General features: G+C 45.3%; 63 protein-coding genes, 2 pseudogenes and 1 riboswitch (2 of these 66 only partly in view). Of the genes and pseudogenes, 45 read left to right on the forward strand and 20 right to left on the reverse strand.

The genetic code is table 11. The annotated features are described in order from the left end of the window. Positions 1-267: the beginning of a glutamyl-tRNA reductase gene (gene hemA / locus M988_RS11220; RefSeq protein ID WP_008813272.1), read on the reverse strand. Its footprint begins 1,011 nt before the window's first position; 267 of the gene's 1,278 nt are visible here — the first part of the coding sequence; the start codon lies at positions 265-267; the stop codon falls past the left edge of the window. Positions 268-512: 245 nt separating this feature from the next. On the opposite strand from hemA, the gene lolB reads away from it, so the two are divergent. The 4 genes from lolB (at position 513) to M988_RS23265 (ending at position 3,406) form a co-directional block, all read left to right on the forward strand. Beyond that, positions 513-1,133 (forward strand): lipoprotein insertase outer membrane protein LolB, encoded by a 621-nt coding sequence (lolB, locus tag M988_RS11225; RefSeq protein ID WP_004090357.1) that lies wholly within the window; start codon positions 513-515, stop codon positions 1,131-1,133. Beyond that, positions 1,130-2,002 carry a 4-(cytidine 5'-diphospho)-2-C-methyl-D-erythritol kinase gene (gene ispE, locus M988_RS11230; protein ID WP_061060115.1) on the forward strand — a complete coding sequence of 291 codons (873 nt, stop codon included), beginning with the start codon at positions 1,130-1,132 and terminating at the stop codon, positions 2,000-2,002. The genes lolB and ispE overlap by 4 nt, the downstream gene beginning before the upstream one ends. 307 nt (positions 2,003-2,309) lie before the next feature. After that, on the forward strand, positions 2,310-3,257 hold the full coding sequence (gene prs, locus M988_RS11235; RefSeq protein WP_008813270.1) for a ribose-phosphate diphosphokinase: 948 nt from the start codon (positions 2,310-2,312) through the stop codon (positions 3,255-3,257). Positions 3,258-3,271: 14 nt separating this feature from the next. Further along, the gene (locus M988_RS23265; protein WP_262984610.1) at positions 3,272-3,406 is read left to right on the forward strand and encodes a hypothetical protein; all 135 of its coding nucleotides are present in this window, start codon (positions 3,272-3,274) and stop codon (positions 3,404-3,406) included. A 63-nt stretch (positions 3,407-3,469) separates the two neighbouring features. On the opposite strand, the gene ychH is transcribed toward M988_RS23265, so the two are convergent. After that, positions 3,470-3,742 carry a stress-induced protein YchH gene (gene ychH, locus M988_RS11240; RefSeq protein ID WP_008813269.1) on the reverse strand — a complete coding sequence of 91 codons (273 nt, stop codon included), beginning with the start codon at positions 3,740-3,742 and terminating at the stop codon, positions 3,470-3,472. A gap of 314 nt (positions 3,743-4,056) precedes the next feature. Between ychH and pth the strand changes: the two genes are divergently transcribed. The 9 genes and pseudogenes from pth to M988_RS11280 all read left to right on the forward strand — a co-directional run bounded on the left by pth (position 4,057) and on the right by M988_RS11280 (position 12,203). After that, positions 4,057-4,647 carry an aminoacyl-tRNA hydrolase gene (gene pth / locus M988_RS11245; protein WP_008813268.1) on the forward strand — a complete coding sequence of 197 codons (591 nt, stop codon included), beginning with the start codon at positions 4,057-4,059 and terminating at the stop codon, positions 4,645-4,647. A 134-nt stretch (positions 4,648-4,781) separates the two neighbouring features. Next, positions 4,782-5,873, forward strand: coding sequence for a redox-regulated ATPase YchF (ychF, locus tag M988_RS11250; RefSeq protein WP_004090378.1), 1,092 nt, complete (start codon positions 4,782-4,784; stop codon positions 5,871-5,873). Between the two features lie 214 nt (positions 5,874-6,087). Continuing rightward, positions 6,088-7,260 (forward strand): tyrosine-type recombinase/integrase, encoded by a 1,173-nt coding sequence (locus M988_RS11255; RefSeq protein ID WP_064574152.1) that lies wholly within the window; start codon positions 6,088-6,090, stop codon positions 7,258-7,260. Between the two features lie 477 nt (positions 7,261-7,737). Further along, on the forward strand, positions 7,738-7,890 hold the full coding sequence (locus M988_RS22845) for a hypothetical protein (protein WP_156518172.1): 153 nt from the start codon (positions 7,738-7,740) through the stop codon (positions 7,888-7,890). Positions 7,891-7,921: 31 nt separating this feature from the next. After that, positions 7,922-8,245: a helix-turn-helix domain-containing protein gene (locus M988_RS11260; protein ID WP_064574153.1), complete on the forward strand. Its 324-nt coding sequence runs from the start codon at positions 7,922-7,924 to the stop codon at positions 8,243-8,245. Next, complete coding sequence (locus M988_RS11265) at positions 8,214-9,137, forward strand: reverse transcriptase family protein (protein ID WP_064574154.1); 924 nt, start codon at positions 8,214-8,216, stop codon at positions 9,135-9,137. Before M988_RS11260 ends, M988_RS11265 begins: the two co-directional genes overlap by 32 nt. A gap of 37 nt (positions 9,138-9,174) precedes the next feature. Further along, positions 9,175-10,115, forward strand: a pseudogene (locus M988_RS11270) (5'-nucleotidase). A 99-nt stretch (positions 10,116-10,214) separates the two neighbouring features. Further along, a complete protein-coding gene (locus M988_RS11275; RefSeq protein WP_064574155.1) occupies positions 10,215-10,868 on the forward strand; it encodes a hypothetical protein in 654 nt (217 codons plus the stop codon). 312 nt (positions 10,869-11,180) lie between these two features. Further along, a complete protein-coding gene (locus M988_RS11280) occupies positions 11,181-12,203 on the forward strand; it encodes a HEPN domain-containing protein (RefSeq protein ID WP_064574156.1) in 1,023 nt (340 codons plus the stop codon). 89 nt (positions 12,204-12,292) lie between these two features. Here M988_RS11280 and M988_RS11285 read toward each other — a convergent pair whose 3' ends face one another. From M988_RS11285 to M988_RS11295, 3 genes are all read right to left on the reverse strand, one after another. Beyond that, positions 12,293-13,786 (reverse strand): hypothetical protein, encoded by a 1,494-nt coding sequence (locus M988_RS11285; protein ID WP_064574160.1) that lies wholly within the window; start codon positions 13,784-13,786, stop codon positions 12,293-12,295. 373 nt (positions 13,787-14,159) lie between these two features. Then, positions 14,160-15,299, reverse strand: a complete 1,140-nt coding sequence (locus M988_RS11290; RefSeq protein WP_064574164.1) for a hypothetical protein — start codon at positions 15,297-15,299, stop codon at positions 14,160-14,162. Positions 15,300-15,464: 165 nt separating this feature from the next. Then, complete coding sequence (locus M988_RS11295; protein WP_064574166.1) at positions 15,465-15,659, reverse strand: helix-turn-helix transcriptional regulator; 195 nt, start codon at positions 15,657-15,659, stop codon at positions 15,465-15,467. 252 nt (positions 15,660-15,911) lie between these two features. On the opposite strand from M988_RS11295, the gene M988_RS11300 reads away from it, so the two are divergent. Beyond that, on the forward strand, positions 15,912-16,436 hold the full coding sequence (locus M988_RS11300; RefSeq protein WP_064574168.1) for a hypothetical protein: 525 nt from the start codon (positions 15,912-15,914) through the stop codon (positions 16,434-16,436). Here M988_RS11300 and M988_RS11305 read toward each other — a convergent pair. The 5 genes from M988_RS11305 to M988_RS11325 form a co-directional block, all read right to left on the reverse strand. Next, positions 16,411-17,358, reverse strand: coding sequence for a tyrosine-type recombinase/integrase (locus M988_RS11305; protein WP_082919454.1), 948 nt, complete (start codon positions 17,356-17,358; stop codon positions 16,411-16,413). The genes M988_RS11300 and M988_RS11305 overlap by 26 nt on opposite strands. Before the next feature lie 38 nt (positions 17,359-17,396). After that, entirely contained in the window at positions 17,397-17,840 is a 444-nt protein-coding gene (gene radC, locus M988_RS11310) for a RadC family protein (protein ID WP_064574172.1), read from the reverse strand. After that, positions 17,837-18,376 (reverse strand): hypothetical protein, encoded by a 540-nt coding sequence (locus M988_RS11315; RefSeq protein ID WP_064574173.1) that lies wholly within the window; start codon positions 18,374-18,376, stop codon positions 17,837-17,839. The genes radC and M988_RS11315 overlap by 4 nt, the downstream gene beginning before the upstream one ends. 88 nt (positions 18,377-18,464) lie before the next feature. Then, the gene (locus M988_RS11320; protein ID WP_211271686.1) at positions 18,465-18,896 is read right to left on the reverse strand and encodes a DUF2787 family protein; all 432 of its coding nucleotides are present in this window, start codon (positions 18,894-18,896) and stop codon (positions 18,465-18,467) included. 274 nt (positions 18,897-19,170) lie between these two features. Then, complete coding sequence (locus M988_RS11325) at positions 19,171-19,548, reverse strand: hypothetical protein (RefSeq protein WP_156518173.1); 378 nt, start codon at positions 19,546-19,548, stop codon at positions 19,171-19,173. Between the two features lie 120 nt (positions 19,549-19,668). Between M988_RS11325 and M988_RS11330 the strand changes: the two genes are divergently transcribed. The 4 genes from M988_RS11330 to M988_RS11345 all read left to right on the forward strand — a co-directional run bounded on the left by M988_RS11330 (position 19,669) and on the right by M988_RS11345 (position 21,677). After that, on the forward strand, positions 19,669-19,941 hold the full coding sequence (locus M988_RS11330; RefSeq protein ID WP_064574174.1) for a helix-turn-helix domain-containing protein: 273 nt from the start codon (positions 19,669-19,671) through the stop codon (positions 19,939-19,941). Further along, on the forward strand, positions 19,938-20,462 hold the full coding sequence (locus M988_RS11335; RefSeq protein ID WP_064574176.1) for a hypothetical protein: 525 nt from the start codon (positions 19,938-19,940) through the stop codon (positions 20,460-20,462). Before M988_RS11330 ends, M988_RS11335 begins: the two co-directional genes overlap by 4 nt. 52 nt (positions 20,463-20,514) lie before the next feature. Beyond that, entirely contained in the window at positions 20,515-20,850 is a 336-nt protein-coding gene (locus tag M988_RS11340) for a hypothetical protein (protein WP_064574178.1), read from the forward strand. Positions 20,851-21,143: 293 nt separating this feature from the next. After that, entirely contained in the window at positions 21,144-21,677 is a 534-nt protein-coding gene (locus M988_RS11345; RefSeq protein ID WP_064574180.1) for a DNA translocase FtsK, read from the forward strand. Between the two features lie 253 nt (positions 21,678-21,930). Here M988_RS11345 and M988_RS11350 read toward each other — a convergent pair whose 3' ends face one another. From M988_RS11350 to M988_RS11360, 3 genes are read right to left on the reverse strand one after another with little or no spacing between them, the layout of a single operon-like run. After that, positions 21,931-22,953, reverse strand: a complete 1,023-nt coding sequence (locus M988_RS11350; protein ID WP_064574182.1) for a hypothetical protein — start codon at positions 22,951-22,953, stop codon at positions 21,931-21,933. A gap of 29 nt (positions 22,954-22,982) precedes the next feature. Continuing rightward, entirely contained in the window at positions 22,983-24,044 is a 1,062-nt protein-coding gene (locus M988_RS11355) for a hypothetical protein (protein ID WP_064574184.1), read from the reverse strand. 12 nt (positions 24,045-24,056) lie between these two features. After that, positions 24,057-25,493 (reverse strand): hypothetical protein, encoded by a 1,437-nt coding sequence (locus M988_RS11360; RefSeq protein WP_064574186.1) that lies wholly within the window; start codon positions 25,491-25,493, stop codon positions 24,057-24,059. Positions 25,494-25,945: 452 nt separating this feature from the next. Here M988_RS11360 and M988_RS11365 point away from each other — a divergent pair, with 452 nt between their 5' ends. Together M988_RS11365 and M988_RS11370 are read left to right on the forward strand one after the other, a co-directional pair. Then, positions 25,946-27,928: an ATP-dependent nuclease gene (locus M988_RS11365; protein WP_064574255.1), complete on the forward strand. Its 1,983-nt coding sequence runs from the start codon at positions 25,946-25,948 to the stop codon at positions 27,926-27,928. After that, positions 27,912-29,969, forward strand: coding sequence for a UvrD-helicase domain-containing protein (locus M988_RS11370; protein ID WP_064574187.1), 2,058 nt, complete (start codon positions 27,912-27,914; stop codon positions 29,967-29,969). Before M988_RS11365 ends, M988_RS11370 begins: the two co-directional genes overlap by 17 nt. Before the next feature lie 416 nt (positions 29,970-30,385). Here M988_RS11370 and cbiG read toward each other — a convergent pair whose 3' ends face one another. The 4 genes and pseudogenes from cbiG to pduF form a co-directional block, all read right to left on the reverse strand. Beyond that, positions 30,386-31,462 (reverse strand): cobalt-precorrin 5A hydrolase, encoded by a 1,077-nt coding sequence (cbiG, locus tag M988_RS11375; RefSeq protein ID WP_064574189.1) that lies wholly within the window; start codon positions 31,460-31,462, stop codon positions 30,386-30,388. Beyond that, positions 31,443-31,700: pseudogene (gene cbiF, locus M988_RS11380) on the reverse strand (cobalt-precorrin-4 C(11)-methyltransferase); the annotation flags it as partial. The pseudogene cbiF and the gene cbiG, both read right to left, overlap by 20 nt. Before the next feature lie 209 nt (positions 31,701-31,909). Then, a riboswitch (cobalamin riboswitch) is annotated at positions 31,910-32,103 on the reverse strand. Between the two features lie 362 nt (positions 32,104-32,465). Next, a complete protein-coding gene (gene pocR, locus M988_RS11385) occupies positions 32,466-33,368 on the reverse strand; it encodes a transcriptional regulator PocR (protein WP_039187670.1) in 903 nt (300 codons plus the stop codon). A gap of 285 nt (positions 33,369-33,653) precedes the next feature. Beyond that, on the reverse strand, positions 33,654-34,469 hold the full coding sequence (gene pduF / locus M988_RS11390; protein ID WP_008813248.1) for a propanediol diffusion facilitator PduF: 816 nt from the start codon (positions 34,467-34,469) through the stop codon (positions 33,654-33,656). Between the two features lie 620 nt (positions 34,470-35,089). Here pduF and pduA point away from each other — a divergent pair. From pduA to M988_RS11515, 25 genes are all read left to right on the forward strand, one after another. Then, complete coding sequence (pduA, locus tag M988_RS11395; RefSeq protein WP_004090398.1) at positions 35,090-35,374, forward strand: propanediol utilization microcompartment protein PduA; 285 nt, start codon at positions 35,090-35,092, stop codon at positions 35,372-35,374. Next, positions 35,371-36,183, forward strand: a complete 813-nt coding sequence (gene pduB, locus M988_RS11400) for a propanediol utilization microcompartment protein PduB (RefSeq protein ID WP_039187669.1) — start codon at positions 35,371-35,373, stop codon at positions 36,181-36,183. The genes pduA and pduB overlap by 4 nt, the downstream gene beginning before the upstream one ends. 20 nt (positions 36,184-36,203) lie before the next feature. Continuing rightward, positions 36,204-37,868, forward strand: coding sequence for a propanediol dehydratase large subunit PduC (gene pduC, locus M988_RS11405; RefSeq protein WP_039187668.1), 1,665 nt, complete (start codon positions 36,204-36,206; stop codon positions 37,866-37,868). A gap of 15 nt (positions 37,869-37,883) precedes the next feature. Next, entirely contained in the window at positions 37,884-38,555 is a 672-nt protein-coding gene (locus M988_RS11410; protein WP_166713640.1) for a propanediol/glycerol family dehydratase medium subunit, read from the forward strand. Between the two features lie 14 nt (positions 38,556-38,569). Then, entirely contained in the window at positions 38,570-39,094 is a 525-nt protein-coding gene (gene pduE / locus M988_RS11415) for a propanediol dehydratase small subunit PduE (RefSeq protein WP_064574191.1), read from the forward strand. 135 nt (positions 39,095-39,229) lie between these two features. Beyond that, positions 39,230-41,065, forward strand: coding sequence for a diol dehydratase reactivase subunit alpha (locus tag M988_RS11420; protein WP_064574192.1), 1,836 nt, complete (start codon positions 39,230-39,232; stop codon positions 41,063-41,065). After that, positions 41,062-41,436 (forward strand): glycerol dehydratase reactivase beta/small subunit family protein, encoded by a 375-nt coding sequence (locus tag M988_RS11425; protein ID WP_061060130.1) that lies wholly within the window; start codon positions 41,062-41,064, stop codon positions 41,434-41,436. The genes M988_RS11420 and M988_RS11425 overlap by 4 nt, the downstream gene beginning before the upstream one ends. Positions 41,437-41,448: 12 nt before the next feature. Then, positions 41,449-41,724: a propanediol utilization microcompartment protein PduJ gene (gene pduJ / locus M988_RS11430; protein ID WP_004090424.1), complete on the forward strand. Its 276-nt coding sequence runs from the start codon at positions 41,449-41,451 to the stop codon at positions 41,722-41,724. Positions 41,725-41,745: 21 nt separating this feature from the next. Then, the gene (locus M988_RS11435; RefSeq protein ID WP_061060131.1) at positions 41,746-42,345 is read left to right on the forward strand and encodes a BMC domain-containing protein; all 600 of its coding nucleotides are present in this window, start codon (positions 41,746-41,748) and stop codon (positions 42,343-42,345) included. Continuing rightward, positions 42,345-42,995: a phosphate propanoyltransferase gene (locus M988_RS11440; protein ID WP_008813240.1), complete on the forward strand. Its 651-nt coding sequence runs from the start codon at positions 42,345-42,347 to the stop codon at positions 42,993-42,995. Before M988_RS11435 ends, M988_RS11440 begins: the two co-directional genes overlap by 1 nt. Next, the gene (gene pduM, locus M988_RS11445) at positions 42,992-43,489 is read left to right on the forward strand and encodes a microcompartment protein PduM (protein WP_039187662.1); all 498 of its coding nucleotides are present in this window, start codon (positions 42,992-42,994) and stop codon (positions 43,487-43,489) included. The genes M988_RS11440 and pduM overlap by 4 nt, the downstream gene beginning before the upstream one ends. 3 nt (positions 43,490-43,492) lie before the next feature. Continuing rightward, positions 43,493-43,768, forward strand: a complete 276-nt coding sequence (locus M988_RS11450; protein WP_008813238.1) for a EutN/CcmL family microcompartment protein — start codon at positions 43,493-43,495, stop codon at positions 43,766-43,768. Positions 43,769-43,783: 15 nt separating this feature from the next. Continuing rightward, positions 43,784-44,803: a cob(I)yrinic acid a,c-diamide adenosyltransferase gene (locus tag M988_RS11455; RefSeq protein WP_008813237.1), complete on the forward strand. Its 1,020-nt coding sequence runs from the start codon at positions 43,784-43,786 to the stop codon at positions 44,801-44,803. Next, on the forward strand, positions 44,803-46,191 hold the full coding sequence (locus M988_RS11460) for an aldehyde dehydrogenase family protein (protein ID WP_064574193.1): 1,389 nt from the start codon (positions 44,803-44,805) through the stop codon (positions 46,189-46,191). Before M988_RS11455 ends, M988_RS11460 begins: the two co-directional genes overlap by 1 nt. Positions 46,192-46,201: 10 nt before the next feature. After that, entirely contained in the window at positions 46,202-47,317 is a 1,116-nt protein-coding gene (locus M988_RS11465) for a 1-propanol dehydrogenase PduQ (protein ID WP_064574199.1), read from the forward strand. Beyond that, on the forward strand, positions 47,310-48,701 hold the full coding sequence (locus M988_RS11470; protein WP_064574200.1) for a 4Fe-4S dicluster domain-containing protein: 1,392 nt from the start codon (positions 47,310-47,312) through the stop codon (positions 48,699-48,701). Before M988_RS11465 ends, M988_RS11470 begins: the two co-directional genes overlap by 8 nt. A gap of 25 nt (positions 48,702-48,726) precedes the next feature. Beyond that, the gene (locus M988_RS11475) at positions 48,727-49,284 is read left to right on the forward strand and encodes a BMC domain-containing protein (RefSeq protein WP_008813233.1); all 558 of its coding nucleotides are present in this window, start codon (positions 48,727-48,729) and stop codon (positions 49,282-49,284) included. A gap of 14 nt (positions 49,285-49,298) precedes the next feature. Continuing rightward, on the forward strand, positions 49,299-49,649 hold the full coding sequence (gene eutS, locus M988_RS11480; protein ID WP_008813232.1) for an ethanolamine utilization microcompartment protein EutS: 351 nt from the start codon (positions 49,299-49,301) through the stop codon (positions 49,647-49,649). Positions 49,650-49,653: 4 nt separating this feature from the next. Then, complete coding sequence (locus M988_RS11485; RefSeq protein ID WP_008813231.1) at positions 49,654-50,094, forward strand: EutP/PduV family microcompartment system protein; 441 nt, start codon at positions 49,654-49,656, stop codon at positions 50,092-50,094. Between the two features lies 1 nt (position 50,095). After that, entirely contained in the window at positions 50,096-51,325 is a 1,230-nt protein-coding gene (locus tag M988_RS11490) for an acetate/propionate family kinase (protein ID WP_064574202.1), read from the forward strand. Between the two features lie 8 nt (positions 51,326-51,333). Beyond that, a complete protein-coding gene (gene cobA, locus M988_RS11495; protein ID WP_008813229.1) occupies positions 51,334-52,152 on the forward strand; it encodes a uroporphyrinogen-III C-methyltransferase in 819 nt (272 codons plus the stop codon). Positions 52,153-52,167: 15 nt separating this feature from the next. Next, on the forward strand, positions 52,168-52,353 hold the full coding sequence (locus tag M988_RS11500; protein WP_008813228.1) for a hypothetical protein: 186 nt from the start codon (positions 52,168-52,170) through the stop codon (positions 52,351-52,353). Continuing rightward, positions 52,346-53,206, forward strand: a complete 861-nt coding sequence (locus M988_RS11505; protein ID WP_020303797.1) for a GHMP family kinase ATP-binding protein — start codon at positions 52,346-52,348, stop codon at positions 53,204-53,206. The genes M988_RS11500 and M988_RS11505 overlap by 8 nt, the downstream gene beginning before the upstream one ends. A 161-nt stretch (positions 53,207-53,367) precedes the next feature. Further along, complete coding sequence (locus M988_RS11510; protein WP_039187653.1) at positions 53,368-53,781, forward strand: helix-turn-helix transcriptional regulator; 414 nt, start codon at positions 53,368-53,370, stop codon at positions 53,779-53,781. A gap of 152 nt (positions 53,782-53,933) precedes the next feature. Then, positions 53,934-55,274: an AppA family phytase/histidine-type acid phosphatase gene (locus M988_RS11515; RefSeq protein ID WP_064574204.1), complete on the forward strand. Its 1,341-nt coding sequence runs from the start codon at positions 53,934-53,936 to the stop codon at positions 55,272-55,274. A gap of 167 nt (positions 55,275-55,441) precedes the next feature. Here M988_RS11515 and M988_RS11520 read toward each other — a convergent pair whose 3' ends face one another. The 3 genes from M988_RS11520 to M988_RS11530 form a co-directional block, all read right to left on the reverse strand. Then, positions 55,442-56,077, reverse strand: a complete 636-nt coding sequence (locus M988_RS11520) for a helix-turn-helix transcriptional regulator (RefSeq protein WP_064574209.1) — start codon at positions 56,075-56,077, stop codon at positions 55,442-55,444. A 127-nt stretch (positions 56,078-56,204) separates the two neighbouring features. Beyond that, positions 56,205-56,717, reverse strand: coding sequence for a hypothetical protein (locus M988_RS11525; RefSeq protein ID WP_008813223.1), 513 nt, complete (start codon positions 56,715-56,717; stop codon positions 56,205-56,207). A gap of 10 nt (positions 56,718-56,727) precedes the next feature. Continuing rightward, positions 56,728-56,829: the end of a hypothetical protein gene (locus tag M988_RS11530; protein ID WP_064574215.1), read on the reverse strand. 792 nt of this gene lie beyond the right edge of the window; only the last 102 of its 894 coding nucleotides appear in the window; the start codon falls outside the window, past its right edge; the stop codon is at positions 56,728-56,730.

The raw sequence follows: 56,829 nt of genomic DNA on the forward strand, positions 1-56,829 counted from the left end.
AACTTCATCTGGGGGAAGTTTGTGATACGCACACAGCCAGTCGACGATCTGCTTATGCAAATCTTGCTGCTGCAAATCCTCGGGCTGTTCCATGCTGAGATACAGCTCGGTGCGGTTACACGTAGACAGCACAACGCCAGCCTGCACCAGTGGCTGCTGGCGTAAGCTTTCAATAGCATGATTCAGCGTTTCGGGTGAAAACGTCACCCGCTCACGAAGTGCTACCGGCGCGGTTTTGTGATTGATTCCAAGTGCAAGCAGGCTCATGACAAATCGTCGAATAGAAAGTCTTTCATTTTGGTTTATTTATACGGACATTCTACTTGATGCGCGAGATCAATAAAAGCCACACGAAATGGGGATGTATCTTATTGAATCAATTTCTGGGTCTTTTACCCTTAATATTTGCGATCGAACACGCAGAAAGCATTGACGCTGTCAGATAAGACCGCTAGCGTTACCCGCAATTATCATTCTCTGCACCACGCCCGAGAATCAGAACGGACAAACCAATGCAAAAATCAAAATTGCTTAAATTACTGCCGCTTAGCTGCGTTCTATTGGCCGCTTGTAACACCACTCAACATAAAGGCCCAGCGGGTAGTCCAACGGCACCACAGTGGCGCGAGCATGAATCTCAGGTACAAAAAATTGCCGAGTACCAAACTCGCGGTGCTTTTGCCTATCTTTCCGATAAGCAAAAAGTATATGCCCGCTTCTTTTGGCAACAGAGTGCACCTGAGCGCTATCGCCTGCTGTTAACCAACCCACTGGGCAGCACTGAGATGGAACTCAACGTCATCCCCGGCGTTGTTCAGCTTACCGATAACAAAGGCAAGCGTTACGTCAGCGACAACGCAGATGACATGATTCGTAAACTGACCGGTATGCAGATCCCGCTGCAAAGTCTGCGTCTATGGATGCTAGGGCTACCGGGCGATGCGACTGACTTCACCCTTGATAGCCAATATCGCTTACAAGACCTGACCTACAGCAAAGATGGCCTGACGTGGAAAGTGAACTATCTGAAGTATGATGCCGACACCCAGCCATCACTGCCAGCCCAATTGGAAATAACTCAGGGCGATCAACGCATTAAACTGAAAATGGATAATTGGACGCTGCAAAAATGATTTCGACCACCAGCATCTGGCCTGCGCCCGCCAAGCTGAATCTGTTTCTCTATATCACTGGCCGTCGTCCCGACGGCTATCATAATCTGCAGACGCTGTTCCAATTTCTGGATTACAGCGATCAACTCGCCATTACGCCACGTCAGGATGGTCAGCTAAATTTGCTCACGCCGATCGACGGTGTACCTAACGACCAAAACCTGATTATTCGTGCCGCCAAACTGTTGCGAGATAACCTGCCTGAACGATTTGCCCACTGCGGCGCGGATATCGCGCTGGAAAAAGTAATCCCAATGGGCGGCGGGCTTGGTGGAGGCTCATCCGATGCGGCTACCGTACTCATCGCCTTAAACACGCTGTGGCAAGCCAATCTTAGCGATAATGAATTGGCCAAGCTCGGTTTAACGCTTGGTGCAGATGTACCTGTTTTTGTTAATGGCTTTGCATCTTTTGCAGAAGGTGTTGGGGAATTGTTACATCCCGCACATCCTGAAGAAAAATGGTATCTTGTTGCACACCCCGGCGTAAATATTCCTACCCCCGCGATCTTCGGCGATCCGGAGCTGAAAAGAGACTCTCCGGTACGGTCTTTGCAGGAACTTCTCCGCATTCCGTACGCAAATGATTGCGAACTTACCGCAAGAAAACGTTTCCGTGAGGTTGAACAGGTCATTTCATGGCTGTTACAATACGCGCCGTCGCGTCTGACTGGCACAGGTGCTTGCGTGTTTGCTGAATTTGACACCAAGTCTTCTGCCCTTCAGGTGCTTAGCAAAGCCCCCGAGTGGATCAAGGGTTTTGTTGCGCGTGGCGTTAACACTTCACCGTTACACCTTGTCCGCTCAGAGTTTATTGAGTCCGTAAAATGATTTTTACGTTTGATGTGCATCGTTCGAAACGCCTTCGGGATTTCTGATACACGTTGATAGCGCGAACTATGAGCACAATTTAGCGCAAGTAGCCACGTTTTGACTCGGCCATTTGTCTTGTTTGGCAAATGAAGAGAGCTTAGACATATTCACCGCCATTGAGGCTGTCGGTAATACGAACAGCCTCAATATCGAGGAATATTTGAGTTCTGAAACACCCGTAGGGTAATGCAGCACGCTATCACCGCCCCCTGTTTAACGTGTCTGTACTACCAACTTCTCTGGACGCAAGCCTGAGGTTCTTCTCGTGCCTGATATGAAGCTTTTTGCTGGTAACGCTACCCCGGAACTAGCACAACGTATTGCCAACCGTTTGTACACCAGCCTTGGTGACGCCGCTGTAGGTCGTTTTAGCGACGGCGAAGTGAGCGTACAAATCAACGAAAATGTACGCGGTGGTGATATTTTCATCATCCAGTCCACCTGTGCACCCACCAACGATAACCTGATGGAACTGGTTGTTATGGTTGATGCACTGCGCCGCGCTTCCGCAGGCCGCATTACCGCCGTTATTCCTTACTTTGGCTATGCCCGTCAGGATCGCCGTGTGCGTTCTGCTCGTGTGCCAATCACTGCGAAAGTAGTGGCTGACTTCTTGTCAAGCGTAGGTGTTGACCGCGTTCTTACCGTGGACCTGCATGCTGAACAGATTCAAGGCTTCTTCGACGTGCCGGTAGACAACGTATTCGGTAGCCCGATCCTGCTGGAAGATATGCTGCAACAGAATCTGGAAAACCCAATCGTGGTTTCACCAGACATCGGTGGCGTGGTTCGTGCTCGCGCAATCGCTAAGCTGCTCAACGATACTGATATGGCTATTATCGATAAACGTCGCCCTCGTGCTAACGTTTCTCAGGTTATGCATATTATTGGTGACGTTGCGGGTCGTGACTGCGTACTGGTTGACGATATGATCGATACCGGTGGCACCTTGTGTAAAGCCGCTGAAGCACTGAAAGAACGTGGTGCAAAACGTGTGTTTGCCTACGCAACCCACCCTATCTTCTCCGGCAATGCGATCGACAACATCAAAAACTCTGTTATTGATGAAATCATCGTCTGCGATACCATCCCTCTGTCTGACGAAATCAAGGCGCTGAAGAAAGTTCGCACCCTGACACTGTCTGGCATGTTGGCTGAAGCTATCCGCCGTATCAGCAATGAAGAATCTATCTCTGCAATGTTCGAACACTAAGAAACTCGTTCAACATGCAGCAAAACGGCGGAGCAATCCGCCGTTTTTTGTTTGCACTGGGTAGGACGCAAACAAAAAAACGCCGCGTTGCGAAAGCATTGCGGCGTTTTAATTTCAATCGCTTTAATATCAATAATGGTAAGCACTAAACCTTAATAACTAACTTGTTCTTAAACACGATCTTATTATTTAACACAACCGTTTGTGAAAGGTTAAGAATGACGAGTATTACGATTACAGCGTTTATCAAAGTGGCGAACCCACCAGTAACGATCGGCGACACGTTCATGACCACCAATACGCGCGCCAACCAGCCATAACAGCGCCCCAACGAAGATACTCATTACGGCACCGTGAGAGAGAAACTGAGGTAGATTAAGCTGAGGTAACTGGGCCAGCACAGAGTAACCTACGCCTCCCACCATGGTGATTAGGCCTAACCCCATAAAAACGTTACCGAGCCTCATGGCAGTTTTACGTTTCATATATCACCTCCTCAAGTTAAAACACTTTATGTGTTACGCCTAACGGCGTTCAATCTTTCCTTATGCTTAAAGTATAGACTCATATCACGTATGGTTATTGCGCCACACATCACAATTTGTGCTTTTTCACTTATTTTTCTTTACGTTAATTTTACATAAGCTTTAACACTTTAAAGTATGTAGCTAGCTTATTATTTATCCAACCCATTATCTTCTTTTATCTCTGGGATAACCTTAGCGCCTAGTTTTTGCATTCCCGCCCCATAGGGGTAAAATGCGCGGCTGAATTTCTTCTCTGATACGTGGAACTGAACGTGACTATCAAACTAATTGTCGGCCTTGCTAATCCAGGCGCGGAGTACGCGCAAACCCGTCATAACGCAGGGGCGTGGTTCGTCGATGCACTGGCTGAGCGCAACGGCCAGTCACTGAAAGAAGAAAGCAAGTTTTATGGCTATACCGCACGCCTCAATCTGGCGGGTAATGATGTACGTCTACTGGTACCAACCACGTTTATGAACTTAAGCGGCAAAGCGGTTGCGGCCTTAGCCACTTTCTATCGCATCCAGCCCGATGAGATTTTGGTTGCCCACGACGAGCTAGACCTTCCTCCGGGCGTTGCCAAATTAAAACTGGGCGGCGGTAACGGCGGCCATAATGGGCTAAAAGACATTCAGAGCAAACTGGGTAATAACCCAAACTTTTACCGCCTACGCATTGGCATTGGTCATCCGGGCGATAAAAACAAGGTTGTCGGCTTTGTACTGGGTAAACCTTTAGCCAGCGAACAGCCACTGATCGATGACGCTATCGACGAGGCACTGCGCTGCACCGAGGTGCTGTTGAAAGAAGGTATCGATCGCGCAATGGCTCGCATGAATGGTTTCAAAGCAACCCCTTGCTGATTACTCCACGCGCCTTTTAACGCGGGATGATTCGAGAAAAAGGCACTTTGCGTGTATAATTGGCGGATAATTTCTAATTTCTTCGACATGCTAAAATATAGCTGTTGATATTCAATAAGTTAAGGTGATAACACATGGGATTCAAATGCGGTATTGTGGGCCTGCCAAACGTTGGTAAATCCACTCTGTTCAATGCGCTGACCAAAGCGGGTATCGAAGCAGCAAACTTCCCGTTCTGTACCATTGAACCGAACACCGGCGTCGTTCCTATGCCTGATCCGCGTCTGGATAAACTGGCTGAGATCGTAAAACCACAGCGTATCCTGCCAACTACCATGGAATTCGTTGATATTGCAGGTCTGGTGAAAGGGGCATCCAAAGGTGAAGGTCTAGGTAACCAATTCCTGACTAACATCCGTGAGACCGAAGCCATTGGCCACGTTGTGCGTTGTTTTGAAAACGACAACATCATTCACGTGAATAATAAAGTCGATCCTGCTGAAGATATCGATGTTATCAACACCGAATTGGCACTGTCTGACTTAGACACCTGTGAACGCGCCATGCATCGTGTCCAGAAAAAAGCAAAAGGCGGAGATAAAGACGCAAAAGCTGAACTTGCTGCGCTCGAAAAATGCCTGCCGCAGTTGGAAAACGCCGGCATGCTGCGTGCGCTGGATTTAACTGACGAAGACAAAGCGGCTATCCGCTACCTCAGCTTCCTGACGCTAAAACCAACCATGTACATCGCTAACGTTAACGAAGACGGTTTCGAAAACAACCCATACTTAGACACCGTGCGTGAAATCGCGGCTAAAGAAGGTTCTGTCGTCGTTGCTGTGTGTGCTGCGGTTGAATCTGATATCGCTGAGCTAGATGACGCTGACCGTGATGAGTTCATGGCCGAGCTGGGTCTGGAAGAACCCGGTCTAAACCGCGTAATCCGTGCGGGTTACGAACTGCTGAATCTGCAAACTTACTTCACCGCTGGCGTGAAGGAAGTACGAGCATGGACGATCCCTGTAGGTGCGACCGCCCCACAGGCAGCAGGTAAGATCCACACCGACTTCGAAAAAGGCTTCATCCGCGCTCAAACCATCTCCTTCGATGACTTCATCACCTACAAAGGTGAACAAGGCGCGAAAGAAGCCGGCAAGATGCGTTCAGAAGGCAAAGACTACATCGTTAAAGATGGCGATGTAATGAACTTCCTGTTCAACGTCTAAATAAAACCTGTTGCCTCATGAGGTTTCATCAAATCTCATGGGAATCAAGAAAACCTATAAAATCCATGCAATTGCGTGGATTTTTATTTTCATGATGTCTCAATATTCCTCACTACAGCTCTGTCGAAAATGAGTACAGACGTGAGTATAAAATACTTTCATCTTCTCTCAGGGTGAGTACAATAACGGTATAAAAATTATACAGGGACACGTTATGCTCACAGACACCCAGTGCCGAACCGCAAAACCCAAGGAAAAGCTTTATCGCCTCAACGACACTGACGGCCTCTATCTGGAAGTTAAGCCCAACGGTAAGAAAGCCTGGCGCTATCGTTTCAAAATCAATGGCAAATCCAGCATGTTTGCTCTGGGTGAGTATCCGATCGTTAAACTGGTTGAAGCGCGTGAGAAATGTAAGCAGGCTCGCAAACTCGTCAGTGAAGGTATCAATCCCGCTCAGGCACGCCAGCTCGATAAGATCCGCAAAACTAATGAAGCCGCCAATACTTTTGAAGTGATCGCAAGAGAGTGGCTACAGATGAAGGATTGGGCTGAAATAACCAAAGTACGTCGTCTCGATATGCTGGAGCGGGTTGTCTTCCCCGCTATCGGAAAGCTTCCAGTCAAAGAGATAACGCCACACCATATTTTGAATATTCTGCAAAACACAGCTAAGCGTGGAGCACCTACCGTTGCCGCTGAAGCCAGACGCACCATTTCTGCCATCTTTGAGCTTGCTGTCGCTACACTACGTGCAGATAGCGATCCGGTTTGGCCTGTACGTAAGGCGTTACCCGCTAATAAAACTCAGCACAAACCAGCCCTGACGCCAGAGCAAATCGGTAAGTTATTAAGCAGCTTTGACAACACTCGCTGTACTTATCAGGTGAATTACTGCATGTGGCTAATGTGGTGGACACTGGCTCGTCCCGCTGAAGTAGCGGAAGCCGAGTGGGCTGAATTTGATCTGGAAAAAGCGTTATGGATTATTCCAGCGGAAAGAATGAAAGCTCGCCGCGACCACACTATTCCCCTACCCTATCAGGCAGTAGAAATGCTCACCGCTCTCAAAGGAATAACCGGAACTCGCAAGCACCTGTTCCCCGGTCGCGACAATCGTCATGGTCCTATGACAACGCATTCATTAAGGCAGGCGCTTAAAACTCTGGGTTGGAGTGGCACTTATAGCCCTCATGCTACCAGAACTACCGGCAGCACTCGTTTAAATGAGATGGGCTACCGCGCTGACGCTATCGAAGCACAACTCGCCCATGCGGATAAAAACAACGTTCGTAGGACTTACAACCACGCTACCTATCTTGATGAGCGACGAGTGATGATGCAGGATTGGGCGGATAAGTTGGATGGGTGGGTGCAGAATGTTTAGAATTTAACTCAAAAGGTTATGATGCTCTGCTGCATCTTTATAACTAATGATAAACGCCAATAGAGTTTGTCCCTCTAATAAATGATGTCTGCTATACAAAATTGGACGAATGGCGAGGTATCTTGAATCATTAAAAGTTCGCTAATAGCGAATTTTGTTGACAGATAGCGAACTTCCAAGATATATTGTTTTTGCCATTATTGAAGAGAGAAATCGCCGGAAGTACATGGATAGCTAGTTACTTAGTTATTCGCGGAAGATAGTATATATCTTCTACTGTTTGACCCCAGATGTTTGCCCATGGATGCAGCTAGCGAAGCGCGCTCAGCAATGTCTCGGCGAAGTATGTATAGGGTTATTGATTGTGATGGGCGATCATCACAATCATATTGACAAGGGTTTACTGCTAAAAACTCTCAACCTTGATTAGGGCGAACCGAATGACAATAGTGTCTTCGGGAATCAAGGAGGTAGTTTATGAAAAATAATAATGGTTTTTGGCAGGCACTTAAGGCTAACGTTGTTTCAAGAAAGGTCCGTACTGTTTGGAAAATAATAGTATGGATCATTAAATTAGGATTAATGATTTTTAAACTCCTAGAATTACTTGATAAACATCGTGAGTCTTAAGTGTGCCTAAGTTAAAAACTGAGGTAATCACATGATTAATAGAGCATTAAAAACAATTAGGCTTTATCACAATTTAAAACAATCTGAATTGGCTGATAATTTATGTATATCAAAATCTTACTTATCTGAAATTGAATCTGGAAAGAAAACTGTCAGTTTTGATATGCTTGAAAAATACTCACAAGAGTTTAACATTCCAGTTTCATCATTAGTTTTTCTCTCAGAAGAAATGGGTACTTCTTCAAAAAAATCAATTGCCGAAAAATTTCGCTCTGTTTTTACCGAAAGAATACTTAAAATCATGGAATGGAGTATTGAAAGGAATGAAAACAAAAAAGCCCAAAATAAAGACTAAGGGGAAATCATATCCTTTACAAGAATGTATATTCTACAAGTTAACATCAAAAAAAAGACTAGAAAAAATCCTTTTTACCTCAATTGCAGAGTTAGAATTACTATCTAATGATATTAACTATGTGCTTTTTTATGAGAAATCCGATGTAAATAAAAAACGTTTAATTGAAAAACCTAACGAAAAACTTGATATTATTCATACTAGAATTGCAAGCCTTATTTCAAGAATTGTTCAACCCCAATATATGCACTCTGGTTTAAAAGATAAATCTTATATTTCTAATGCAAGGGCTCATTTAGGAACAAACCCTACTCTAACAACAGATATAAAATCTTTTTTCCCATCAACTACACGTCAGAAAGTCTTTAATTTCTTCTATAAAAAATTACGTTGTTCTAGTGATATAGCAGATTTGCTATCGCGTTTATGCACTATAAATAATCATATTCCTACTGGTAGTCGTATTAGCATGCCTTTAGCTTACTGGGCAAACATTGATATGTTTAATAATCTCTATGCAATCTCTTGTGCAAATGATATTGAAATGACTGTATATGTTGATGATGTGACTTTTTCAGGCAAAAAAGTAAACCGACAATTTTTAAGCCGTGTAAAAAAGATAATTACATCAGAATCTCATATCATGCACCCGACTAAAACAATCCTATATGATGGCATGGAAATAAAGAAAATTACAGGTGTTATAATTGCTAATAATAAATTGAAAGTGCCAAATTCACTGCATAATAAAATTCATTTTGATATGGAAGCGTGGAAATTACCTAATAATAATAACGATACGTCAATAAAAGATCGCTTACTTGGGAGAGTATATGCTGCTGCTAACATTGATAGTCGCTTTAAAGATAAAGCAAGAACAATAAAGAAATAAAAACTTATATAAATCATTCGCTGTAGGAAATTAATTAATGCCATATGATTTAACTAAAAGATTAGTTGTGGGTCTATCATCAAGTGCTCTTTTTGATCTTACTGAGTCCGACGAAATTTTCAGAACCGAAGGTGAAGAAGTTTATCTTCAATATCAAAGAGATCACCAAGATAAACCATTGCAAAAAGGTGTCGCATACCCATTTATTAGGCGGTTGTTAAAATTGAACGAATTGCGCCACATGATCCACCAGTTGAAGTAATATTGTTATCAAGGAATGATCCAGATACTGGACTAAGAGTTATGAATTCCATTGAATATTACAAGTTACCTATAACAAGAGCCGTTTTTCTACAAGGCAAATCGCCGTACATATACATACCCGCATTTAATATAGAATTATTTCTTTCTGCAAACCAACAAGATGTAAAGCAGGCTATTCTAGCTGGTTACCCTGCAGGTCAAATACTAGAGGGTGATACAAAGGATGATGCTTTAGATCTTGAATTAAGAATTGCTTTTGACTTTGATGGTGTTATTGCTGACGACGAAGCTGAAGGTATTTATAAGAATTCTGGACAATTAGCTGATTTTCATAACCACGAAGCAGAGTATGTTGATACACCTCATAACCCTGGACCTCTTAAAGATTTTTTGCAACGAGTATCGGATATTCAAAAACTTGAAGCAGAGAAAGCTAAAGACGACCAAACATATAAACCAATAATAAACATTTCAATTGTAACGGCACGTAATGCCCCATCACATAAAAGAGTAATAAACACAATGAGGACTTGGGACATTTCCGTTAATGAGGCATTTTTTATGGGAGGTGTTGAAAAGTCAAAAGTGCTAAATATATTAAAGCCTCATATTTTCTTTGACGACCAAAAGCTTCACTTACAGCCCTCCTCATCTATATTGCCATCAGTACATATACCATTCGGAGTAGCTAACGAAACAAAAATTACTGAATAGTTTCTAAATATCATAGAGATAAATTAAATTTATTTTTTAATTTTTAAACAAAATGAATAGTTCCATTTTAATAATATTAACGAGCGGAGATAATAGTTAATGAATTGCTATGGAAAAGAAAGTCGCGAAATGTTAGTCAGAAAGTATGAAATTCATCCTATTGCCCATGTGAAACTTTTAGCTGGACAAGAAAAGCTTAGTTGTACAGGTAGATTATTAACCGATAGTTATTACTGTTTTCAGTATAAAAAAAGAGATGACGATAAGAAATTTGGTACTTTTTTCTGTGGATTACCGACAGCAAAGCATTTTCTTGAATTGACAGATAATTCTGAATTAGCACAGTTTAATCCTCTCAGATCAGAATCTAATTCCAGCACAACCAAATCTAATTCTTCACCAACCTTAAATGATAATCGAAGACCTATAAACCCCACGACTAAAGAATTACTAGATGCAATCAATTTGCTTGTTGTTGTATGGAATACAATCCCTTATGGCCGATTAGCAAGAATAAAAGAAGCAAAGAATAAGTATTACTATCGCCCACCTTTTAAAGATGAAATATCTTATGTAAACAAGGTGATATCTTATGATAAAGAAAAAAGAACATTAGCCAAAATGTTAGAAGAACTTAGCCAATCAAATAACCTTAAGCATTTTGATTTTAGTTTATTAAACAAAGTACTGGATGATTTAGGTGAAACATCATATTTTGGTACCCTAAAGTGTACTAGCTCAGATTTGAGCTAACAGTTTTCTCGTCTAGAATACAATCAAATCTTACAGGCCGCTATGAGCGAGGAACTGAAGTTCGAGATTGTCTCATATCCGATTATGACGGAAGCATATTCGTGATCAGGATCATGATGAAGGCAATACTAAATAGGGGTATCCTAATTAACGGGGAGCAGGTCACCTGCAGTCTAATTACCCGCCCTGTACGCATGAGCAAACAGTGGAGAACGCACCTTCAATAATTGTTGAATTTCTACACAACCAATGTAAAAATTCTCACTTAATGAGAGGTTAGATATAAAAAATACATATTGGGTAAAGAAAAATATGGGAAGAGATATAACTTTGTACCCTAAGAAGGCAACAAGAGATGAACTTAAAAATTATCTTGAAAGTTTGGGGTTCGAAAAGTGTAAGCACCTTTGGGAATGGCCTAAAGGAACTTTGAATTACTCTTGGTTTGATAATACAGACTTCAAATCAATTGATGGAGTTTCAGCTGATATATATCCTGTTTCAGATGACGACTTACACATATCTGGTAACAAATGGGCATTGCATGTGCGTAACTTATATAGCGCCAGCTGGTATGATGTGAAAATGCTCAACGATGTTCTAAAAGGTGCAAGGAGTCTTTTTGGCGGAACTATTATAGGTGATTACGGGAAAAATAGATATGCCACTCTATGGGAGGATTCTAGCACGCCTATCAGTAGGGGAATTTCTTCAATATATAATCATATTCACCAAGAGATTTCCTCCGTTAAACATGCCTTACCTGAATCTTCAATTAAATTAAATCCACCGGAAGATGGCAAATCATCCGAATTCTTTGATCTCATGCAAAGCATGGATCCGAGTAGAGTTATATATAATGGATTAGTGCCTTTTGCGGTTGCAATGTTTGAATATTTCTTCTCCCAAGCTTTTCAGGTGCTTATAAAATATGACCCTTTTGCAATAAAAAAGAGAGCATCGCATAAGCAAAAAATTGATTTTGATATTTTACTTGAAATAGAAAAAGGAAATATATCAATAGAAAATGTCATTGCAAGGAACTTCACCTTCCAAAATTTAGATCAGCTTAACAAAGCTTATAAAGAATGGTTGGATATAGATGTAAGAGCAATTCTTTTCAAGAAAAAAAGAATTGGAAAGTCAGTTAGTTTTCTTGAGAATCGAATTTCTGAAATCATACAGTACAGGCATGGGATAGTTCATCACTTTGCATTAGATAGATCCTTGAACCGGGATGGATACATTCATATATTAGAAGCAATTGAAAAAAGCATAATTGAATTTATCCATTTCATGGAAGGTAAATACAAATTTAAGTTAGAGGTTTGTTAAATAATTACCTTAAATGCGGACTTTCAGATCAGGTCTGAGCTAGTACACATAAGTCAATAAACATAAAGATTCATAATTAATTTTTTACACTAATTCTTCAACACAATAACCAAATACGGATGCTTCCAATCCTTCTCCACATCAAGCTTCCACCTACACACAAATCCATCATGCTCCAACGCACAAATCCCCTTCTGTTTGGCAACAAAGTCATACACTGCCTGACTTTCCAAACCCTGTAGCATATGAGCCAGCAGCTTGCGACGCATTTGCTGGGGCTGCCGTTTTTCCCCTTTACCTGATTTTTTGTACGTGCAGTTAAAACTCTGCCCTACAGCATTCTTCACGCACAGACCATAGCGGTTACGTGTTCCGGTAGTCAGGTAATAATCTACAAGCTGATTTAAATCGTCCTTCAATGGCTTCATTAGCTTCTTCCAGCGTTTTAATACCTTTGCAGCTTCTGCCTGTCCAAGCGCTTTATTCAGGTACTTTCTGGTTGAGCTTTTCGGTGCAAGACTGACTGAGCCAACGCTGAAAATAGCCGAAAAACGGAAGTTTTTTACCTTATCTTCACTGACCTTCAATTTTTTACTGATATACGCAGTTTCAAGGCGCTCCAAGTTTTTCAACGGCACTCCTCTTTGAGCCAGTTCATGTTTCAAAATTTCCAGCTGGCATCCCCTGATATCATAGTTATACCCCTTCCCCAAACAGGCTTCCTTCATTGCTCTGGGTAAGTACTGATACCCAGCTCCGTTCTCAAATGAACGACCGCCCAGCTTTGCTGTTTTATAAGACTGCCGATAAGCCACCACCAGCGGCTTATGACTGATGATTTCCACTCCAACATCGCAAAGATGAGATATAAAGTTATGGTAATACCCCATATTTACCGACGTAGGATGTTGATTGCAATAATCCCGCAGTGCATCCAGATTGATACAAAGGGGTTCAAGCTGGCTGTAGACCTGCTTTACTCGCTCACGAAACGCCTTGTCAGGGATATCCCGGACTGAAGTCTTGTGCTTCACTTTCATCGTTCCTGAAGCAGCCTGAACCATTAAATCTTCCAACTTCTGGGGATCCTGGCGCTTATCGTAGATATCCGTTAGATAGGTATAGCGATCTTCCCGTTGCAGATAGTCGTTGCGCTTACCCGGAAACAGCCGCTTCAGAAAGCGCTTTGATAATGCAAATTCACGGCACTTATGGTTTTCAACATCCTTTGGAATGATCTTTATTAAACCAGCCTGTCTTAGCTTTTCCAGCGCCCGCTTAAAAGGAAGCTCCCTGCTTTGCTTAAAGACCCCAGCAGCATGTTTATGACCCAGTTGATAAGGAAAAGGGACTGAATAAGTCCAATCTTTATCGCCTTTAAAACGAGCACGCTTTTTAGTATTCCGGCTGGCCGTTGCACTGCAAATTAGGTGCTGTAAGAAAATGGCGATAGAAGTATAGTAGGTTGGCTTGCTTCGCCCATCGATACATTTATCGATAGGAATACTAAATACAGTCTCTTTATAGAAACTAGATGTTCCCCCTGTTACCAGAATATTATTTTTAGTACAGTACGCTTTCATTTTTTGCTCTCCACCGTGTGAATTAACAATGTCTATTTACAATGCATTTTCATGACACAATGAATTACGTAAGCGCACATAACACACCATTAAAAAATGCCGTTACCTTAGCAACGGTTTTTCATTGGCTATATTGGAATAACAATAATTCTCTACGCACGGTTTCAAGCTGGCTAGCAATAATAACAACACCGCTACAACCGCTCTCTGTTAAATTAACTATATTCATATCCCCCATACTATAGCCATATAACATACATAGTTATCTCAGAGAGGGAACCTCATATATATAGCCATGCTTAGATATATCCAATATATTTTTTTAGTGCGTATTTTTTCCAATAATACGGGCGTCCCTGCCCGTATGCTCTATTTATGATTTACTCAGCCATTTTATACGATTCTTATGCTTCCAGTATTGCGGTTTCCCCAATATTCCCAGCCGCTCAATCACCTCAGGTAGCTTGTCCCATAGCGCTTCTGCATCAAACAATTCAACCTCATAATTTACTAAAAGGCGGTTAAAGCGCTTTTTAGCCTGCTTTTTATCAGGACTAACAGATTTTCCGTTAACAACAGGCGATGGTGTATGCTCATCCCGTGCCTGAGGGATACTCATTCCTTTATCTAACAGGCTTGCTAGCGCAGGATCCAGCCGCTTGTCTTCACGCAGTTGCTTACTGTAGAAAGCCAGCCGCGATGGCAAATTGACCATTTTATACATCTGTTTCAGAAGCAGCTCGCCTTTCTCAGGTGACAAACGCAGCTCAAGGCGAAGGAACTCACGGCATTGCTTATATTCCAGCTCCACAAGGGTTGCCTGATAACGCTCCCCATCACTCAAGCTACTTACATCCACTTTTTCATAGCCTGCAACATACAGCGTTGATTTGGGGCTTCCTATACGCATTCCTTCCATATCATTGTCAGAATCATACACTTCCCCTGTACCCGCCCTCGCTAGGCTGATATAGAAGCCGCACAGCCGCATACCGACGATATCCAACGCATAATCAACTCGGGTTATCCATGCTTTTTCCAGTGCATGGTATAAATACTCACCTAACAGTTCTTCCTTACCCAACCAGAGCAGCAGTTGCGTCAGCTCATCCGCTGAATAGTGCTGCGGGCTAAGTTCCATGCGTATAGCACCACGCTGGGTAATTCCCTGCTTGCCACCATGCTGCTTTGAGGTGGGCTTGAAGTAGATCATCAACGCTGCTGGGTGCCCTTTTGGCTTATTCCTGATGTGGATCTCAGCTACACTCTGGTACAAGTCTCCGCATTCACCTTTCGCAGCTTTATGGTACTCAACGCTATAAGGCGAGCGGGAGCGAATCTTTAATGCAAATAAGCGGGCAAACAATGCCTTATTGCCATCAGCACCCAATTCCGACACGAAGGCCAGCTTATCCACCCGAGCATACATCGGGTGCCTAAGTGACGTTGATCCCATAGAAACAGAATGACGTAAATTATCTACTCGCGCTTTGCTTACTTTTTTCTTACTCATATTTACTCCTTACGGGCAGCCATGACGCCCACCCGCAGGCAATAGCAATCCACGCCCTCTATAGAAAATAGAGAGATAGTTACTACTATTGCTATTAATGAATTAAGTTATAGGCATCTATATAAGGGGCTATAACTTGCTACTAGATACGCTTTGCTTGCAGATTTATTTAGCCAACGATGCTTTCACAAGCTTTTCGATATGGGCTTCAACGTCTTCTAAACGCCATGCGACCCTCCTAGCCCCAATGCGGACTGGTACTGGAAAAATCCCCGCCTTTACTTGGCGATCAAGCGTCGCACGTGATACCGGATACAGTTTCAAAACATCGATTTTTGAAATCAATTGTACGTTTTTCATAGCATTTCGCCTTTATGAGTTACGCGCTCAATTCGCACGCCTCGACGATTTACTACTATTGATTTTTAGTGATTTTCCGCATCCTATGACGGTCATAAATGAAAATTGTATAGCTATGACTGTCATTGAATACTCTACGCTGTGATGACGGTCATAGATAACTGACTATGACCGTCATAAACTTAATATGTTGAAATACATAACGACCGTCATAGATTCATTAATCATAAAATGACTGTCATAGGAATAAACATGAAGAAAGATAAAAATGACTCCGAAAAGCTCATCGTCAAAAAAAATAGCCGTGACTCCCTTGTAGAAGAATTTGGGCCAGTCGCAAACTTAAATTTGCATCACGACAGCAGGCAGAGGTTGGTTGAAATAGCTCAGTGGCTCGACAATCTGCATTATGAAGAACTAAAACAAACTAAAGGACATGTATTCCATAAAACAATTAGCAACCTGATAAATATGGTTTATATCGATAATATTTATGAACCCAAAACTAAAGCGGCTAAAACGCTTAAAAAACTTTATGAGAGGTATTTCGAGCTTAATAGAGATCCAAGCCTCACCCCAATGAAATTAAGAAAAATCCTGTCTGAAGAATATGCAAAACCTGAGAATATTAGAAAAGGAAAAACCACCGTTAATGGAAAAGGCTGGTCGTATGATGATCTTAAACCACTTCAAGATTACCGTTGGGTTATTCAAACTATGGAAAAGCTAGATGGCATTTCACGAGAAGATATTAAAAACGCAAACGAGAAGAAGTAATTCGCTTAATATTATCGCTACGCCTGTCATACAACACCGTCGTGCTGATATCACTATGCCCTGCCAACTGACGCACAATGTTGATATCAGCGCCCTGCTCCAGCAAGCGAGTAATGAAGGTTCTGCGTAAGTCATGGGGCGTGAATGGCTGTAAGCCAGCCATATAACCCAACTGTCGCAAAATACTGGTGATCCCTGCTTCTGTCAGCGCTTTTTGCCCTGATTGCCCATAACGATGTATATGGGTAAACAGAGCATCACTGCCAGTATTCGCTTTTAACCAGCAACACAAAGCACGAGCCACTACGGGGGCAACGGTAATTTCACGATATTTTCGCCCTTTTCCACGGCGTATGGTGAGTGTTTGAGTAACAATACAGTAGTCATTGATGCGTAGCGCAACCAGCTCTCCTACGCGTAATCCAGCACCACACAATGTTAGAATTATCGCTTTATCACGCTGCTGGTGTATTTTTTGCGGATGCTGTTTTGCTGCCTGAATAAGTCGTTTTATCTCATCCTTGCTCAATGCCCGACCTTTGCGGTAACTGTCGCCTTTGACACGTTTAACGGTTCTGATGCGCGCCAGACTGTCGGCGTCCAGTAACTGTAAGTTAAATGCCGTCTGAGCAATGCCTTTCAGAGCTGCCAGCGTCATGTTTATCGTGGATGTTGCATATCCTTTATCCAGCAGCGTAGCTCGAACTTTTGCTACATGCACGTAGCGTAGCCGCTTCCAGTCAAAATCATCCGCACTGCTGTCAAATGCCAGTATTTCCGCACAGTGGTTTAATAGGGAATACATACTGCGTCGGCCACTGGGTGCCAGGCCTCCCAGATAAATTGCCAGCGCCGTCTTTGATGTCGCTTTCTCTGAGCTAAATGACGTCAACTCACTCTTATCACCATGATTCTTGATCATTATACTTATCCATTAATGCATATTAACAAAAGCCAGCATTACAGCTGGCCGCGCTCTGCCATCGATACAGTGCAATCCCCTGCAACGATAAAGTGATCCAATACTCTGACGTCAATGAGTTCTAAAGCTTGTTGTAGTCTTTGAGTAATGTGGCGATCTTGAGCGCTAACCTCTGTGCTGCCGCTCGGATGGTTATGAACAAGGATGATTGCAGCCGCATTATGCTGTAACGCTAGTTTCACTACTTCTCTTGGATAGATTGGGGTTTCATTTACGGAACCCTGAAATAACTCACGCCAGACCTGTACGCGATTTTGGTTATCCAGTAAAACAACACCAAACACCTCATTTTCCCGTAAAGCCAACGTGAAAAGCAGAAAGTCACGTACATCATCAGGTGACGTTAGCTGCTTCCCCTTACGTACTGCTGCTCGAAGTAGCTTTCTCGCCTGCTCTATCAATAAATGTTCAGTTGAGGTCATGGCTGTTCCCCCTGCTCAATAAAGTAGATAGCGTCTTTAAATAGCTGATATTTGCCCTGTTGCTGGCGTAGTGACCAACGATGCCGGTGAATGTGTCCACGTGAACCACTGTCAAAAAAGCACAACCAATCATCATCAATATGCGTGACAACAGACCAGTGATACTGATCGCCCAGCAATATGACGCCGTGGTTATGTTCAAGCCATTCCTGACACTGCGCTAAAATGGCTTTCGTTGATACATTAGGCTGGGTAAGAAACGGACGGTAAACGGTGATGGGATAACGTTTGTAGCGGCTGGTTTGAAGGAAGTGCAGCAGACAATCTATTTGGGGAGATTCCATGCCGTTAGTAAGGTAATCGGCAATGCTACTGTGTTGGCTGAGATGATGAACGAGCGCTCTGAACAGCGGCTTTCGTCGGACTTTTTGACCATAGAACCAATAAAGCGTATTGATGACACTGTAAAGCCCACAGAGGCTGTCCAGTTCACCCTGTTTTGCAGGGGTTAAAAGTGATGCTTGAAGTTTTTCCATTTTTGAGCCACATATCTGTTGCTCATGACGTCATGAATAAGGTTTTACGCGTATTACTTAAATTTATTGTTTTAACTATCGTCCTATCTCAACATTCCCATTGGACAGAGACGGTATAAATTTTCATTTTCCAATATTGAATAAAGTTACGTTGCCATAGTTCAAATAACGCCCCTCCTTCTTCCGGATCTAAATCCCCCATCAGATAATGCCAGACATATTCCTGTCTCCAGCTGATATCCATTTCTTTTTCCAGCTCAGGCCATACTGCGCCTATAAAACTGAAATCGGTAAGATAATCAAATTGCCAGCCATTATTACATCGTATTAGACGGATCTCCACCGGATGAAATCCCCCGCTCTCTGCTGTATATTGAGGGTCTCGAAAATTAAGTATTACAGCACTGTGATTTATTTCTTTTTTGGATGATAAAGAAATAACACTTTTCAAAATAGTAATAAAAGCCTGGCTTATGGGTAAACTTAACCCTGACTGTTTAAAAGCCATTTTAATTTCCATAATGTATTTCCATTAATTAACACGAAACGACAATTAATCACTTATTAAAAACAATACAAACCTTCGCTTTAATAATTTATTTTTCAGATTTTAGACAACAACAAACCTCCCAATAAGAGGATAATAAAATATTTGTTTATTTGTGAGTAAATAACATGTGGCAAAGCATTTTAAAAAATGTATTTTGCCAACATTGATAATTATACCATCTATATAATTAAAGTCAAAAATAAATCATTTAAAAATCAGATAGTTACACTCATTATGACATTCTTCAGGGCTTAGTAGATAAATCCTCTGCCACTAACACCAGCGCCTGTTGTAAAATTTTTTCACGTGATGCAGGCGTCATCGATTTAAACAGCTGTATCCAAAGATTCAGTTGTTCGTCAGATGAAACCTGCACAGCCGAGCGCTCACTTTTTAGCGACATACTTGCGGCGCTGATATGATATTCAAACCCTTTTCCCTGAGTTCTCTTTCGCTTAATACCCGGATGTATGGCAGCCAGCTTTTCCAGCCGCAAACGCGCCCCCTTGGCAGTACCGGGCATCCCTTTCATTCCCACAAAACTAGCTACTGATAACCATTCGCCACTTTCATTGGAAGCATTATTGTCTGATATATGTAATTTTTTATCTTGACGCGTCATAAAAATATCACCAGATATCAAAGCATTAAAACAAAAGAGCATAAAAAAGTAAAAAGATACTTGAAAAGTTCCCTTTGTTCGCTTTTAATATCACTGTAATGAATCAGTGGAGTTAATACCGTGAATAACTCACTAGCATCGCAAAAAAAGCGAACTAAGGGAAGTCAGCAGGACTGGCATAGAGCAGATATTGTGGCTGCTTTGCATAAACGTGGGCTCACATTATCACAGCTTTCACGCGATCAGGGACTGGCTGCGAGAACATTAAACAATGCCTTTGAACGTCACTACCCAAGGGCTGAACGCCTGATAGCACAGGCTTTGGGTCTAACACCTGAAGAGATCTGGCCAAGCCGTTATCATGGGAAAAAAGCCAAAAGGATACTTGAATGAGTACTTCTGTCAGGGATGTTGTTTCAAGCTTCGATTATCTGTTTTCTTCACTTTATAGACGTGAATTTGTCAAAACGTTACGTCTTAATGAATGTAACGAAAGGGAACTTTTACCACTGGTAAGGTGCTACCTTTTAGGCTGGTTTGGCGACAACCTTACGCCAGAAGTACAGGCAAAGCTTCCCGGTACATTAAGTGGCAATGGCTACATTGATTTTGTCATTGATGATGTCGCCGTGGAGTTTGCCGTCAGGCGTCCCGATGCCCCTAAAGCAACACTCTCCGCATATGTGAACGCGACTGAAATGAAAAAACTGATGAAGTACGACGGTAAAGCCTTGCTGGTATTGTTCGACTTCTCAACCACACCATTTACTGAACAGCAGATTGAAGCTTTCCGAGACTGGCCTTCATTGGGACAAGGGAACCACAAAAAATCCGCTTTCAACGTTGCTTACTTCTATGTAGAAAAGCGGCGACCGCTGACATCAGGGAAAATTATTAAGAATATTCGCATATAGCCATATTGAAACAATGAAAAATGATCATGTATCAATTGCACGAGGAATTAAAATGTCGATCTTTAAGAAATTAAAAGAGCATCAAAAAAGCAGCGAAGAGCAAGCTAAAATTGGTTTCCAGACCATATTACAAGGAAAGTTAAGCTTAGCGATAACATTTTGGTTATGTTGGCTAACCCCTATCGTAATAATAACGATAATGGCGTATTTTACTGAATCAGAAGGTACATTATTGCGGTTAGATGTTGCTACGTTAATATGGAGTGGACTGATGTTTATCAGCGTAGCAAAAACATCCGCAAGTAAATTATGGAAAGTATTATCTCTGATTGTCATTGGAGTTGACGTATTGCTTTCTTTATTAGCATTCTCAATTTCTTTCATTTAAGAAAGCAATTTAATTTCTGATTATCTTTATTATTATTGATGGCCGCAACCCTGGAATATAATAGTTATATTTCTATAACTCCTGCTATCAATTATTTTAGATATAAACATCGTTAATTTTGAGGGAAGTTATGATAATAACTATTATCTTTACTGCGTTAGGTGCCATTGCTTGGTATTTGTATGATCTCAATAGAGCATTCAAAATTCTTGAGAATGAAGTAAAAGAAATCAAAGATAAAATATTAGAAATAAATAGTTAGCATTTAGGAAGCCGGATCAGGAGATTTAATAGTGGAATTTATTAGTGGCGGAAATTTCATTGAAAAATTATTTATTGCATTTGGTAATGAAGATGAGGGTTTTGATCCATTAATTTCTGCAACATTACAGTTTATATTGACAAAAAGCATTCATGATAAAACCGTTTCAATCAGTCAAATTCAAAGACACTTTAGGATAGGATATAACAGAGCAAACACTATCCATAACGTAATAACCGCATTCTTAACTTCATTATACTGTCAATATTCTTGCAAGATGACATTGGTAAACCTTAATAATAGTTCACTTAAAAGCATTAACTCTCTTCTCTTTTACTCAGATGAGTTGATAGTAATTGATTTAAATTTTTCAAATCAAGAACAACGCATATCCTTTTTGAGAGGAAGTGAATGTTGGCGAAGTGTAAACAACCAAGGAATTATTCACGGTGATATCAACACTGGTTTATTTATTGGAGAGATATTAATAGAAGAGGATTCGTATCTATTTAAGCTAGAAAATCTCATAAAATTAGACTCTGATTTAATTAAAGCAACCAAATAAAAAGTATCAAACATGTGTTTTTTACTTAATAACATTAGCCTTCAAATACATAACATAACTAAGTAAGGCAATACTTTGCAGATGATAAGGCGACACATCCCAGGTACAGAATTATCCTACCAGACCACCTTTGAGAACGTTACCAACGTCGATATGCGCGGCTGCAACGTTGAAAGTGTCGCAGACACTGTATTTTCACTCAATTTGCTGACATAAATGGTACTATATCTGTTCTGAGATACTATTGATAATGTCATTTATTATTCATCATCAATTGCATATGCTCTGCCATATTTTTACCCCTATTAAGAATTATCTTATTCTCTACAAAATCAATTACAAAAAAGTGATCATTCTTCGGCTCAACATTTCTAGAGTAAAAACGATAGTACTCATTAGCATTTTCATACTGAAGATTCACTGCAATACTTTTTATTTTCTTATTTTTTACAATATCAATAAACATATTATTTAGATCTGGACGCTTACTTTCTTTATCATCATCTTGTATTTTTGTGTCAAAATACCTTATAAAGCAATTCTCAATAATTCGTCCTTCTTTATCCACTTCCACTTCATCCATTAGTGAATTAGATATATTAAAACTTAGGTTATAATCGTTATTATGAGAAATAGCACGAGGGTTAAATATGTTAAAGAAAACAAAAAAATCATTATCGTCATTAGAGACGCTATAAAGCATTTTCGAGAATCCGCGATGAATAAGATCTATTGGTCTTTTTTGCGGTTGATGAGTATACCCTACATAATGAATTTCTGTATCTATTCCCAAGTCTATAAAATTTTCTTTCAAAAAATCGTGGACAGATAAAACACTTATTTCTTTTTCATTAGTTTTTACATATAGATATTTTTCTGTAACTTTTACTTCAGGTTTTATTTTACGCGGACCTTTAGGTGTATTTTCATAAAATGAAAACTTTATTTTATGCTTTTTCTCTTTTTGTCCAACTAAAAAATATAATATTAAATCCTTTGTAAATGGTGAGTATTTGGCCTTTTTCTTTGTAGAAAATCTAACCTTTTTTCTTGTACCCAAAAAATAAATAAATCTTTTTTCACAATGCTCATTAAAATGTTTTTCCATCGAGCTAAGATAGTTTTTAATAATCTTATTTGTATTAAGTTCATAAGGAGGATTTATGAGCATGTCATACCAAAAGCAATCGGTATTTATAAGATCTACCCACCATGATTTATCTGATTCAGAATAAAAAGTTTTTGATGGTAAAAAATCAAAATATCCACGACTCATTGTAATCCCTCTTTAAATAGATTTATTGACTAACTAATTTTTAAAAGCTCTTTCAGTTTTCTTTTCCTACTTATTTTATCACCTAAAAGTGCAGGGAGAAGTAATGCCTTACCATTTAGTTCAAAAGATTTGACGTTTAATGCATGAATCATATTTAAAAGTGGAGATCTCTTAATAAAAACAGTATCCCCAGCTTCTATTCTGGCAAGAATACGACTTGCATTTAGTCTATCGTCAGGACTATCATCATTAACTATTCTTCTATTAATTTTAAGAAGAAGAGTACTGAGCATTTCCATAGTATTTTTTGAAATTTTTCTTATCAATACTCGTTCTCTTTCAATATATTCTTCTTCTGAACTAAATTCATCTAATATAATATTTAAACCCAAATTATCATTAAGACTTAATGAGTTAGTCCTATCACCATCCCAAAATATAGTTACCTCACTAACATATCCTTTTCCTTCATATTTTATTCCAGAATATTTATCTTCATCAATGAATTTTATTCTTATATGGATGTCATTGATAATAGAAATAAAGAAGTCATCAATTAGAATACTTCCACTATTATTAACCAATTCATTAACTTTAACTTTTCTACCTGAGCCTCGAAATTCATTTTCAGATTGGAGCACCCAAAATAACATATTTCCAGCTTGAATCCTTGAGGCTAAAAATAATGGATAGTTAAATCTAGCAGCATATTCAGAGTATTTATTAAGAAAGTTATTTGATATTTTTTTAGTCTCAATTGACTGTGACGTTTTAACCTCTATAAAACACTTTAATTCTTTTCCTTTCGGTAGTGTAAAGCAAGCAAGATAATCTGGAACTTTTAGTTCTATATTATTAACTGAAGATTGCCCCAAGGACACCAGACTAATACAGCATTCCATTAAAAAGCACATAAGTGCAAATTCATCTTCCAGATAATAACCGTTCAATCGCCTCTTACATTCACTAACCTCATCATCCCAGAACATTTCAATATATTTATCAAGATCATTGTCAGACTTAAGACCAAGTCGAATTGTTTTTAACAATTTTAGCCTTTCAACATTTGATAATAAAACATTACTTTTCATCTTATAACTCTATTATTGTGATTTGATAAACCAATCAAAGCTAGGAGCATCCCCGTCTTCATTGCCTACACCGATCCAGTTAAAAAGTGTTTGATCTGGTGGACTTATTAGCGTTTCAGCAACACTGTCCCATTGAAAATCCGTGTCTGCAAGATAACCAGCTCCTGAATACACAACTAAAGCACCTAAAACACAATAAGACCAAGCTCCTGCGGGCCCTTCTCTTACGGGAACAATCAACTCCTTCGTTCGCATAGAATCTCGATAAATAAAAGAGTCATGCCCCATTTCTATAAGATCCGAAATAGTTAAACAGCCTAAAGAATATTCCCCAAGAGCCCCCCCTTTACCATGAAATGTCTCTCCATGAATAAGAGCAACGATACAACTTTGTACATTACCAAAAGTATTAAATGCTATTTCTACCTGAGTATACGAATAACGATACTTCCATCGCCCTTCATACACGATGTCAGGAACTCCCAAACGCTCTCTAATTTTTTCAGAAGGAGCTCCTACAGGAGCTAATTCGAGAATTTCCGGTGGAGTCAACGGAACACACTTATTTTCCAGGCGATTATCATCACTATCATTTTTGAATGACCAGTTTACAACATGTGCTTTAGCTTCAAGTTCTGGGATAACTTCTCCGATAGTCATTACATGAAGAATATTGTTATATACATCTTGAAAAGCAAAAGTACAGGAAGCTGCCTCTGTCGGACAAGCCTGAATTATTTCATGAAACCCTTTATTCCAAAAGTACGGGCCATTTCCTTTATTAATATCAGGATTATTTTCCTGAGACCAATGCCGCCCCAGAGCTTGCCAACCATGTTCAAGAAGTAAAACTCTTGCTTCTTCGTATGGTAATGACTGAATTCTTGGAATCGGTGTATGTTTGGCATTTAACGGTTGAGGCAGGCTACTTCTTGTACCACTAACCTCATATAAAGATCTTAATTCGGCAAACTTTTTCCACTGTTTCAATAGTTCTACAGGAAACATAGCTTCATCATTGTCCACTAATTTCGCACAATTCTGGCAAAGCCATATCCCATTAGTTATTGCTGAACGTTCACTTGGGGTAAGACTGACATCAAATCTAGGGCCTCCAGACGCAGCAGCAGAGATATGGGCAGCCACCCCAATATTGAGTGATTTATCAACTTCAGTATGAGGACCTGAAGTTGCTTTATTACAATCAGGATTCGAACAACGAAAGCCCACTCGTTTACCTAATAATTCCTTTACTTTGCTCGAAAAATCATCTCTTGCCATAGTGTTCACTTTCAAAAAAATCAATGATTTTAGTATATTAGCTTTAATCACAAATGGAAGAATTTCTATTTGAAATTTCATTGACATTGAAAAAATGGGATAACCACCACACAACAACAAGTTTGTGCCATTCCAAGCATAGCTTGCTCGAAGGCCTCCAAGTAACATATGATGTGTGATTCTGGATCTCTGACTATAATCTATATAAATCAATGAAATATAATTCAACAACTAGTATCTTTCTGCAAAGCAACACGGCTCTAGCATATACATGCCGCTACTTTTTTCAGTCATAAAGCATAACTTCAGAAAACCTCCTCGTACTGCATACTCAATCGACAGCACACCGAACTACAGGCAAAAAAACTTATGGCTATCCCGAGATAGAATCACCTCATTTTTGGTAAAGCTCGCTTGCCGGAGCATGTTCAATAGAACTTGGGCTGTTGGCTGTCTAACTGCCCAACTATTCAGCCTATTGGATCAGTGTCACAGATAAACTGTAGTTAACAGTAGTAAAATCAAAGGGTAAGTAGCCTTTGCTGCTTGTGGCGTATAAAATCCGGCGAAATTATCGTACGGATATGATCTTTAATCATTGCATTCTAGAGGACTATAATTTGTATTTATCACATATTGAAATATCAAATTTTAGATTGTTCCAGCATTTAAGCTTGAAGTTAAACCGAGGCCTGAATGTGTTGGTTGGCGAGAATGACTCAGGTAAAACTGCATTGATTGATGCAATTCGGTATACGCTAGGCACAAAATCCAATGACCGTTCTTATCTTACAGAGCAAGATTTTCACAACGATTCTGATGATTTAAAAATAAAATTAAAATTTTCTGAAGTAGCCCTCCATGCGCATCGCTTTGTCGAACATATTTCTCACGAAGAATATGAAGATGAGAACGGTGAAAAGAAACTCCGTTCCGTCCTTTACGTTCAGCTACACGCTCAAATTACAGGATTAGAGAAAAGAGGTTATCCCTATATAAAGACCGAATTACGTTCAGGTATCGATGGAAACGGTTTAGCCATTGAGTCTGAGATAAGAGATTTTCTAGCCTCAACGTATCTTAAACCGCTAAGAGATGCCGAAGTGGAGCTTTCTAGTGGTAGAGCCTCTCGTTTATCTCAAATACTGAGCTCCTCAAAAGACATTATAGAAGGAATGGAGAGCATTCTTACTATCATCGCTAAGGCAAATGATGAGCTTCTTACTGATGATGCTGCCCTAAAAAAATCGGCTGAAAACATTCAGCAAAAATATCTTCATGAACTTATTTTTGAGAAAGACAAATCAAAACTTGGTGCATTTATCGATATCGCAGGCATTAAAGAAGAAGACCTTTCTAACCTACCGAAACACGCCCAGAAGCGCCATTTACGCACTCTATTAGAGGGATTAACGCTCTCCCTGACCAATGACCAACGAACACATGGACTCGGTTACCTCAATCTTCTTTTTATGGGGGCGGAATTACTACTCTTGGAACAAGAAGCAAACAACGAATTTCCTTTACTTCTCGTAGAAGAGCCCGAAGCACATCTTCACCCTCAGCTACAAATGAAACTCCTTCAGTTCATAAATAGAACAACTAAAACCGAGAAAAAACCTGATGGAGTACAGTGTATTCTGACAACTCATAGTCCTAACATAGCCTCTAAAGCAGACCCTGCTGAAATCATCATGCTATCTGAAGGGGGAGCCTGGCCGCTTGCTGTTGGTGAAACAGAACTTGCTAAAGATGATTACCAATTTTTAAGAAAATTTTTAGATTCAACCAAAGCGAATGTCTTTTTTGCTAAAGCAGTCATACTTGTGGAAGGTGATGGTGAGAATATCCTGTTACCTGAATTGGCAAAGTTGTTGGGGCGCCCTTTAGAAAATTATGGAGTATCTATCGTCAAATATGACAATAGCGGCTCATGGAAGCGTTTTGCCAAGTTATTCTTAAGATCCGGTCAAGATGGAAACCCAAATGCATGGCATCCGACAAAAATATGCGTACTTAGGGATCTTGATCTTTGGCCAGATTGTGCTGAAGAAAAAGATGACGGCAGTAACCCATACGGATTTAAAAAAGAGAACAGCAGAAACCAAGTCTATTGGCGAAGAAATTACCCCGACGACCAGCAGAGAAAAACTGAACATATCGATCAATTAAATAGGCAAAATGTTGTAGTCAAAATATCGGATGACTGGACTTTCGAATACTGTCTGGCTAAATACGGTCTTTTTAGTGAGTGCTATGAAGCTACTATTGGCTCCAATGTAGGAATCGATAACATCGTTGGCGATGATGATACCAAAGCAACATTCATTCTTAGCCAAGTTTCAAAAACAGACTTTGCCTATAAACTGTCTAGTATTCTTCAAAAGCAACAAGGCCAAAAAGTTGATGACACGATAGCTTCTCTTAGTGTTGAGGATGCCAATAATAACGATATTTCTAAGTCGGCCCAAACACGTGCAAAAACCGAGTTTGCAGTCGAACTCAAACAGAGGCTTCCGAACTATCTTATCGAGGCTATTCAATATGTAACAGAGCCAATTGAAGAAAATACTGAAGAGGTACAGCATGCCGCAGTCGTTTGAAGGCTTCATTACGCATGACGACATTACCGAGATAGCCGAATCTGAAAAGCTTATTCTTCAGGATGATATTCGTATTTCAATTCTGAAAGCTATGCACTCTATTGATGTACAAGCTTGCCCAGGAAGTGGAAAAACAACATTGATTGCCACTAAGCTCATCCTTCTTGCTAAAAAGTGGAACTCTCCACACCGAGGGATATGCGTCCTGTCTCATACCAATGTGGCTAAAGATGAGGTCATTAGACGCCTTCAATGCTCAACATCAAAAGCTGCGCAGCGTTTACTGAAATATCCTCATTTTATTGGAACCATTCAGGAATTTGTACACCGCTTTTTAGCCTTACCCTATATCAGATCTCGTGGTATCCAAGATATCACGGTAGACAATGATATATACGCTAAACAAGCTATTAAACTGCTCGAATTAGCTCAATTTTCTTGGTTTAAAGGGACATTAAATGGATTAGGTAATACTGTAGAACAAGAGGCTTTCTTCAGAGGTACATTTCGATATATTTCTCAGGATGGTGAAGAAATTAATCTTGATAAAAAATCCAGAAGATGGAGCCCAGATAATAATCTTCAGAGGGCTAAACGCGACCTAGGCCGATTAAAGAATTATCTGGATGAGCGAGGCGTATTTCTTTTTCGTGATATGTATACGCACGCCGATAAAGCATGCACAAACAATCCTGAATTAGCTGAGGTCATTCGAGCACGGTTTCCGTTTGTTTTAATCGATGAAATGCAGGATACACAGAAATTCCAAGATGAGCTTTTAAGTAAAGTCTTCCCGCATAATTCATCACTCATCGTTCAGCGTTTTGGCGATCCAGATCAATCTATATTTAATAACATTGGAACAGAAGAGCCTAATCAAAGCTTTAACGGTAAGTTGCGAGACCAGATGGATTATGTAATTCATACATCTCATCGCTTTGATGGAATTCTATCTAGCAAAATCTGTAAGTTAAGTTTCAATGAAATCCCATTGGAAACGGACTTAGCAGAAGCAAGTTTGTTAGATAGAGCACAAGCCCATACTACTCGTGATAGATTTTCCGATACTGTTATCATTTTTAATGACGATACTTGCGAAGAAGTCATTGAGCATTTTGCTCAAATTGTTTCAAATCAGTTTGCTGTAGAATACAAAAAAAATAAAAAATTTACGGTAAAAGTTGTTGGTGCAGTCGGAGCTAAAATAGCACCTGATGAAGCACAGTTTAGAATAGGCCATTATTGGCCTGATTTTGATAAAACCAAATCAAAAAATCATTTCAAAGAAACTTGTTTTATAGAAGCTGTTCGCCAGTGCCAAGAAAATTCAACTATCGATTTGGCAGATAATTATAAACTCTTACTCACGTGTATTCTTAAGCTTATGCGAATGAGCAATAAGATGGATGACAATGAGAAAAATTTTTCCAGTACAACATTACGAGAATATTTAATCAAAATAGGAAGCTGGACTCGTTTTCGTAAAGGGTTATTTTATTTACTCACCGAGACTAAAGTGACAAAACAACAACATTGGGAAATCGCCTGTCGTACATTAATTTCCTTGCTTCAGTTAGAAAACATCCCCGCCGAGGCAACAGATTATATGGCATTTCATGAAGATACAAATCCAGATGAAGTTAGACAGGCTGAACACGCAAACTCACTGACTCCTTTGAAAGATAACACTCTAATCCATGAGGATGGCTTTCATATCGAGCTATCAACAATACATGCTGTTAAAGGCGAGACACATGATGCAACGCTAGTCATTGAGACCAAAAACCACACATTCGATCTACAAACTATGTTGCCATATTTGACTGGAGAGCTACCCAACGTAGAGCATCCTAATACCAGCCTACCAGATAAACCAAATTCACGTAGAGCATTCAAACCCAATAAAGTTTTTATGCGGCAGTTTTATGTCGCAATGAGTCGTCCGAAACATTTACTATGTCTAGCCCTTCACTCTGATCGAATATCTAGTGAACAAATTCAGTTGCTTCAGCAGCGTGGTTGGCAAGTAGATATAATCTAATCTATTGAAAACACAAACATGGTTGAGTAGATAGTTATTAAGTCAATATTCACAAAACTTAAAGTGAGTACGGAAATGAGTACAAATACAGAAACCAAAAATAAAACACTTATAAATCAATATAATTATTTAAAAATCACGATTTAACGTCTAATTAAAATTTGTCGTCTCATGAAGTTTCATTGAACCTCATGAAGATTAACAAACCCTATAAAATCCACGCAATTGCGTGGATTTTTACTTTCATTAAACGATCGCCATTGGTAGCTACTGGCTGCCAAACAGCCCAGCTATCGAATGCATGCAACGCGATACCTCTTTGAAAGATTGCCAACACGCTGTATGACTTCTGCTACAGAGACGCACAGAGAATAAATTCTTACCACTAGACGCGCCGCCAACATGGCCAATCACCGTCAACATGAGTGCGATAATCCCAACGTGATCGTGATGCCCTGCTGGCGCAGCGTATTACCAACTAATTGACCGTCACTCATCAGCCATGCAACTGGCTGTGAAACGCAGCTATGCTCCATCTTTTGACGGACAAAGTCAGGTGCAGATAAATGTTGTCCATGCCGGTTCAGTTCGCTAGCGCTGAACAGTTCAAACGGCACCCGCCAACACTCTGCTAATTGGTGCAGTACAGGCTGATCTTTTTTAACGACGGCGCTGCCAATCGCGCGCAGTGCCATAATATCGAAGTGGTTCTCTGCCATTTGCCGTTGTAGCAATTCAACCAGCATTTGCAACGAAGTTGCATGAAGGCATCCAATGCCCGCAACCACCCGACGTGGCACCAACTTATAAACAGGAAGTGCTGTTAGTTGTTCAGTTGGCAGCGGTAAGCTATCGCGCATAGTAATACACACTAAGGCGTCCAACTGCGGCAACGCATCCAGAGACTCAACGGGAATAAATCCTCGAATATCACAGCGCTCACGTTCCACTAGCAGAGGAGCATCCCACCACAGCCCTACTTTTTGATTGCTGACCAACATTTGATTAACCACTTTCGCTGCGTGGCGAAAATCATGCATTTCAGCATCCAATTGGGTTGCCAGCGTATCCAGTGCCGCCATCTCGTTGACGTCCGTAGCGGTGGTTATCACCGGATCGGCACCTATAAGGCCTGCCAAGTAACGGGTTAGCGCATTAGCGCCCCCCACGTGACCCGACAACAGGCTGATAACGTGTTGCCCGCCCTCATCAATAACAACCACCGCAGGATCCGTCATTTTGTCATTCACCAGCGGCGCGATGACCCTGACGGTCAGGCCAATAGCCCCGACAACCACCAGCGCCGAATACTGCTTAAATGCCTCGCGCAGAGTATCGCCAAAGCTGCCGTTAAACGGTAAAAAACCCGACTCCATCAGCTTGTCGCTGGTGAAACAACTCAGCGGTAAATGGGTTTTCAAACGCCGCGCCAGCCGCACTCCGCCAGGAGTGAGACAAAATAGCGCGATCGATTCAGGCTTGACGATATTCATGGCTGAACCCCGCATCATAGAGTTTGGAATAGTGATATTCATCGCCGAGAAATGCCTCCACCAATATCAACGCAGTTTTATGGATCGCCGCCTGATGAACCCACGCGGCGATCTCCTCCAGAGTACCGCGAACCGTTCGCCTTTCGGCCCATGTCGCCTTGTACACCACGACAACCGGCGTATCGACGGGATAGCCGCCGGCCGTTAAACGCTCGGCGACGCGATACATTTCCTGTATGGGAGCCCACTGAGTCACCGGCATCCGAGTCAATAAGCGGCTATAGCACCTGCGGCCAGTTCCTATGCGAATAAATGCTTGTTTGTCTGAATGTTGCATAAAAAAATCCCGCCATTTCTAGCGGGATAGGCAGGGTCATAGAGATGCATTTACGCAACGACACCGCTGCGCGCATCTGATGACAACCCGCTTCCCACCGAAGGAGTTGAAACGTTTTTACTGATATGGCTGGTCTTCTGGCTTAGCGTCATTCTCTCCCGTCACCTTCCCAATCCTGTTAGATCAGTGGTCTCGGCGGGTTCGTCAGCATCACAGCAGCGGGGGCTGCGGGGGATTTATCACCCCCTTCCCAATCGTGTCTTTTACTCAAGGACACGACATAACCATTTCAGTCACTCACATTATCTAATTTCAGTAGACTCTATTATTCATTCCTTTTTTTCCGTCTGAACCACACATTTATTTTCATTATTGTCATCTGATAATTAATCATTGATAGCAAGGTTAGTAACGAATATACACCCCTACGATCGTAATAAATGGTCAACTTCATTTTTTTCAAGTGAATTTATTGCTCAGCATAACAAATAATTTCTACAAACACTGGCAATGACATATTGAAAACAATGAATTAGGCAAACATTGCCGAAATAAAAAATAGTAAAAACTTGTCCTTACTTTTTTACGACTCTACTATGTATTTAAGTTTTAAAATAGATTGCCCCGTGCAAGCCACATGACACATTGATATGTGAACAGCGGCTATCACTCTACTCCCCTGCGTTCAGATGATATTGAGCGAAATACCTGTGGCGTGACGTTATAGGCCTGACGAAACACTTTGCAAAAATAGCTGGTCTGTGAAAATCCCAGATTTTTGGCAATACTGGCAATACTCCAGTCGCTGTGTTGCAGCATCTCTTTCGCATTGATCATCCGTTGCTGATTGACCCAAGCATTAAAACCAATTCCCTGATACTTTTTAAATAATTTGCTGAAATAATAAGGGCTGAGATACACGCTAGCAGCCACATCCTCCAAACGCAGCTCTTCAGAGAGATGCGTATCAATGTAGCGTAATGCCTTCTTTATTTTACTGTCATTGGGATGAACTGGACGTATCCTACCCGGCTCTTTACTGTCTTTATTATCGTTGATAACCACGAAATTCAGATGCTTTTTAAGGCAGTTCTCAACAATCAGCTTCAGTAAATCCGCCGAGGCAATCACGCGAGAAAAATCCATCATGGGCACATTATGGAACTCATCCATCAACGCCTGATCCTGCTGCCATTGATTATCAACATTAAGAATATCAATTAAATAGACATCAGAATGGAGTCGGACCTGACCGCATAAAACAAACCCTACTAGGTGGCCTGCAATAACCAGCGGAATAGAAAAATCCGTTAGTCCGGCGTGACAGCGATAGATACAAGGTTCATTAGACTTTGACGCTTCAAAGCCACCACACCGATCGCTCATTCGACACCGGAGATGGTTAACGGGGTCTTGACGCATCAACTGGCAAAATGGCGTAAAATTGAACAGCTCAGAAATTTCTTCACCGTGAATATTCACCACCACCACGGCCAGTCCGGTTGCTTGGGCAAAATCCTGCGCGATTTTATTTATGAGCTCTGAGTTTAGAGAACTGGCAGAAATCATGATAAAACCTCTCAGTCAATTTTGATTTATTGTTATAAAATTTCGTTTATTACTACGTATAGTCCCTGTAATGAATAATATGTTTCTTCTTTGCTAGATTGTTATTCCTATCCATGATGTGGAAAACGATTTCTCAATGAAGGTGTACACTCTCATGAAATGGAGTCAGCTACCATTCACCATACCAGAGCCATAATCAACAGAGGACTATAATCCGTCCATTAACTCGCGTAGATCACGAAATTTCCTCACCCTGTTTCATCAAACCAAGATGAGGAAACAGGGTTAATGAGCGGCTTTCTCATCCTCCAACTTACAGGCATTGCAAGGCAGATTGTTGCAAATCAAGAAGCGATAGATTGCAGCACCTAGACAAGCGCCAATAACAGGGGCCACGATCGGGATGATGAAATAAGGAATATCGCGCCCGCCGGTCATCGAGACTTTTCCCCAACCAGCAAAAAATGTAAATAGTTTAGGGCCAAAATCGCGTGCTGGATTCATAGCAAAGCCGGTTAACGGACCTGTTGCCGCGCCAATCACCGCCACCAAAATACCGATCAAGAGTGGACCTAATGCGCCGCGTGGCACACCGTTACCATCATCGGTCAGCGCCATAATCAGTCCCATCAGAATTGATGTGATAACGATTTCAACAAATGCGGCCTGCCAAACACTGATAGCCGATGCGGGAAAGGTACTGAAAATACTGGCCAGTTGCAGACTGTCCAAACTCCCACGAACCATCTGATGCGCGGCTTCAAAATCGGTGAATAAGTTGTGATACAACATGTAAGACAGCGCTGCGCCACCAAAAGCTCCTGCGATTTGCGCAAGGCTGTAAGGGAGCACTTTTCGTGCGGGGAAACAGGCAAACAGCCATAGAGCAATAGTTATAGCAGGATTAAGATGAGCTCCAGAAATCCCAGCCGTCAGATAGACGGCCAACGAAATCCCCAATCCCCACACGATACAAATTTCCCACAAACCAAAACTGGCACCGGCCACTTTCATTGCCGCCAGACAGCTAATACCGAAAAACAAAAACAGCCCGGTGCCAAGGAATTCTGCAATACATTGAGCTTTGAGCGAGTCGTTCATAGGATCACCCTGTTAGAAGTTATTATGATAAATAGGTTGTGTTCAGTAATGCACGCTCCTTGACTACACCACTATAAAGAGGGTGAAAATGAAAGTGTTGTCGTGATTCACGGCGAATCAAACAAAAACTAGAGTTCAAATAACAAATTATTGTCATTGCTCTGTAAAAAAAATCATTTAAAACCAGCAAATAAGCCCCTTACGCGTTAATTAATTAATGTGATTTTCTTGTCATTTATTCTTTTCGTTATTGTCAGCACGCTCACAAATTCTCTTTTGATGTGAACTCGCTCGCATCATTAATACGCCTGCGCTTTTATTACGCGCGCAGTACCAAAAAAATTAAACAGTGTCACGAACTTAATTTTAATTGCGTTGAGTCCACAACTAATTATTACCACATGCCCTCAAGAAAACACCCGATACAAAACAATCAGTTAAAATACATCACAGCAATAATTTGTTATTTCATCGCTAATCATTCCCGCCAGTAAATTCAACACAACCATTCTTTTCCATTGCTTGTTTGTATATTCATTCTCAGCACGAACCTGACACGTTATTTATGAATATGACAATTCAAGCCAGAACACGGCATCTGATATTCCGTCGAGGTATTTATGCAACAAGAAGCACTAGGAATGGTGGAAACCAAAGGTCTGACCGCTGCCATTGAGGCCGCCGACACCATGGTGAAATCGGCCAATGTGACGTTGGTAGGCTATGAAAAAATTGGCTCTGGCTTGGTCACCGTTATCGTACGTGGTGACGTCGGGGCCGTGAAAGCAGCCACGGATGCAGGCGCCATTGCCGCCGCCAACGTAGGCGAAGTGAAATCAACTCACGTGATCCCGCGCCCTCATACCGACGTCGAGAAATTTTTGCCAAAGGGAAATAGCCAATGAAAAGCAATGACCTGGTCGATCAAATCATGGCGCAGGTGATAGCAAAAGTCAGTGAACACGCTCCGGCGTCTTCTGCACAACCATCCTATAAACAACGAGATACGGCTATGGCTGAGAAAGCTTGCAGTTTAACGGAATTTGTTGGTACCGCCATCGGCGACACGGTCGGACTGGTTATCGCCAACGTAGACAGCGCCCTACTGGACGCAATGAAGTTGGAAAAACGCTATCGCTCGATCGGTATTTTGGGCGCTCGCACCGGCGCGGGGCCACACATCATGGCGGCGGATGAAGCCGTAAAAGCCACCAATACCGAAGTGGTCAGCATTGAATTACCTCGCGATACCAAAGGCGGCGCGGGTCATGGCTCGCTGATTATCTTTGGTGGCGATGACGTTTCTGATGTGAAACGTGCCGTCGAAGTGGCATTGAAAGAGTTAGACCGGACCTTTGGCGACGTTTACGGCAATGAAGCGGGCCACATTGAGCTGCAATACAGCGCACGCGCTAGCCACGCGCTGGAAAAAGCCTTTGGCGCACCGCTGGGTCGCTCTTGTGGCGTGATTGTTGGCGCGCCTGCCTCGATTGGCGTGTTGATGGCCGACACCGCCGTGAAATCCGCCAACGTTGACGTAGTGGCTTACAGTTCCCCTGCACAGGGCACCAGCTTTAGTAACGAAGTCATTCTGGTTATCTCCGGCGACTCTGGCGCAGTGCGTCAGGCCGTCATTTCTGCCCGTGAGATCGGCAAAACGGTATTAGCAACCTTGGGTTCTGAACCCAAAAACGACCGCCCTTCTTACATCTGATGCCACAGTGAGGCTGTTTCATGAAATCGAAAAGATTTGAAGCATTGGCGAAACGCCCCGTTAATCAGGACGGTTTTGTCAAAGAATGGATCGAAGAAGGCTTTATTGCCATGGAAAGCCCGAACGATCCGAAGCCATCCATCAAGATAGTGAACGGTGTCGTGACCGAGCTCGACGGCAAGCCGCAAAGCAGTTTTGACCTGATTGACCACTTCATCGCCCGCTACGGCATCAACCTAGAGCGTGCAGAAGAAGTGATGCAGATGGACTCTGTCAAACTGGCCAACATGCTGTGTGATCCCAATGTGTCACGCCGCACCATTGTGCCACTGACCACCGCTATGACACCGGCCAAAATCGTCGAAGTCGTCTCCCACATGAACGTGGTAGAAATGATGATGTCGATGCAGAAAATGCGCGCCCGTCGAACGCCGTCACAGCAAGCTCACGTCACTAACGTGAAAGACAACCCTGTACAAATTGCTGCCGATGCCGCTGAAGGCGCATTCCGTGGTTTTGATGAACAAGAAACCACCGTCGCCGTGGCTCGCTATGCGCCATTCAATGCAATTGCACTGCTCGTAGGTTCCCAAGTCGGTCGCCCTGGCGTTCTAACACAGTGTTCTCTGGAAGAGGCCACCGAGCTAAAGCTAGGGATGCTGGGCCACACCTGTTACGCAGAAACCATTTCGGTATATGGAACTGAACCCGTCTTTACCGATGGTGATGATACACCATGGTCTAAAGGTTTCCTCGCTTCGTCTTATGCATCACGTGGTTTGAAAATGCGCTTCACCTCCGGCTCAGGCTCCGAAGTCCAGATGGGCTACGCCGAAGGGAAATCCATGCTGTATCTGGAAGCGCGCTGTATTTATATCACCAAAGCCGCAGGGGTTCAGGGATTACAAAACGGCTCCGTGAGCTGTGTCGGTGTCCCTTCCGCAGTGCCATCAGGCATTCGCGCCATTTTGGCGGAAAACCTGATTTGTTCAGCACTGGATTTGGAATGTGCATCCAGTAACGACCAAACCTTTACCCATTCGGATATGCGTCGTACCGCTCGCTTGCTGATGCAATTCCTGCCGGGCACTGACTTCATCTCGTCCGGTTATTCAGCGGTGCCTAACTACGACAACATGTTCGCGGGCTCCAACGAAGATGCCGAAGATTTTGATGATTACAACGTCCTACAGCGCGATCTGAAAGTGGATGGTGGCCTGCGCCCCGTACTGGAAGCTGACGTGGTCGCGATTCGTAATAAAGCCGCCCGCGCACTGCAAGCCGTATTCGCGGGAATGGGGCTTCCGCCTATCACCGACGAAGAGGTGATTGCCGCGACCTACGCTCACGGCTCCAAAGACATGCCCGAACGCAACATCGTTGAAGACATCAAGTTCGCTCAGGAAATCATCAGCAAAAACCGTACCGGTTTGGAAGTGGTGAAAGCATTAGCGCAAGGCGGCTTTGAGGATGTGGCGCAAGACATGCTGAACATCCAGAAAGCCAAGATAGCCGGTGACTACCTGCATACCTCAGCCATCATCAAAGGCAACAACCAAGTGCTGTCCGCGGTGAATGACGTCAATGACTATGCAGGACCAGCGACCGGTTACCGGCTAGAAGGTGCACGTTGGGAAGAAATTAAAAATATTCCAAACGCGCTTGATCCGAATGAGCTTGGCTAAGGGGTTCACGAAATGGTGGATATTAACGAAAAACTGTTACGCCAAATTATTGAAAGCGTATTGCAGGAAGTGCAGGGAGACCAGAATACCGTCTCCTTTAAGCAAGAGAACCAACCCGCGCCAGCTGCTACCGCCGTTGCATCAGGGGATTTTCTCACTGAGGTTGGTGAAGCGCGTCCCGGCACCCAACAGGATGAAGTCATCATTGCCGTCGGTCCCGCCTTTGGCCTGTCACAAACCGCCAATATCGTTGGCATACCACACAAAAATATTCTGCGTGAATTAATTGCGGGTATCGAAGAGGAAGGCATCAAGGCGCGGGTTATCCGCTGCTTTAAATCCTCTGATGTGGCCTTTGTTGCGGTAGAAGGCAACCGCCTCAGCGGTTCGGGGATCTCTATTGGCATCCAGTCAAAAGGTACCACGGTCATTCATCAACGCGGTTTGCCTCCGCTCTCTAATCTCGAGCTGTTTCCACAGGCTCCTCTGTTGACTCTGGATACCTACCGTCTGATTGGTAAAAACGCCGCGCGCTACGCCAAACGAGAATCACCACAGCCGGTTCCAACCCTGAATGACCAAATGGCTCGGCCAAAGTATCAGGCCAAATCTGCGATTCTGCACATCAAAGAAACCAAATATGTGGTGACTGGTAAGAATCCTCAGGAACTCCAGGTGGCGCTTTAACAAAGGAAAACACGATGAATTCCGAAGCTATTGAATCCATGGTTCGCGATGTGCTGAGCAAGATGAACAGCTTGCAAGGCCAAACACCCGCGGCAGCTTCTACTCCAGCAGCCAGTTCGCGTAGTGACGCCAAAGTCTCTGATTATCCTCTGGCGAATAAACACCCCGACTGGGTGAAAACCGCAACCCATAAAACGTTAGATGACCTCACGCTGGCGAACGTGTTGAACGGCAGCGTCACCTCACAGGATTTGCGCATTACGCCTGAAATCCTGCGCATTCAGGCATCAATTGCCAAAGATGCGGGCCGTCCTCTGCTGGCGATGAACTTTGAGCGCGCCGCTGAGCTGACCGCGGTGCCCGATGACAAGGTGCTGGATATCTACAACGCCCTGCGCCCATACCGCTCCAGCAAAGAAGAGCTGAATGCAATCGCCGATGACTTAGAACAGACCTACCACGCGACCATCTGCGCCGCCTTCGTGCGAGAAGCCGCTGTTTTGTATGTTCAGCGCAAAAAGCTCAAAGGCGACGATTAATTTGGCGATATCGAGCGGAGGGAGATAGGTCGTTGGGGTCGTAGCGCGCTAATCCGCCTCACTCTCCAAGACATACAGCCCTTCCCCCTCAATAAAAAATGAGGGGATTACTATCAGCAACTTAAGGCAGGAAATATGGGTCGGCATCGGTATATAGCAGGCGTGGATATTGGCAACTCATCAACGGAAGTGGCATTGGCGCAAATTGCAGCTGACGGTCAATTGCAATTTGTTGCCAGCGCTATGACGGAGACTACCGGTATCAAAGGGACGCAACGCAACATTTTCGGCATCAATAAGGCGCTGAACATGTTGGTGGAAAAAGCGGGTATCGCCCTGAGTGATATCAGCCTGATCCGCATCAACGAAGCGACCCCCGTCATTGGTGACGTGGCGATGGAAACCATCACGGAAACCATCATTACTGAATCCACCATGATCGGCCATAACCCAAAGACGCCCGGTGGACTGGGATTGGGTGTAGGGCTGACCATCACTATAGATGAACTGGTCACTCGTGATCCGACCCAGCCTTACATCCTGGTCGTACCGTCTGCCGTGGATTTTGCCGATGTCGCTGCCGTAGTCAATGCCGCCAACGGCGCAGGATATCGCATTACAGCGATTATCCTGCAACGTGATGATGGTGTGTTGGTGAGCAACCGCCTCACGCAACCACTGCCCATCGTCGACGAAGTGCTGCATATCGACCGTATCCCTATGGGCATGCTGGCGGCGGTTGAAGTTGCGATGCCGGGTCAGGTAATAGAAACCCTATCTAACCCTTATGGCATTGCCACGGTTTTCGAACTCAGCGCAGAAGAAACCAAAAACATCGTGCCAGTGGCTCGCGCATTGATTGGCACTCGATCTGCGGTCGTGGTGAAAACCCCCGCTGGCGATGTTAAAGCCCGCTCTATTCCAGCCGGACATCTGGAGTTATTTGCTGACGGGCGCACTGTGCGAGTGGATGTCGCAACCGGTGCGGAAACCATTATGACGGCGGTGAATCGCTTCCGGCATCTGGACAACGTAAGTGGCGAAGCCGGCACCAATATTGGCGGCATGCTTGAGCACGTGCGTCATACCATGGCTGAGCTGACCAACAAGCCCGCTAATGAAATCTTTATTCAGGATTTGCTGGCTGTAGACACTGCTGTACCGGTCAATGTCATTGGTGGTCTGGCGGGTGAATTCTCGCTCGAGCAGGCGGTGGGTATTGCCTCCATGGTGAAGTCTGACCGTCTGCAAATGGCCCATATTGCCAGCGAAATTGAAAAGACACTGAATATTGATGTGCAGGTTGGGGGGGCAGAGGCCGAGGCTGCAATACTTGGCGCACTGACCACACCAGGAACGCGTCGGCCGTTGGCCATCCTCGATCTCGGGGCGGGTTCTACCGATGCCTCCATCATCAATGCGCAAGGTCAAATCGTCGCGACGCATCTGGCCGGTGCTGGCGACATGGTGACGATGATAGTGGCGTCTGAGCTCGATCTCCAAGACCGATACTTGGCCGAAGACATCAAGAAATACCCCTTAGCAAAAGTGGAAAGTCTGTTCCATCTTCGCCACGAAGACGGCAGCGTCCAGTTCTTCCCACAACCGCTACCGCCAGAGGTTTTTGCTCGACTGGTGGTGGTGAAACCTGAAGGGTTAGTGCCGCTGCCGGGAAATTATGCGCTGGAAAAAGTGCGCAATATCCGACGCTCAGCCAAAGAGCGGGTATTCGTCACCAATGCTTTACGCGCGCTACGGCAGGTCAGCCCGACCGGTAATATCCGCGATATCCCCTTCGTGGTGCTGGTCGGCGGCTCATCGCTGGATTTTGAAATTCCACAATTAGTGACCGACGCCCTCTCCCACTACAAGCTGGTGGCCGGTCGCGGCAATATCCGCGCCAGCGAAGGCCCGCGTAACGCGGTCGCCACCGGATTGATTCTGGCTTATCAGCGGGAGAGTGGCCGATGAACTTCCCTAACGATGCGCCAGCCATTGTTATCAGCCTCACCTCATCAACGCCCGAGGCGATCTGGCATCAAGTATTGCTCGGTATTGAGGAAGAAGGCATTCCTTGGCAATGGCAGCAAGACGATGACGCTGATGCAGTACAACGCGCTTGGCAGGCAGCGACCCGCTCACCGTTATTGGTTGGGCTAGCCTGTTCTGCCGACGAAATCATCGTGCATTTCCGAAATCTCCCCCCAGCTAGCCCGCTGTTTCGGCAGGCGTGGGGGCAAGACAAAGACCAATTGCGGCAGCTAGGTAACAACGCCGCCCGCTTGGTTAAAGGTTTACCGTTTAAGTTGTCACCCAAAAGTCATTCCCACAACCCCGATTAAGGATAGAGAAATATGAATAATGCACTGGGATTAGTCGAAACCAAAGGCCTAGTCGCGGCAATTGAAGCGGCTGACGCTATGGTCAAATCAGCCAACGTACAGTTGGTTGGCTACGAGAAGATCGGATCCGGCTTGGTCACCGTCATGGTGCGCGGCGATGTTGGCGCAGTTAAAGCAGCCGTTGACGCGGGTTCTGCGGCTGCCAGCGCGGTGGGTGAAGTGAAGTCTTGCCATGTGATCCCTCGTCCGCATAGCGATGTAGAAGCCATTTTACCGACCTCTGCCTAAGGGTAAGAAGAGGAGCACAGCGTGAAAACGTCACTGGGTTTACTCGAAGTTAGTGGTCTAGCGCTGGCGATCGGTGCGGCGGATGCCATGGCAAAAGCGGCATCCGTCAGCCTGATTGATATAGAAAAAACCAACGGCTCGGGTTGGATGTTAATCCGCCTGACCGGTGATGTGGCGTCGGTTCAGGCGGCAATCAATACCGGTGCCGCCTTTGCCCAGCAACATCATGGTTTAGTGTCGCGTGCCATTTTGGCTCGTCCAGCAGATGCCCTAATGGCGCATTGGCAAACGCCCCAGCGTGAGTCGATAGATCCCGAACCAGCCACCTTGCGTGAACCAACGCATAAGGTCGCTTCTGAAAGGGATATCACTGAAATATGTGTACCTGAAAAAGTGGAAGCTGCATCGGAAAGAGAAGAAACAGCGGCTCCGCTCCCTGTCGATACCGTCACCGACGAGACGAGTGACATCGCCATCGGTGAGGAAAAACAGGATGTAAAAAATGAGGTTCCGCCAGCGCTGAGTGTGAGCTGCAATCTCTGCCTAGATCCGGCTTGCCGACGCCATAAAGGTGAGCCCCGTTTTCGCTGTATCCATGCGGCTAAGCGAGGAAAAGTCTGATGGAAAAAACGTTACTGGAACCCGTTGTCAGTAAGATCCTCGACGAAATGCGTCTTCGTCCGATCCCGCTTGGGGTTTCCAATCGACACCTGCACCTCTCGGTGCAGGACTACCAACAATTATTTCCCAATCAGCCACTGATTGAGAAAAAAGCGCTGCTCCAACCCGGTCAATTTGCCGCCGAACAAACGGTAACGCTGGTGGGCCCCAAAGGCAGCCTAAAAAACGTTCGAATTCTTGGCCCTCTGCGCAGCCACAGTCAGGTTGAGATCTCCCGTACCGATGCCCGCACGTTGGGTATTCATGCACCGCTGCGTATGTCTGGGAATCTGGACCAAACCCCCGCTATTCGGTTGGTCAGTCCGTACGGTGAACTGGAGCTACCGCAGGGAGTCATTGTGGCGCAGCGCCATATCCATATGTCACCGCTGGATGCCCTGCTCTATCGCGTTAAACACGGTGACTGCGTACAGGTCGCCATTCAGGGCAGCGGTCGCAGGCTGATCTTAGACGATGTTGCTATTCGGGTTTCCCCACAAATGAAACTGGAAATGCACATCGATACCGATGAGGCCAATGCCGCAGGCGCTGACGACCCAGCGGCTTTTGCCACGTTGCGGCCTTCATCAGCACGGACACAACAGCCATGAATCTCACTCAGGCGCAAACCGAACAACTGGTCAGCCAGATTGTCACGCGGTTGGTCGAGCGCGAACGCCGGGTTCACGCCTTGGGGTTGCCTCAGCTACGCGCCGGGCTCGACTCATCGGTATTCGTATTGAATGCCACTTTGCATCTGATGCTGCCGGATCTGGCATTTATCCGCCGATTGGCGCACGACGAAACCCAATGTCCGGCCGTTGCCGCTCTGCACGAAGCATGGTCGTGGGGGATGAAAGTTCATATCAGTTTGCATCGCCAATTGTTACCTGCGCTACCCGCAGCGGCATTGCGTCCGTTGCCCCTGAGTTTCAGCGACAGCCAAGGCGTTGCGGTACGGCTGCATGCGGGTCAGGTATTGAGCTATCGGGATATTGCCACCCTTTCCCCGGGATGGTTATTGATTGACCACCATACGCAGGTTACACCGCTGGCAAAGGACACCTTGTCAGCCCGTCACATTCAACTGTTAAGGCAGGAGTAAAACATGCAACTGGCCCGAGTGGTAGGTTCTGTCGTCTCAACGCAAAAGTCCCCGACGCTGATCGGTAAAAAGCTGCTGTTGGTACGCCGTGTCGCCGGTGACGGCTCGCTTCCACCTGATAGCAACACGCCAGATGAAGTCGCCGTCGACTCGGTCGGTGCGGGTCAAGGGGAATTAGTGTTGCTTTCAGCAGGGTCCAGCGCCCGACGTGTTTTTGCTGAGCCGAATGATGCCATCGATCTGGCCATCGTCGCCATTGTCGATGAATGCTCTTACTGATGAGGCGGTGAGTTTATGAGCATCTATACCAAAACCGGTGATGCCGGCACAACGGCCCTTTTCACCGGACAGCGGGTGAAAAAACATCACCCTCGGGTGGAAACCTACGGCACGTTGGATGAACTGAATGCGGTGCTCAGCCTGTGTGTGCGCGTAGCACAAGGCGTTGAAAACCTTCAGTTGCTTGATGCCGTACAACACCAGCTATTTTATTTCAGCGCTGAACTGGCCAGCGTTGGCATAGATACCCCACCCGATGGGCAAAAAAGCATTACTGAGCAGGATATTCACGCACTAGAACAGGCCGTAGACCGTTGCATGGCACAGTTGCCGCCGGTACACGGTTTTATTCTGCCCGGAAACACCGAGGCGGGCAGCCGCTTACATTTTGCCCGTACCCTCGCACGGCGCTGTGAACGACGCCTGATCGAGCTGGCCGAACAAGTTCCCGTACGCCCGGTGTTATTGCAATACCTAAACCGTTTATCCGATTGCCTGTATGCCTTGGCCCGCGACGAAGATCAGCGCCAACAGCTACAGCAAATCGCCCAAACCGTGGCGGCCCGTTATCTGGCAGCAACAACAGAGAAACCGAAATCTATGATCGCTCATCCTTCCGCAGATGAACTTGGATTTTCCGATGTTCATCAGCTCGTTAAGCAGGCAGTTGATGCTGCCATAGCACTAGAGATCGCTGTCGTCGTGGCACTGGTCGATCGCCACGGCAACATGATGATGACCTACCGGATGCCGGATGCCCTGCTGGTTAGTAGCGAACTCGCGCCTAAAAAAGCCTGGACCGCGGTCGCGTTGAAAACCGCCACCCACCAGCTCAATGCCGCTGTTCAACCGGGAGCCGATCTGTACCAACTGGAAGCCAGTACGGGGGGAAAAGTGGTCAGCTTTGGTGGAGGCTATCCCTTATGGCGTAACGGCCAATTGGTCGGGGGATTAGGGATAAGCGGCGGCAGCGTTGCACAAGATATGCACATCGCAGAAGCGGCCATGTCGGCTTTACATTTGAGGAATGAATAATGAATACCAATGAACTTGAATCTCTCATTCGCACTATCCTCACCGAGCAACTGATGCCCGCGACCGCGTCGGCTTCCAACGCTATTTTTGCAAGCGTTGATGACGCGATCAATGCCGCTCATCGCGCATTCTTACGCTATCAGCAAAGCCCAATGAAAACGCGCAGCGCCATTATTAGCGCTATCCGCGAGCAACTGAAGCCACAGCTATTGTCACTGTCTGAACGCGGTGCCAGTGAAACGGGCATGGGCAATAAAGAAGATAAGTTTCTGAAAAACAAAGCTGCGCTGGAAAACACCCCCGGGATTGAAGATCTGGCCACTACCGCGTTGACGGGTGATGGCGGCATGGTGCTATTCGAATATTCACCGTTTGGCGTCGTGGGTTCGGTCGCCCCTAGTACCAACCCGACCGAAACCATTATCAACAACAGCATCAGTATGTTAGCCGCGGGTAATGCGGTCTATTTCAGCCCACATCCTGGAGCCAAAGACGTTTCGCTGGATCTCATTGCCCAAATAGAAGAGATCGTCTTTAGCAGCTGCGGTATTCGCAATCTGGTGGTGACGGTAGAAAACCCGAGTTTTGAAGCCACACAACAGATGATGGCACACGACAAAATTGCGCTGCTGGCGATTACCGGCGGGCCTGGCATTGTGGCCATGGGGATGAAAAGCGGCAAGAAAGTGATTGGCGCCGGTGCAGGCAATCCACCTTGTCTAGTGGATGAAACAGCCGAATTGGTGAAAGCGGCGCAGGATATCGTTGCCGGTGCTTCGTTCGACTACAACCTACCGTGTATTGCAGAAAAAAGCCTGATTGTGGTGGAAAGCGTTGCCGATCGTTTATTACAACAAATGCAGGCCTTCGATGCATTGCTCATCAGTCATCCGCAAGAAGTCGACAATCTACGCAAAGCCTGCCTGACACCACAGGGACATGCCAATAAGAATTTAGTGGGGAAAAGCCCTGCTGAGCTGCTAAAAGCGGCGGGGATCGCCTGCCCTGCTAAAGCACCGCGCCTGTTACTGGTAGAGGTTGCAGGTAACGATCCACTGGTCACTAGCGAACAGTTGATGCCGCTGTTACCGGTCGTGCGGGTAAAGGACTTTGATGCAGGGTTAACACTTGCGCTGCAGGTTGAAGGGGGGCTACACCATACGGCGACCATGCATTCGCAGAATGTTACCCGACTGAATCTAGCCGCACGTCTGTTACAGACCTCTATTTTTGTGAAAAACGGTCCGTCCTACGCTGGAATTGGCGTCGGCGGTGAAGGCTTTACCACCTTTACCATCGCCACCCCAACCGGAGAAGGCACAACCTCGGCTCGTACTTTCGCGCGCCAACGTCGCTGTGTGCTGACCAACGGTTTCTCCATTCGCTGAGCGAGGACACATGAAGACTTTTTTCCTGCAAACACGCATTTATAGCGGGGAAGGCAGCCTGAAAGCGCTGCAACGCTTCCATCGGCAAAAAATCTGGATAATCTGCGACGGCTTTCTGGCGACGTCCCCTGTACTGGACAACCTCAAGCAAGCGATACCGGCTGACAATCATATAAGCCTGTTCAGCGATATCACCCCAGATCCCAGCATCAATACGGTGGTTAAGGGGATTGAACAGATGCAAGCGCTACGCCCCAATATTGTCATCGGTTTTGGCGGTGGCTCAGCGTTGGACGCCGCCAAGGCCATTGTCTGGTTTAGCCGCAAACAGGGGCTGGAGATAGAAACCTGTATCGCCATCCCCACCACCAGCGGAACAGGTTCGGAAGTCACCAGCGCCTGCGTGATAAGCGATCCGGAAAAAAGTATTAAATATCCTCTATTTGACGATGAAATCTATCCAGACATCGCCATTTTGGATCCGTCGCTGGTCGCCTCCGTGCCACCGGCCATCACCGCGAATACGGGGTTAGACGTGCTGACACATGCGCTGGAGGCCTATGTGTCACCGCATGCCAGCGATTTTACCGATGCCTTAGCCGAAAAAGCCGTGCAGTTGGTATTTCGTCATCTGGCAACCGCCTGTCGTAAAGGCGATTGCTTGATCACTCGCGGAAAAATGCACAATGCCTCGACGCTAGCTGGAATGGCATTCAGTCAGTCCGGTTTGGGGATCAATCATGCTATTGCCCATCAATTGGGCGGTCAATTTCACATTGCGCACGGGCTGGCAAACGCCCTGCTGCTGGCACCGGTGATTCGCTTTAACGCTATCGATACCCGTGCACGTAAACGCTATGCACGGCTGGCAAAACTGTGTCACTTCAGCCCAGCGAATGCCGACGATCGCGCTGCGGTTAATCAGTTAATTCACCAAATAGCATTGCTGAAGCGCCAATGCGGAATACCTCAACCGCTGACCGCAATGAAAGTCACCGAACGCCAGTTGCAACAGCGTATTCCAGACATGATTGCCGCCGCTCAGGCCGATGTAACGTTGCGTACGAATCCGCGTCCTGCTGACGACAAGGACATCCGTGGCATTATCGAGGCGCTTTATGAATGATATTCAACTATCAGATGCCCACGCGCTGAGTACGCCCCCCGCCTATGGCGAACTGATGCAATGCGATGCGGCGACGATCCAACAGCGCGTGCGCGATGCTGGGGTGGTGGGCGCGGGTGGTGCGGGCTTTCCCACCGCGGTGAAACTTCAGGCACAGGCGGAGATTTTTCTGGTCAATGCCGCCGAGTGTGAACCGATGCTGAAAGTGGATCAGCAACTGATCCCTCGTCAGGCGGCACGACTGGTTCGTGGCGTGCTGTATGGCATGACCGCAACCGGTGCGCGCGAAGGCATTATTGCGCTCAAAGCCAAATATAAGCAGGCGATTGCGGCGCTAACCCCGCTGCTACCTGCGCAAATTCGGCTGCATATTTTACCCGATGTTTATCCTGCTGGGGATGAAGTGATCACCATTTGGTTGGCGACAGGTCGCCGGGTTCCTCCCGCCGCCCTGCCGATCAGCATCGGCGTGGTCGTGAATAACGTACAAACGCTGCTCAATGTGGCTCGCGCGGTCGAGCAACAATGGTCAGTCACTCGCCGCACCTTAACGGTCAATGGCGCGGTGGCTCGACCATTAACCCTGACAGTACCTTTAGGCACGCCGCTTAGGGACGTGCTGGCGCTGGCCGGTGGCACAACTGTTCCCCATCCGGCTTATATCAGCGGCGGCCCGATGATGGGTCATGCGCTGCATGATCTCGATCAACCCGTCACCAAAACAACGGGCGGACTGCTGGTGCTGCCCGCCGATCATTTGCTGATCACCCGTCGCGCTCGTAGCGATCAAGACGTGCTCGCTATTGCCCGCACCGTCTGCGAGCAGTGTCGCATGTGTACTGAACTGTGCCCGCGCCACCTTATCGGCCATGAATTACCGCCGCATCTGCTGGTGCGAGCCATTACCTATCAACAAGTTGCTACGCCCGACATCTTACTGAGCGCCCTCACCTGTTCAGAATGCAGCCTGTGTGAAAGCTATGCCTGCCCGGTCGATATCTCGCCCATGCGCATCAACCGCCTGCTTAAAACACAGCTACGCGCCCAAGGAGCCCGCTATCAAGGAGAGCTACGAGAAGCCGACCCGATGGCAAATTACCGCATGGTGCCGATATCACGCCTGATTGCCCGTTTGGATCTCACCGACTGGTACCAAGCCGCGCCGTTTAGCGAGGAAAGCTATCTGCCTCAACAGGTCATTTTACCACTGCGCCAGCATATCGGTGCCGCGTCTGAAGCCGTCGTCACCGTGGGAGAGCACGTCGTGCAAGGCCAGTTGATTGGACAAATTCCCGATAACGCCTTGGGCGCACCACTCCATGCCAGCATCAGCGGCGTCGTGACGGCCATCAGCCACAGCGCCATCACGATTAGTCGGGACTGACTGCGTTTTTTAAAGAGGAATGTGCATGTCACAAGCCATTGGAATTGTTGAATTAAGCAGTATTGCCAAAGGGATGGAAGTCTGCGACCTGATGCTGAAAAGCGCCAATGTCGACCTGTTGGTAAGCAAAACACTGTGCCCTGGCAAATATTTGCTGATGGTGGGTGGCGATATCGGCGCGGTGAATCAGTCGGTACAAAATGGTGAGCGACACAGCGGCCATTTATTGGTCGACAGCATCGTTTTGCCCAACCTTCATCCCTCCGTGTTACCGGCTATCAGTGGCCTGAATACGGTAGAAAACCGTCAGGCCGCAGGCGTGGTAGAAACGTGGAGCGTGGCGGCCTGCATCACGGCAGCCGACCGTGCGGTCAAATCCGCCAATGTCACTTTGGTGCGCATCCATATGGCGTTTGGTATCGGTGGCAAATGTTATCAGGTGCTCAGTGGCGATATTGCCGATGTGCAGACTGCGGTAGAAGTGGCCAGTCAGTGCGCCGGTGAAACTGGATTATTGGTTTATAGCTCAGTGATCCCACGTCCCCACGAAGCGCTGTGGCGTCAGTTAGTTCAAGAGGCATGATGGAGGCCAACATGATGGAAGCGAATAATCCCCCTGAGCGCGTGATCCAAGAGTATGTACCGGGTAAACAAATCACTCTCGCGCATCTGATCGCTAACCCAAATAAAGCGCTTTATAAAAAGCTCGGGCTAAACGATGTCAGCAGTGCCATTGGCATTTTGACGATCACGCCGAGCGAAGCTTCGATTATTGCTAGCGATATCGCGACCAAATCCGGTGCCGTCGAGATTGGTTTTATTGACCGTTTCACGGGAGCAGTGGTGTTCACCGGCGATGTTTCAGCGGTGGAATATGCCCTGAAACAAGTCATCCACACGCTGGGTGACATGATGAAATTTACTGCCTGCCAGATGACTCGGACCTGATGCTATGCAACGCATCATGTTGATTGGCCCCAGCCAGTGCGGAAAAACCTCGTTAATTCAGCGTTTGCGCGGAGAAACCCTTAATTACCAGAAAACTCAGGCCATTATCTGGCAGGACAATGCCATTGATACGCCCGGAGAGTATTTGGAAAACCGGTGTTTATACAGTGCGTTATTGGCAAGCGCCTGTGAATCAGATGTCGTGGGGTTGGTACAAAACGCCGATGCCACTCAAAGTTGGTTCGCCCCAATGTTGGCGCAGGTTTTCAACAGGCCAGTGATTGGCATCATCAGCAAGGCTGACACAGTTAGCCATGCAACACAGTTGGACTGGGCGGCGGATTGCCTCGCTCAAGCCGGTGCAGAGCACATTTTCATCACCTCGTCGCAGACCGGCGAGGGACTCGCTGACCTTATGACCTATTTGAATCATTCTGGAGAGTAGTATGCCCGGTAAAATTATGGCGATTAACGCCGGCAGTTCTTCGTTGAAATTTCAGTTGTTTTCTATGATAAATGAGCAGACTGGGCAACAGGACGAGCAGGTTCTGTGTCAGGGACTTATTGAGCGCATTGGTATGGATGATGCCATATTTAATCTGCGGGTCGGTGATGTGAAATGGCGGGAAACGCTCCCCATTGCCGACTGCCGTCAAGGGGCTGAATACCTGCTTAAAGCGCTCATTAAACACAATGTCATTGAGTCGCTAGATGAGATCGTCGGCGTAGGTCATCGCGTCGCCCACGGCGGTGAAACCTTTGCCGATTCGGTGTTAATCACACCGCAGGTGCTGGATAAAATTGAGCAGCTCAGCACATTAGCGCCCTTACATAACCCTGTGAATGCATTGGGTATTCGGGTATTCCAACAGGCTCTCCCACATGCCTACTCGGTAGCGGTGTTTGATACCGCATTCCATCAAACGCTCAACCAGACCTCGTACCTTTATGCGCTGCCATGGCGCTACTATGAGGAACTGGGGATTCGCCGTTACGGCTTTCACGGCACCAGTCATAAATATGTCAGCACGGTCTGCGCCGAGCGCATGGGTCGCCCTTTGGAATCGTTGCGCTTAGTATCCTGCCATCTTGGCAATGGCTCAAGTATCTGCGCCATTGCCAACGGACGCTCGGTCAATACCTCCATGGGTTTCACCCCACAGGCCGGTGTCATGATGGGCACCCGCAGTGGTGATATTGATCCTTCCATTTTACCGTTTATTCAGCAAACGGAGGGAAAAAGCTCAGCCGAAGTTAACCACCTGATTAACAACCAATCGGGCTTGCTGGGTATCTCCGGTATTTCCCACGATTATCGCGACGTAGAGCAGGCCGCTCACGACGGTAACCCGCGCGCAGAGGTGGCTTTAGCATTATTCGCCGAGCGGATCCGCGCCGTGATAGGCAGCTATATTGTGCAACTGGGTGGGATTGACGCGCTGATCTTTACCGGTGGCATTGGTGAAAATGCCCGCAACGCACGTCAACAAATATGCCGCGACTTAGCATTTCTTGGGATTGAACTGGATGAAGATAAAAACCTTAAAAATCAGGCTTTCATTCAGCAGGATCATGCTTCTGTGCACATCGCCATCGTCAATACCAACGAAGAATTAATGATTGCTCGCGATGTTCTGCGTGTGGCGCTTAACCTTCCGATCCTCACTACACAATGAGGGATAATATGAGAAGTGGTAAAGTTTGGCTCGTGGGAGCAGGCCCTGGCGATGCCGCGCTGATTACGGTAAAAGGCCTGCACGCCATTCGTCAGGCAGAAGCCTTGGTGTATGATCGGCTTGTGTGCGCAGAACTACTGGCAGAAGCCCCTGACGGCTGCGAAATGATTAATGTGGGAAAAACACCCAATAACCATTTGGTGCCGCAGCCACAAATCAATCAAATCCTAATCGATTGTGCCCAGCGCGGCCTGAACGTAGTGCGGTTAAAAGGCGGCGATCCCTATGTGTTCGGGCGTGGAGGAGAAGAAGCTGAAGCGTTAGCGCTGGCAGGGATTCCGTTTGAAGTGGTGCCGGGGATCAGTTCCGCTATCGGCGGGCTAGCCTACGCGGGTATCCCTGTCACACATCGTGACTATGCTTCTGGGTTCCACGTGGTTACCGGCCATTTGAGGCAAGGCAATGAACCGCAGGACTGGGCTACACTGGCAAAATTGGAAGGCACTCTGATTGTCCTGATGGGAATGACACAGTTGTCCACCATTTGCCAGCAACTGATTGCCGGAGGCAAAGCCCCAACAACGCCCGCCGCGGTGGTCATGTATGCCAGTCACCAGGAACAGAAAATCGCCAGTGGTACTCTGCTCACGTTAGCCGATCAAACATCAGCGCAGGGATTATCCGCTCCGGCATTGATTGTTATTGGTGATGTCGTGAACCTGCGCGATACTCTCGCATTCACGCCACAGGCGTTGTCGCTGAACGTAATCCCTGCGCTGATACCCGATATCATTGATGGGAATAGCAATCTACTACACAGTCAATAGAGGTAGCACGTGGTAATGAGTCAACGAGGTGGAAATGTGCTGGGAATAGCAGTGAAAATCAAGGCTAGCGCAGAAAACATCGTTGATACCGTTGCCCATTATCCCGCGCTGACGCGTGATCGCTTCCAAGCAGCCATCAAAGATACGGTAGATAGATTACCTTTAGCCAACGTTTTACTGCGGGGAGCCCACCATGGCTGAAGCTCGCTGCCCCGCGTCCTGTGGCGAATTGATTCAGGGCTGGATACTGGGGGGAGAAAAACTCATCTCCTGCCCAATCAATTGGTTCAGCACCGTATCGGTCACCGACGGATGCCCAGACGACCTTGAACGACCGCGGATGCGACAAATGCTAAAGGCGGTGCTAGCTTACTTCGACCAGCCTGCGGATATGGCGCGAGGCCTGCATATCAGTTTCGACTCCACGATTCCGGTATCCAAAGGCCTTGCCAGCAGTACGGCTGATATTGCTGCTACTGCACTAGCAACGGCTCGTCATCTGGGAGAAACGCTAGACGAGACAACCATTGCGAATCTGTGCGTCCGTCTTGAGCCCACCGACAGCACCGTGTTCCATCAATTAACATTGTTCGATCATCAAACTGCCGCCACGCAGATTTCGTACGACTGGCAGCCCTGCGTGGATATTCTGCTGCTAGAAAGCCCAAATACTCTGAATACCGAAGATTATCACCGTCGTCATCGTTTGCCCGCGCTGCAGGCAAGCGCCCCATCGTTAATGCAAGCATGGCAGCTCTTTACGCAGGCCGCCGAACACCATGATTACGCCCTGCTCGGACAATCCACCACCCTCAGCGCCAAAGCCAGCCAGCATTTAGTGGTCAAGCCGGATTTTCCTACCCTGTTAGATTTAGTCGAGGATCTGGACTTATATGGGCTCAACGTTGCACACAGCGGTAGCGTAGTCGGCTTACTGCTGGACCGCCAGCGCCACGACGTTGAACAGCTATACTGGCAGCTACGACAGCGTAAAATCCATCAAAACTATCCAAACCAACATCTGTTAACGATGGTCCCTGGCGGAGTGCGATAGTCCTAAACGCGGTGATTCATCCGCGCAAAAATCCTCTGCCACAGTCAGCTCGTTCATTTTTTCTAAACTTATTGTCTTCAATAACTTGATATTTTGCATAGTGTACAATCGATATAATACTGACCATAAACTAATTTTAATTTAGCCTATAAGGTCAGCATATGAACAAAGAAAAATTTGTCACCCAAAGCTTCCCTACCGTAATAGGTTGGATTAATGAAAACCTCTACCGAGGAATAAAAGCAGACGATGTTATAAAAATAACCGGTTATTCGCGCTCCTATTTTCTGCGTGAATTTCAGCTAAGCCAAGGTGTTAGCATTTCATCCTTTATAAGAGAAAAACGATTAACAGCCTCTGCAGAAATGCTAGCTCACACCAATATGAAAATTTGCGAAATTGCCCGAGAATTAGGTTTCCCAAGCCAAAGCACCTTTTGTCAGATATTTAAAAGTTATTTTAATATGTCACCGACAGAATTTCGTTATCGCTCAATTTACCAGAGTGAAGGATTTGAGCATGAGAATTTACATGCCACTCGCACATCAAGTGAGTGTGCTGCGGATCCCGCATAAAACGAGGGTAAAACAATGTTCCCGCTGTGATTATGGCGTATATTAGCGTGGATGCAGATCCTCTTCGCTGATAGGTTTTTGATTATGTGTACTATTAATCCTAGACTCAACGGTGAATCTGCGTAACATCCAAAATAATAAAGAGGCTGTAAATGACAATCTCTCTGTTTAACCGTAATAAACCCGCTATTGCACAGCGTATTTTATGTCCTCTGATCGTGGCTTTATTCTCAAGTTTACCGGCATACGCCAGTGATACTGCTCCTTCTGGGTTCCAATTGGAAAAGGTTGTTATCCTAAGCAGACATGGCGTACGCGCGCCAACCAAAATGACACAAACGATGCGCGACGTCACACCTCACCAGTGGCCTGAATGGCCGGTAAAACTCGGCTATATCACGCCACGTGGCGAACATCTGATTAGCCTGATGGGCGGTTTTTATCGAGAACGACTCCAGCAACAAGGCTTATTATCTAAGGATAACTGTCCTACACCCGATGCCGTGTATGTTTGGGCAGACGTCGATCAACGCACACGTAAAACCGGCGAGGCCTTCTTAGCGGGTCTTGCTCCCCAGTGTGATTTAACGATCCACCATCAGCAAAACATTCAGCAGGCCGATCCGCTGTTCCATCCTGTGAAAGCCGGTATCTGTTCGATGGATAAATCACAGTTACGCACCGCCGTTGAAAAACAAGCAGGTGCACCGATTGAGAGGCTCAATCAACGCTATCAAGCCTCTTTAGCCCTGATGAGTTCGGTACTCGATTTTCCAAAATCCCCCTATTGTCAGCAGCACAACATTGGCAAACTCTGCGATTTTTCACAGGCGATGCCTAGTAGATTGGCGATAAAAGACGATGGTAATAAAGCGGCTCTCGAAGGTGCCGTAGGACTTTCATCAACGCTGGCTGAAATTTTCCTGCTGGAACACGCTCAAGGGATGCCTAAGGTGGCTTGGGGGAATATTCACTCTGAGCAGCAATGGAACTCTCTGTTGAAATTGCACAATGCGCAGTTTGACTTGATGTCCCGCACGCCTTATATCGCCAAGCATAACGGTACACCACTGTTACAAACCATTACCCACGCACTGGGAGCTGATATCGCGAGTCATCCACTGCCAGATATTTCTCCAGACAATAAGATTCTGTTTATTGCCGGTCACGACACCAATATTGCCAATATTTCTGGCATGTTAGGGATGAGATGGACACTCCCAGGACAGCCAGATAACACGCCTCCAGGCGGAGCTTTAGTGTTTGAACGCTGGGTAGATAAAGAAGGGAAACCGTATGTTAGCGTGAATATGGTGTATCAGACTCTAGCACAGCTGCACGACCAGACACCGCTAACGTTGCAGCACCCTGCGGGCAGCGTACGACTAAACATACCGGGTTGCAGCGATCAAACACCCGATGGCTATTGCCCGCTCTCCACCTTCAGCCGCTTAGTCAGCCACAGCCTCGAGCCTGCATGCCAGCTTCCTTAACCCGCTTGCTGGTAGGCTATGCAAATAGCCAAAGCGTAATATTAGGGCAAGTACACCGATGAGCTCTTAGCGAAAAAACTCATTACGGTGCACTTGCCCAAAGTATTTCGTCTTCTTCCCCCTTCCGTGTTTTTTTACACAGGTTGAACAGAACGCTTGATTCCTGCTTAGGGCAGAAAACAAACCTTAGACTGGTTAGTAACCTGCAACGTTGCTCGGCACAAAATAATCAGTTCGGCGTTGCTTTTGATATTAAATTTTCGCATCACCCTACGTTTATGCGCGCTGACAGTTTTTACACTCAAACCTAAAATATTCGCAACACGTGCCAGCGTAAAACCATAGGTGATATAGCTTATGATCTTAATTTCCTGCAAGGAAAGCTCCACGCTCGAGCAACTGCGGCATCCCTGACGACAACCGTGCAGTCTATCCGTCATGGCTCTCGCTCGAGCCCAAGCATAAATAAACTTTTTAGCCAGCATGTTAATCCGCTCTGTGCGATGAATAAACATTGTATTATCGAAACAGTGTGGTCGCGATGACAGTTTCAGCATCTGTATATCTCCTTCATAAATACTGATAAGTAAACTGCCTAATTTACGCCCGACTAATTCTGGATGACAAAGCGTTTCAGCTCCTGCTGGAAAAACACGGACAATAATATCGGCCTTCGATAGACTTTTCTCTTGATGCAATAAATTGATTTTTTGATCTGTGTGAAGCCCAATTATTTCATTTAGAAAATGTAGCAATCCAAACTTATAATATTCGTTCCTGTCATCTACAAATACGTTAATCACTAGACAAGCTCCACGGGGTAATACACAGCATTATCTTGCTCAGTCAACAAAATAAACGGCTTATTTCCCTGTTATTTCAATCACTATCACTTGGGTATTTGAGCGCAGTTCAAACACCCAAATAAGGTTATACCGAAGGCGTGACAATAACCTCATAGGTGCCGCTATACGTTCCCAAAGGATAAGTTTCACTACGTTTTGCTGAGGTAAACTGCACCTTAACCCCTTGTGAAGGATCCGGAATATCCTGTACTGTCGGATAAACCGCTTGGTTATTCAGGGGATACGACGCCGATACGTCCCCCCCATTGACTCGGATCCATGCTGGGTTAATCTGCATCGCGTCCCCATTCTCTGAAATCAGCTGATTTGCTACTGGGGTTTTCAGTGACAGAGACACCGCACTCGCATTACCAACGAAGTTAAACGCTGGTGTAACGCCGTACATATAGCCATTTTTGTCATTAAGCTGCAGGCTAATTGAGCCGTTGGTTACGTCATTACCCGCCACGTAGACCCGCACGCTGGTACTTATTTCAGCCTGTAAATCAATACTGGTTCTCACCGGGATCGCCGCCTGCGAAGAACTTACGCCTATCAACGCCAGTGCCAGCGTGGTTACCACTAAAGAATCTTTCATCGGTTTATCCTTAACTATTCGGCGTAATAACGGCCGTCAACGTATCAATCAGTCGTGTACCCGCAGCTAGCCCTCGGGTTGTCTTACCACTCAGCGAGAATTTGATATCCAC

Source organism: Hafnia paralvei ATCC 29927 (assembly GCF_001655005.1).
Taxonomy (GTDB): Bacteria; Pseudomonadota; Gammaproteobacteria; order Enterobacterales; family Enterobacteriaceae; genus Hafnia; species Hafnia paralvei.

What these genes read in the sequence shown, in the direction of transcription:
- M988_RS11440 (WP_008813240.1), top strand. Translation starts at nt 42,345, where the DNA reads ATGGAAAAAACGTTACTGGAACCCGTTGTCAGTAAGATCCTCGACGAA.
- M988_RS11510 (WP_039187653.1), top strand. Translation starts at nt 53,368, where the DNA reads ATGAACAAAGAAAAATTTGTCACCCAAAGCTTCCCTACCGTAATAGGT.
- M988_RS11295 (WP_064574166.1), bottom strand. Translation starts at nt 15,659, where the DNA reads ATGAAAAACGTACAATTGATTTCAAAAATCGATGTTTTGAAACTGTAT.
- M988_RS11260 (WP_064574153.1), top strand. Translation starts at nt 7,922, where the DNA reads ATGATTAATAGAGCATTAAAAACAATTAGGCTTTATCACAATTTAAAA.
- M988_RS11515 (WP_064574204.1), top strand. Translation starts at nt 53,934, where the DNA reads ATGACAATCTCTCTGTTTAACCGTAATAAACCCGCTATTGCACAGCGT.
- M988_RS11305 (WP_082919454.1), bottom strand. Translation starts at nt 17,358, where the DNA reads ATGATCAAGAATCATGGTGATAAGAGTGAGTTGACGTCATTTAGCTCA.
- pduA (WP_004090398.1), top strand. Translation starts at nt 35,090, where the DNA reads ATGCAACAAGAAGCACTAGGAATGGTGGAAACCAAAGGTCTGACCGCT.
- M988_RS11450 (WP_008813238.1), top strand. Translation starts at nt 43,493, where the DNA reads ATGCAACTGGCCCGAGTGGTAGGTTCTGTCGTCTCAACGCAAAAGTCC.
- M988_RS11470 (WP_064574200.1), top strand. Translation starts at nt 47,310, where the DNA reads ATGAATGATATTCAACTATCAGATGCCCACGCGCTGAGTACGCCCCCC.
- pduB (WP_039187669.1), top strand. Translation starts at nt 35,371, where the DNA reads ATGAAAAGCAATGACCTGGTCGATCAAATCATGGCGCAGGTGATAGCA.
- pduJ (WP_004090424.1), top strand. Translation starts at nt 41,449, where the DNA reads ATGAATAATGCACTGGGATTAGTCGAAACCAAAGGCCTAGTCGCGGCA.
- M988_RS11335 (WP_064574176.1), top strand. Translation starts at nt 19,938, where the DNA reads ATGAGTACTTCTGTCAGGGATGTTGTTTCAAGCTTCGATTATCTGTTT.
- M988_RS11300 (WP_064574168.1), top strand. Translation starts at nt 15,912, where the DNA reads ATGAAGAAAGATAAAAATGACTCCGAAAAGCTCATCGTCAAAAAAAAT.
- radC (WP_064574172.1), bottom strand. Translation starts at nt 17,840, where the DNA reads ATGACCTCAACTGAACATTTATTGATAGAGCAGGCGAGAAAGCTACTT.
- M988_RS11490 (WP_064574202.1), top strand. Translation starts at nt 50,096, where the DNA reads ATGCCCGGTAAAATTATGGCGATTAACGCCGGCAGTTCTTCGTTGAAA.
- M988_RS11340 (WP_064574178.1), top strand. Translation starts at nt 20,515, where the DNA reads ATGTCGATCTTTAAGAAATTAAAAGAGCATCAAAAAAGCAGCGAAGAG.
- M988_RS11325 (WP_156518173.1), bottom strand. Translation starts at nt 19,548, where the DNA reads ATGACGCGTCAAGATAAAAAATTACATATATCAGACAATAATGCTTCC.
- M988_RS11265 (WP_064574154.1), top strand. Translation starts at nt 8,214, where the DNA reads ATGAAAACAAAAAAGCCCAAAATAAAGACTAAGGGGAAATCATATCCT.
- M988_RS11500 (WP_008813228.1), top strand. Translation starts at nt 52,168, where the DNA reads ATGAGTCAACGAGGTGGAAATGTGCTGGGAATAGCAGTGAAAATCAAG.
- lolB (WP_004090357.1), top strand. Translation starts at nt 513, where the DNA reads ATGCAAAAATCAAAATTGCTTAAATTACTGCCGCTTAGCTGCGTTCTA.
- M988_RS11370 (WP_064574187.1), top strand. Translation starts at nt 27,912, where the DNA reads ATGCCGCAGTCGTTTGAAGGCTTCATTACGCATGACGACATTACCGAG.
- M988_RS11290 (WP_064574164.1), bottom strand. Translation starts at nt 15,299, where the DNA reads ATGAGTAAGAAAAAAGTAAGCAAAGCGCGAGTAGATAATTTACGTCAT.
- M988_RS11315 (WP_064574173.1), bottom strand. Translation starts at nt 18,376, where the DNA reads ATGGAAAAACTTCAAGCATCACTTTTAACCCCTGCAAAACAGGGTGAA.
- pocR (WP_039187670.1), bottom strand. Translation starts at nt 33,368, where the DNA reads ATGATTTCTGCCAGTTCTCTAAACTCAGAGCTCATAAATAAAATCGCG.
- pduE (WP_064574191.1), top strand. Translation starts at nt 38,570, where the DNA reads ATGAATTCCGAAGCTATTGAATCCATGGTTCGCGATGTGCTGAGCAAG.
- M988_RS11525 (WP_008813223.1), bottom strand. Translation starts at nt 56,717, where the DNA reads ATGAAAGATTCTTTAGTGGTAACCACGCTGGCACTGGCGTTGATAGGC.
- M988_RS11460 (WP_064574193.1), top strand. Translation starts at nt 44,803, where the DNA reads ATGAATACCAATGAACTTGAATCTCTCATTCGCACTATCCTCACCGAG.
- M988_RS11455 (WP_008813237.1), top strand. Translation starts at nt 43,784, where the DNA reads ATGAGCATCTATACCAAAACCGGTGATGCCGGCACAACGGCCCTTTTC.
- pduF (WP_008813248.1), bottom strand. Translation starts at nt 34,469, where the DNA reads ATGAACGACTCGCTCAAAGCTCAATGTATTGCAGAATTCCTTGGCACC.
- M988_RS11280 (WP_064574156.1), top strand. Translation starts at nt 11,181, where the DNA reads ATGGGAAGAGATATAACTTTGTACCCTAAGAAGGCAACAAGAGATGAA.
- M988_RS11475 (WP_008813233.1), top strand. Translation starts at nt 48,727, where the DNA reads ATGTCACAAGCCATTGGAATTGTTGAATTAAGCAGTATTGCCAAAGGG.
- ychH (WP_008813269.1), bottom strand. Translation starts at nt 3,742, where the DNA reads ATGAAACGTAAAACTGCCATGAGGCTCGGTAACGTTTTTATGGGGTTA.
- M988_RS11350 (WP_064574182.1), bottom strand. Translation starts at nt 22,953, where the DNA reads ATGAGTCGTGGATATTTTGATTTTTTACCATCAAAAACTTTTTATTCT.
- eutS (WP_008813232.1), top strand. Translation starts at nt 49,299, where the DNA reads ATGGAAGCGAATAATCCCCCTGAGCGCGTGATCCAAGAGTATGTACCG.
- M988_RS11355 (WP_064574184.1), bottom strand. Translation starts at nt 24,044, where the DNA reads ATGAAAAGTAATGTTTTATTATCAAATGTTGAAAGGCTAAAATTGTTA.
- pduC (WP_039187668.1), top strand. Translation starts at nt 36,204, where the DNA reads ATGAAATCGAAAAGATTTGAAGCATTGGCGAAACGCCCCGTTAATCAG.
- M988_RS11425 (WP_061060130.1), top strand. Translation starts at nt 41,062, where the DNA reads ATGAACTTCCCTAACGATGCGCCAGCCATTGTTATCAGCCTCACCTCA.
- M988_RS11255 (WP_064574152.1), top strand. Translation starts at nt 6,088, where the DNA reads ATGCTCACAGACACCCAGTGCCGAACCGCAAAACCCAAGGAAAAGCTT.
- M988_RS11485 (WP_008813231.1), top strand. Translation starts at nt 49,654, where the DNA reads ATGCAACGCATCATGTTGATTGGCCCCAGCCAGTGCGGAAAAACCTCG.
- M988_RS11285 (WP_064574160.1), bottom strand. Translation starts at nt 13,786, where the DNA reads ATGAAAGCGTACTGTACTAAAAATAATATTCTGGTAACAGGGGGAACA.
- M988_RS11275 (WP_064574155.1), top strand. Translation starts at nt 10,215, where the DNA reads ATGAATTGCTATGGAAAAGAAAGTCGCGAAATGTTAGTCAGAAAGTAT.
- M988_RS11420 (WP_064574192.1), top strand. Translation starts at nt 39,230, where the DNA reads ATGGGTCGGCATCGGTATATAGCAGGCGTGGATATTGGCAACTCATCA.
- M988_RS23265 (WP_262984610.1), top strand. Translation starts at nt 3,272, where the DNA reads ATGCAGCAAAACGGCGGAGCAATCCGCCGTTTTTTGTTTGCACTGGGT.
- M988_RS11360 (WP_064574186.1), bottom strand. Translation starts at nt 25,493, where the DNA reads ATGTTACTTGGAGGCCTTCGAGCAAGCTATGCTTGGAATGGCACAAAC.
- ispE (WP_061060115.1), top strand. Translation starts at nt 1,130, where the DNA reads ATGATTTCGACCACCAGCATCTGGCCTGCGCCCGCCAAGCTGAATCTG.
- ychF (WP_004090378.1), top strand. Translation starts at nt 4,782, where the DNA reads ATGGGATTCAAATGCGGTATTGTGGGCCTGCCAAACGTTGGTAAATCC.
- cbiG (WP_064574189.1), bottom strand. Translation starts at nt 31,462, where the DNA reads ATGAATATCGTCAAGCCTGAATCGATCGCGCTATTTTGTCTCACTCCT.
- cobA (WP_008813229.1), top strand. Translation starts at nt 51,334, where the DNA reads ATGAGAAGTGGTAAAGTTTGGCTCGTGGGAGCAGGCCCTGGCGATGCC.
- M988_RS11505 (WP_020303797.1), top strand. Translation starts at nt 52,346, where the DNA reads ATGGCTGAAGCTCGCTGCCCCGCGTCCTGTGGCGAATTGATTCAGGGC.
- M988_RS11465 (WP_064574199.1), top strand. Translation starts at nt 46,202, where the DNA reads ATGAAGACTTTTTTCCTGCAAACACGCATTTATAGCGGGGAAGGCAGC.
- pduM (WP_039187662.1), top strand. Translation starts at nt 42,992, where the DNA reads ATGAATCTCACTCAGGCGCAAACCGAACAACTGGTCAGCCAGATTGTC.
- M988_RS11320 (WP_211271686.1), bottom strand. Translation starts at nt 18,896, where the DNA reads ATGGAAATTAAAATGGCTTTTAAACAGTCAGGGTTAAGTTTACCCATA.
- M988_RS22845 (WP_156518172.1), top strand. Translation starts at nt 7,738, where the DNA reads ATGAAAAATAATAATGGTTTTTGGCAGGCACTTAAGGCTAACGTTGTT.